This window comes from Victivallis sp., from assembly GCF_048170485.1.
GTDB lineage: Bacteria > Verrucomicrobiota > Lentisphaeria > Victivallales > Victivallaceae > Victivallis.
The window spans coordinates 1-55,493 of the sequence record NZ_DBEXAY010000300.1 but is presented as its reverse complement, the minus strand read 5'-3'; the positions used below and the strand labels follow the sequence as shown (position 1 = coordinate 55,493).

General features: G+C 61.1%; 54 protein-coding genes. 36 read left to right on the top strand and 18 right to left on the bottom strand.

The window, feature by feature from the left end; all coding sequences use genetic code 11:
* Positions 1-64 precede the first annotated feature (64 nt).
* The gene (locus ACMLHG_RS15815) at positions 65-1,066 is read left to right on the top strand and encodes a rod shape-determining protein (RefSeq protein WP_417171109.1); all 1,002 of its coding nucleotides are present in this window, start codon (positions 65-67) and stop codon (positions 1,064-1,066) included.
* A gap of 1 nt (position 1,067) precedes the next feature.
* Entirely contained in the window at positions 1,068-1,961 is an 894-nt protein-coding gene (locus tag ACMLHG_RS15810; RefSeq protein WP_295806643.1) for a DUF2156 domain-containing protein, read from the top strand.
* Positions 1,962-2,044: 83 nt separating this feature from the next.
* On the opposite strand, the gene ACMLHG_RS15805 is transcribed toward ACMLHG_RS15810, so the two are convergent.
* From ACMLHG_RS15805 to ACMLHG_RS15795, 3 genes are all read right to left on the bottom strand, one after another.
* Positions 2,045-3,256 carry a S1C family serine protease gene (locus ACMLHG_RS15805; protein ID WP_417171108.1) on the bottom strand — a complete coding sequence of 404 codons (1,212 nt, stop codon included), beginning with the start codon at positions 3,254-3,256 and terminating at the stop codon, positions 2,045-2,047.
* Between the two features lie 106 nt (positions 3,257-3,362).
* Positions 3,363-3,875, bottom strand: coding sequence for a GNAT family N-acetyltransferase (locus tag ACMLHG_RS15800; protein ID WP_417171107.1), 513 nt, complete (start codon positions 3,873-3,875; stop codon positions 3,363-3,365).
* Positions 3,876-3,936: 61 nt separating this feature from the next.
* Positions 3,937-4,782: a uracil-DNA glycosylase gene (locus ACMLHG_RS15795; protein WP_295806635.1), complete on the bottom strand. Its 846-nt coding sequence runs from the start codon at positions 4,780-4,782 to the stop codon at positions 3,937-3,939.
* A gap of 222 nt (positions 4,783-5,004) precedes the next feature.
* Here ACMLHG_RS15795 and ACMLHG_RS15790 point away from each other — a divergent pair, with 222 nt between their 5' ends.
* The 12 genes from ACMLHG_RS15790 to miaA all read left to right on the top strand — a co-directional run bounded on the left by ACMLHG_RS15790 (position 5,005) and on the right by miaA (position 16,798).
* Positions 5,005-6,201: an argininosuccinate synthase gene (locus ACMLHG_RS15790; protein WP_295806633.1), complete on the top strand. Its 1,197-nt coding sequence runs from the start codon at positions 5,005-5,007 to the stop codon at positions 6,199-6,201.
* Positions 6,202-6,375: 174 nt separating this feature from the next.
* Positions 6,376-7,485, top strand: a complete 1,110-nt coding sequence (locus ACMLHG_RS15785) for a 3-isopropylmalate dehydrogenase (RefSeq protein ID WP_294435417.1) — start codon at positions 6,376-6,378, stop codon at positions 7,483-7,485.
* A gap of 3 nt (positions 7,486-7,488) precedes the next feature.
* A complete protein-coding gene (locus tag ACMLHG_RS15780) occupies positions 7,489-8,361 on the top strand; it encodes a lipopolysaccharide kinase InaA family protein (protein ID WP_417171106.1) in 873 nt (290 codons plus the stop codon).
* Entirely contained in the window at positions 8,358-9,056 is a 699-nt protein-coding gene (locus tag ACMLHG_RS15775) for a lipoate--protein ligase family protein (RefSeq protein WP_417171105.1), read from the top strand. The genes ACMLHG_RS15780 and ACMLHG_RS15775 overlap by 4 nt, the downstream gene beginning before the upstream one ends.
* A complete protein-coding gene (gene rnc / locus ACMLHG_RS15770) occupies positions 9,040-9,738 on the top strand; it encodes a ribonuclease III (RefSeq protein ID WP_295806625.1) in 699 nt (232 codons plus the stop codon). Before ACMLHG_RS15775 ends, rnc begins: the two co-directional genes overlap by 17 nt.
* Positions 9,735-10,835 carry an iron-containing alcohol dehydrogenase family protein gene (locus tag ACMLHG_RS15765; RefSeq protein ID WP_295806624.1) on the top strand — a complete coding sequence of 367 codons (1,101 nt, stop codon included), beginning with the start codon at positions 9,735-9,737 and terminating at the stop codon, positions 10,833-10,835. The genes rnc and ACMLHG_RS15765 overlap by 4 nt, the downstream gene beginning before the upstream one ends.
* On the top strand, positions 10,832-11,770 hold the full coding sequence (locus ACMLHG_RS15760) for a 1-phosphofructokinase family hexose kinase (protein ID WP_417171104.1): 939 nt from the start codon (positions 10,832-10,834) through the stop codon (positions 11,768-11,770). The genes ACMLHG_RS15765 and ACMLHG_RS15760 overlap by 4 nt, the downstream gene beginning before the upstream one ends.
* Before the next feature lie 119 nt (positions 11,771-11,889).
* The gene (gene nagB / locus ACMLHG_RS15755) at positions 11,890-12,675 is read left to right on the top strand and encodes a glucosamine-6-phosphate deaminase (RefSeq protein ID WP_295806619.1); all 786 of its coding nucleotides are present in this window, start codon (positions 11,890-11,892) and stop codon (positions 12,673-12,675) included.
* Positions 12,676-12,693: 18 nt separating this feature from the next.
* A complete protein-coding gene (locus ACMLHG_RS15750) occupies positions 12,694-14,085 on the top strand; it encodes an ROK family protein (protein ID WP_417171103.1) in 1,392 nt (463 codons plus the stop codon).
* Between the two features lie 92 nt (positions 14,086-14,177).
* A complete protein-coding gene (locus tag ACMLHG_RS15745; RefSeq protein ID WP_294435403.1) occupies positions 14,178-14,348 on the top strand; it encodes a 4Fe-4S binding protein in 171 nt (56 codons plus the stop codon).
* A gap of 85 nt (positions 14,349-14,433) precedes the next feature.
* Positions 14,434-15,870, top strand: a complete 1,437-nt coding sequence (locus tag ACMLHG_RS15740) for a hypothetical protein (RefSeq protein WP_417171102.1) — start codon at positions 14,434-14,436, stop codon at positions 15,868-15,870.
* A complete protein-coding gene (miaA, locus tag ACMLHG_RS15735) occupies positions 15,863-16,798 on the top strand; it encodes a tRNA (adenosine(37)-N6)-dimethylallyltransferase MiaA (protein WP_417171101.1) in 936 nt (311 codons plus the stop codon). Before ACMLHG_RS15740 ends, miaA begins: the two co-directional genes overlap by 8 nt.
* Here miaA and ACMLHG_RS15730 read toward each other — a convergent pair.
* Positions 16,764-17,876, bottom strand: coding sequence for a M24 family metallopeptidase (locus ACMLHG_RS15730; RefSeq protein WP_417171100.1), 1,113 nt, complete (start codon positions 17,874-17,876; stop codon positions 16,764-16,766). The genes miaA and ACMLHG_RS15730 overlap by 35 nt on opposite strands.
* Positions 17,877-17,987: 111 nt before the next feature.
* Here ACMLHG_RS15730 and plsY point away from each other — a divergent pair, with 111 nt between their 5' ends.
* The 4 genes from plsY to ACMLHG_RS15710 all read left to right on the top strand — a co-directional run bounded on the left by plsY (position 17,988) and on the right by ACMLHG_RS15710 (position 21,523).
* Positions 17,988-18,626 carry a glycerol-3-phosphate 1-O-acyltransferase PlsY gene (plsY, locus tag ACMLHG_RS15725; RefSeq protein WP_295806609.1) on the top strand — a complete coding sequence of 213 codons (639 nt, stop codon included), beginning with the start codon at positions 17,988-17,990 and terminating at the stop codon, positions 18,624-18,626.
* Entirely contained in the window at positions 18,623-19,615 is a 993-nt protein-coding gene (locus ACMLHG_RS15720) for an NAD(P)H-dependent glycerol-3-phosphate dehydrogenase (protein WP_295806607.1), read from the top strand. Before plsY ends, ACMLHG_RS15720 begins: the two co-directional genes overlap by 4 nt.
* 6 nt (positions 19,616-19,621) lie before the next feature.
* Entirely contained in the window at positions 19,622-20,290 is a 669-nt protein-coding gene (locus ACMLHG_RS15715) for a hypothetical protein (RefSeq protein WP_417171099.1), read from the top strand.
* Between the two features lie 93 nt (positions 20,291-20,383).
* Positions 20,384-21,523 (top strand): hypothetical protein, encoded by a 1,140-nt coding sequence (locus tag ACMLHG_RS15710; RefSeq protein WP_417171098.1) that lies wholly within the window; start codon positions 20,384-20,386, stop codon positions 21,521-21,523.
* 14 nt (positions 21,524-21,537) lie between these two features.
* Here ACMLHG_RS15710 and ACMLHG_RS15705 read toward each other — a convergent pair whose 3' ends face one another.
* From ACMLHG_RS15705 to ACMLHG_RS15695, 3 genes are read right to left on the bottom strand one after another with little or no spacing between them, the layout of a single operon-like run.
* Positions 21,538-22,332, bottom strand: a complete 795-nt coding sequence (locus ACMLHG_RS15705; RefSeq protein ID WP_294434958.1) for a hypothetical protein — start codon at positions 22,330-22,332, stop codon at positions 21,538-21,540.
* Positions 22,325-23,086, bottom strand: coding sequence for a lysophospholipid acyltransferase family protein (locus tag ACMLHG_RS15700; RefSeq protein WP_295806601.1), 762 nt, complete (start codon positions 23,084-23,086; stop codon positions 22,325-22,327). Before ACMLHG_RS15700 ends, ACMLHG_RS15705 begins: the two co-directional genes overlap by 8 nt.
* 12 nt (positions 23,087-23,098) lie before the next feature.
* The gene (locus tag ACMLHG_RS15695; RefSeq protein WP_417171097.1) at positions 23,099-23,917 is read right to left on the bottom strand and encodes a GNAT family N-acetyltransferase; all 819 of its coding nucleotides are present in this window, start codon (positions 23,915-23,917) and stop codon (positions 23,099-23,101) included.
* A gap of 266 nt (positions 23,918-24,183) precedes the next feature.
* Here ACMLHG_RS15695 and ACMLHG_RS15690 point away from each other — a divergent pair, with 266 nt between their 5' ends.
* From ACMLHG_RS15690 to ACMLHG_RS15675, 4 genes are all read left to right on the top strand, one after another.
* Entirely contained in the window at positions 24,184-26,634 is a 2,451-nt protein-coding gene (locus ACMLHG_RS15690; RefSeq protein WP_417171096.1) for a Na/Pi symporter, read from the top strand.
* A gap of 20 nt (positions 26,635-26,654) precedes the next feature.
* Positions 26,655-27,509, top strand: a complete 855-nt coding sequence (locus tag ACMLHG_RS15685; protein WP_295806593.1) for a fumarate hydratase — start codon at positions 26,655-26,657, stop codon at positions 27,507-27,509.
* On the top strand, positions 27,506-28,036 hold the full coding sequence (locus tag ACMLHG_RS15680; RefSeq protein ID WP_294434967.1) for a Fe-S-containing hydro-lyase: 531 nt from the start codon (positions 27,506-27,508) through the stop codon (positions 28,034-28,036). The genes ACMLHG_RS15685 and ACMLHG_RS15680 overlap by 4 nt, the downstream gene beginning before the upstream one ends.
* 236 nt (positions 28,037-28,272) lie before the next feature.
* Positions 28,273-28,833, top strand: coding sequence for a hypothetical protein (locus tag ACMLHG_RS15675; RefSeq protein WP_294434968.1), 561 nt, complete (start codon positions 28,273-28,275; stop codon positions 28,831-28,833).
* Positions 28,834-28,900: 67 nt separating this feature from the next.
* Here ACMLHG_RS15675 and ACMLHG_RS15670 read toward each other — a convergent pair whose 3' ends face one another.
* From ACMLHG_RS15670 to tsaD, 4 genes are read right to left on the bottom strand one after another with little or no spacing between them, the layout of a single operon-like run.
* Positions 28,901-30,277, bottom strand: a complete 1,377-nt coding sequence (locus ACMLHG_RS15670; RefSeq protein WP_417171095.1) for a CCA tRNA nucleotidyltransferase — start codon at positions 30,275-30,277, stop codon at positions 28,901-28,903.
* Entirely contained in the window at positions 30,271-31,089 is an 819-nt protein-coding gene (locus tag ACMLHG_RS15665; RefSeq protein ID WP_295806586.1) for a nitroreductase family protein, read from the bottom strand. Before ACMLHG_RS15665 ends, ACMLHG_RS15670 begins: the two co-directional genes overlap by 7 nt.
* 18 nt (positions 31,090-31,107) lie before the next feature.
* Positions 31,108-31,746 carry an HAD family hydrolase gene (locus tag ACMLHG_RS15660; protein WP_294434973.1) on the bottom strand — a complete coding sequence of 213 codons (639 nt, stop codon included), beginning with the start codon at positions 31,744-31,746 and terminating at the stop codon, positions 31,108-31,110.
* 3 nt (positions 31,747-31,749) lie between these two features.
* Positions 31,750-32,829, bottom strand: coding sequence for a tRNA (adenosine(37)-N6)-threonylcarbamoyltransferase complex transferase subunit TsaD (gene tsaD / locus ACMLHG_RS15655; protein WP_417171094.1), 1,080 nt, complete (start codon positions 32,827-32,829; stop codon positions 31,750-31,752).
* 92 nt (positions 32,830-32,921) lie between these two features.
* Here tsaD and ACMLHG_RS15650 point away from each other — a divergent pair, with 92 nt between their 5' ends.
* Together ACMLHG_RS15650 and ispF are read left to right on the top strand one after the other, a co-directional pair.
* Positions 32,922-33,467 carry a hypothetical protein gene (locus ACMLHG_RS15650; RefSeq protein WP_295806580.1) on the top strand — a complete coding sequence of 182 codons (546 nt, stop codon included), beginning with the start codon at positions 32,922-32,924 and terminating at the stop codon, positions 33,465-33,467.
* Positions 33,467-33,940: a 2-C-methyl-D-erythritol 2,4-cyclodiphosphate synthase gene (gene ispF / locus ACMLHG_RS15645; protein WP_366943104.1), complete on the top strand. Its 474-nt coding sequence runs from the start codon at positions 33,467-33,469 to the stop codon at positions 33,938-33,940. The genes ACMLHG_RS15650 and ispF overlap by 1 nt, the downstream gene beginning before the upstream one ends.
* A gap of 26 nt (positions 33,941-33,966) precedes the next feature.
* On the opposite strand, the gene ACMLHG_RS15640 is transcribed toward ispF, so the two are convergent.
* Entirely contained in the window at positions 33,967-35,322 is a 1,356-nt protein-coding gene (locus ACMLHG_RS15640) for an SGNH/GDSL hydrolase family protein (protein WP_295806575.1), read from the bottom strand.
* A gap of 69 nt (positions 35,323-35,391) precedes the next feature.
* A complete protein-coding gene (locus ACMLHG_RS15635) occupies positions 35,392-35,838 on the bottom strand; it encodes a protease inhibitor I42 family protein (RefSeq protein WP_294434983.1) in 447 nt (148 codons plus the stop codon).
* A gap of 158 nt (positions 35,839-35,996) precedes the next feature.
* Here ACMLHG_RS15635 and ACMLHG_RS15630 point away from each other — a divergent pair, with 158 nt between their 5' ends.
* From ACMLHG_RS15630 to ACMLHG_RS15615, 4 genes are all read left to right on the top strand, one after another.
* The gene (locus ACMLHG_RS15630) at positions 35,997-37,322 is read left to right on the top strand and encodes a hypothetical protein (protein WP_295806572.1); all 1,326 of its coding nucleotides are present in this window, start codon (positions 35,997-35,999) and stop codon (positions 37,320-37,322) included.
* A 156-nt stretch (positions 37,323-37,478) separates the two neighbouring features.
* Positions 37,479-38,348 carry an alpha/beta hydrolase gene (locus ACMLHG_RS15625; RefSeq protein ID WP_295806570.1) on the top strand — a complete coding sequence of 290 codons (870 nt, stop codon included), beginning with the start codon at positions 37,479-37,481 and terminating at the stop codon, positions 38,346-38,348.
* A 56-nt stretch (positions 38,349-38,404) separates the two neighbouring features.
* Positions 38,405-39,190 carry an alpha/beta hydrolase gene (locus tag ACMLHG_RS15620; protein ID WP_295806567.1) on the top strand — a complete coding sequence of 262 codons (786 nt, stop codon included), beginning with the start codon at positions 38,405-38,407 and terminating at the stop codon, positions 39,188-39,190.
* Positions 39,187-40,107, top strand: a complete 921-nt coding sequence (locus tag ACMLHG_RS15615) for a sulfite exporter TauE/SafE family protein (RefSeq protein WP_295806565.1) — start codon at positions 39,187-39,189, stop codon at positions 40,105-40,107. Before ACMLHG_RS15620 ends, ACMLHG_RS15615 begins: the two co-directional genes overlap by 4 nt.
* Before the next feature lie 8 nt (positions 40,108-40,115).
* Here ACMLHG_RS15615 and ACMLHG_RS15610 read toward each other — a convergent pair whose 3' ends face one another.
* Both ACMLHG_RS15610 and ACMLHG_RS15605 read right to left on the bottom strand, forming a co-directional pair.
* Positions 40,116-40,640: an epoxyqueuosine reductase QueH gene (locus ACMLHG_RS15610; protein WP_417171093.1), complete on the bottom strand. Its 525-nt coding sequence runs from the start codon at positions 40,638-40,640 to the stop codon at positions 40,116-40,118.
* 129 nt (positions 40,641-40,769) lie between these two features.
* On the bottom strand, positions 40,770-42,236 hold the full coding sequence (locus tag ACMLHG_RS15605; RefSeq protein WP_417171092.1) for a GntR family transcriptional regulator: 1,467 nt from the start codon (positions 42,234-42,236) through the stop codon (positions 40,770-40,772).
* A gap of 211 nt (positions 42,237-42,447) precedes the next feature.
* Here ACMLHG_RS15605 and ACMLHG_RS15600 point away from each other — a divergent pair, with 211 nt between their 5' ends.
* The 6 genes from ACMLHG_RS15600 to ACMLHG_RS15575 are packed head-to-tail and all read left to right on the top strand — an operon-like array spanning position 42,448 to position 50,580.
* The gene (locus ACMLHG_RS15600) at positions 42,448-43,392 is read left to right on the top strand and encodes a sugar phosphate isomerase/epimerase family protein (RefSeq protein ID WP_295806559.1); all 945 of its coding nucleotides are present in this window, start codon (positions 42,448-42,450) and stop codon (positions 43,390-43,392) included.
* Positions 43,389-44,153 carry a type II secretion system protein gene (locus ACMLHG_RS15595; RefSeq protein WP_417171091.1) on the top strand — a complete coding sequence of 255 codons (765 nt, stop codon included), beginning with the start codon at positions 43,389-43,391 and terminating at the stop codon, positions 44,151-44,153. The genes ACMLHG_RS15600 and ACMLHG_RS15595 overlap by 4 nt, the downstream gene beginning before the upstream one ends.
* Positions 44,154-44,181: 28 nt before the next feature.
* Complete coding sequence (locus ACMLHG_RS15590; RefSeq protein ID WP_417171090.1) at positions 44,182-47,136, top strand: beta-galactosidase; 2,955 nt, start codon at positions 44,182-44,184, stop codon at positions 47,134-47,136.
* A gap of 15 nt (positions 47,137-47,151) precedes the next feature.
* Entirely contained in the window at positions 47,152-48,030 is an 879-nt protein-coding gene (locus ACMLHG_RS15585) for a hypothetical protein (protein WP_417171089.1), read from the top strand.
* 16 nt (positions 48,031-48,046) lie between these two features.
* Positions 48,047-49,000 (top strand): glycoside hydrolase family 130 protein, encoded by a 954-nt coding sequence (locus ACMLHG_RS15580; RefSeq protein WP_417171088.1) that lies wholly within the window; start codon positions 48,047-48,049, stop codon positions 48,998-49,000.
* A gap of 2 nt (positions 49,001-49,002) precedes the next feature.
* Positions 49,003-50,580, top strand: coding sequence for a DUF4832 domain-containing protein (locus ACMLHG_RS15575; RefSeq protein ID WP_417171087.1), 1,578 nt, complete (start codon positions 49,003-49,005; stop codon positions 50,578-50,580).
* 89 nt (positions 50,581-50,669) lie between these two features.
* Here the strand turns inward: ACMLHG_RS15575 and ACMLHG_RS15570 are convergent, their stop codons facing one another.
* Positions 50,670-51,572: a LysR family transcriptional regulator gene (locus ACMLHG_RS15570; protein ID WP_295806545.1), complete on the bottom strand. Its 903-nt coding sequence runs from the start codon at positions 51,570-51,572 to the stop codon at positions 50,670-50,672.
* 151 nt (positions 51,573-51,723) lie between these two features.
* Here ACMLHG_RS15570 and ACMLHG_RS15565 point away from each other — a divergent pair, with 151 nt between their 5' ends.
* On the top strand, positions 51,724-52,737 hold the full coding sequence (locus ACMLHG_RS15565) for a YeiH family protein (protein ID WP_417171086.1): 1,014 nt from the start codon (positions 51,724-51,726) through the stop codon (positions 52,735-52,737).
* A gap of 97 nt (positions 52,738-52,834) precedes the next feature.
* Here ACMLHG_RS15565 and ACMLHG_RS15560 read toward each other — a convergent pair whose 3' ends face one another.
* On the bottom strand, positions 52,835-53,800 hold the full coding sequence (locus tag ACMLHG_RS15560; protein WP_417171085.1) for a hypothetical protein: 966 nt from the start codon (positions 53,798-53,800) through the stop codon (positions 52,835-52,837).
* Between the two features lie 279 nt (positions 53,801-54,079).
* On the opposite strand from ACMLHG_RS15560, the gene ACMLHG_RS15555 reads away from it, so the two are divergent.
* The gene (locus tag ACMLHG_RS15555) at positions 54,080-54,358 is read left to right on the top strand and encodes a hypothetical protein (protein WP_295806535.1); all 279 of its coding nucleotides are present in this window, start codon (positions 54,080-54,082) and stop codon (positions 54,356-54,358) included.
* A gap of 215 nt (positions 54,359-54,573) precedes the next feature.
* Here ACMLHG_RS15555 and ACMLHG_RS15550 read toward each other — a convergent pair whose 3' ends face one another.
* Complete coding sequence (locus ACMLHG_RS15550; RefSeq protein ID WP_417171084.1) at positions 54,574-55,368, bottom strand: helix-turn-helix domain-containing protein; 795 nt, start codon at positions 55,366-55,368, stop codon at positions 54,574-54,576.
* Positions 55,369-55,493 lie beyond the last annotated feature (125 nt).

The following is a 55,493-nucleotide window of genomic DNA, read 5'->3' as shown; positions in this document are numbered from 1 at the left end:
AAATATTTGTAAGGATATATCACCGTAGTTAGGGGGATCCATGAGTACTCAATGCTTGGCTAAAATGTTCTCCACAGATATCGGCATCGACCTCGGAACCGCCAACTGTCTGGTGTATGTGCGCGATATGGGAATCGTGCTGGCGGAACCCTCCGTGGTGGCCATCAAGGAGAGCACCCGGCAGGTGCTCAACGTCGGCAGCGAAGCCAAAAGCATGCTGGGTAAATGCCCCTGCAACATCCGGGCCATCCGCCCGATGAAGGACGGTGTCATCGCAGATTTTGAAATCACCGAGGAGATGCTCCGCTATTTCATCCAGAAAGCGATACGCACGGTGCCGTGGCGCAAACGGCTGCTGCACCCCCGGGTTCGGGTGGCGGTTCCCTCCGGCATTACCGAAGTGGAAAACCGCGCGGTGAAAGCCAGTGCGAAACGCGCGGGCGCCGGGGAAGTTGTTCTCGTGGAGGAACCGATGGCGGCCGCTGTCGGCGTCGGTCTCCCGGTGGCGGAACCGGCCGGCAGCATGATCGTCGACATCGGCGGAGGAACCACGGAGGTGGCGGTCATCTCCCTCTCCGGCATCGTCGGTTCCAAGAGTGTCCGGGTCGGCGGCGATGAGCTGGACGGCGCGATCATTCAACATCTCAAGCGGGTTTACAATCTGATGATCGGTGAACTGACGGCGGAACAGATCAAAATCCGGATTGGTAGCGCCTATCCGGTGAAAGATGATGAAAGTCTGGAAGTCAAAGGGTTGGATCTGGTTTCCCGGGTGCCGAAGACGGTCCGGGTCAGCGCGGCGGAAATCCGCATGGCGCTGCAGGAGCCGATCACGACGATTATCGAAGCGGTCCGGGCGACTCTGGAACGGTGTCCCCCGGATCTTGCGGCGGATTTGATCGACCGCGGGATCATGCTTGCCGGTGGCGGCGCGCTGCTCTCCGGGCTCGATAAGTTATTAACCGAAGAAACCGGGCTGCCCGTCTTCATCTCCGAAGAGCCGCTCAACGCGGTGGCGAAGGGGACGGGAGTCATGCTTCAGGAAGACAGTATCTGGTTGGCGTAGAATGAAAATCGATTTCAGCACCCTCCGTCCGGTCAAACTTGAGGACCGGAAATTGTTCGACGAAAAACTGGCCATCGGGGCAAGTCAGAGCTGCGAATGCAGTTTCCCCAATCTCTTCATGTACCAGGAGCCGTATGGACTGGAATTCGTGGAAGCCGGCGACCGGCTGGTCGTTTATGAACGCAAGGCCCGGACCATCCACTACCCCATCGGCCGCTGGACGGAGCCGGCCGAGCTCAAGGAGATCAACGACGCCTTCCTCGCGGAAGGGTTGACCGACGGCGGCATTTACGATGTGCCGGAGGAGTTTCTCGACCGCCATCCGGAATGCGATGATTTCTTCGAACTGGAGTTCGATGAAGGCGCGATCGACTACCTCTATTCGGTGGAGAAGATCGCGACCTTCACCGGTCCGAAACTGCGCAAGAAGCACAATCTGGTCAAACAGTTCCAGACCAACTGGCCCTATGCCGAAGTGCGCCGGATCACCAAAGAGGAGATCCCGGTCGTGGCAAAACTCGCCACCGATCTGAACTCCCGGCTGGAGCCCTGCGAATTTCTGGAGGAGGAGGCGCTGGCCATGAACCGCGCCTGGAACAACTTCGACGAACTCGGGCTTGGCGGCATCATCCTTTACGCGGAACCGGACTACCCGGCGGGATTCTCGGTCTACAGTTTGCTGCCCTCCGACACGGTGGATGTGCACTATGAAAAGGCCGACCACGCGGTCAAAGGGGCACCGCAAACCCTGACCTGGCAGCTGGCGATTGCGCTTCGCGGCAAGGCGAAGTTCATGAACCGCGAACAGGATATGAATGAGGAATCTCTCCGTCACGCCAAGCGTTCGCTGGATCCGGAACGGTTCTTCAAGCGGTACTTCCTGCGGGCGAAATAGAATTTTCAGCTTCAATCGCTCTTGTTTATAGATAAGGCCCGAAAGAAAATTCCGGGCCTTATCTTTTTGCTCTCAATTTTGCTTCAAAGCTGCCGGACCGGCAAAGCTCCGGATTGAGAGTTCCAGTCGCGATTGAACCAGGAACGCGGAGATTTGCGCACCTTCACTTCAACATCCATCGTCCGGCCGGAACGCCAGATCTGCATTTTGATCGTCGAATCAGGGGCCGCGGCGAACACCACCCCCTGCAGATCATGCGGCGTATGGATGGGGATATTGTTTGCTTTGAGCACGACATCACCCGGCCGCAACGCTTCCGCCGCCGGCGAATTCCGGTAGAGTTGCGCGATCAGCACACCGTATTCCAGACCGGCCTTGCGGCGCTCCTTGCGGTCGATCTCCTGCAGAATCACCCCCAGCCACGGGCGCTCCACCCGGCCGTTGCGGATCAACTCCTGCGACACCTGTTCCGCAATATCCGAGGAGATGGCGAAACTCAGACCGATGTTGCCGCCGGAGGGCGACAGAATGAAGTCGTTTACCCCGATCACCTCCCCCTGAATGTTCAGGAGAGGACCGCCGGAGTTGCCCGGGTTGATCGAAGCATCGGTCTGGACGTAGCTCTCATAGAGGTTGACACCGACGCCGCTGCGCTTCTTGTTCGAAACGATTCCGACGGTAACGGTCCGGCTGAGGCTGAAGGGGGCGCCGATGGCGATCGCCCAGTGGCCGATCTGCACCTTTTCCGCATCGGCGAAACGGAGCACCGGAAATTTCTCTTTGGAATCGATCTTCAGCAGCGCGAGGTCAGTCGGAGGATCGATCCCCACCACCTGCGCCGGGAATTCCCGCCCGTCATGCGTCGTGATCCAGAAAGAATCCTGATCGCGCACCACGTGGAAGTTGGTCAGAATGTAGCCGTCTTCCCGGATGAAAAAACCGGACCCCTGCCCCGACGGCACATCGAGATAGTCGATCTTCCGGCGGCGATAGTCGAAGAGGTTGGAGTACGGGCTGACGACGCCGATCCGCTTCTGCGCGGTAATCAGCACCACAGCAGGCATCGAATTGTTGATCGCCGTGGCGAACTCCCGCTGCAACCCGACCGCACTTCCAGGAGGAACCACCACCGGCTCCGGAACCATCGCGGAACCGGGCAATGTCGTATGCCCCCCGGTTTCAACCGGCGCCTCCTGCGGACGCGGTCCGACGAAACAGAAAAAAAGCATCAAAGCAATCACCGCCCCAGCCAGCGCGGAAGCGGTGAGCAGAAAAATCATCTTGATATTGTTCATTCGATCTCCTCACAGTTCGGGGTGGAAAATTCGAATTCAATATAAGATGATTCTTTCAAATATCAATAATAGTTCCTGATTTTATCGCTATTTTTTACAATCTTTTTTACAGAGCGATCTCCATAACGAAATCATCCATGAAGAAGCCGCCGCCGATGTCGATCTTGACCGCTTCGACCTGCTGGAGTCCGTTGCGCCGGTAGGCACGGAGCGCGTTTTCATTCTCCTTGTTGACATTGAGCCGCAGAAAACGATACCCCTGCTTTCGGGCGACGTCAATCGCATATTGCAACGCGTTAGACCCGATGCCGCGCCCATGGTAAGAGAAGTCCAGATAGAGCTTGTGAAGTTTCATCGTGGGCGGCTCCTTCCGATAGGGGCCGTAGGAGAGAAATCCGACCGGGCGGTCTCCGTCGCAGATGAGATCGAAGGAGATTCCCTCCCCGCGCTCCCGTTGAAGCACCGGAAGAGCGTACATCATTTCGATCATGTAATCGATCTGAGCCGGAGTGAGAATTTTCCCATAAGTTTCCGGCCAGATCCGGCGGGCGAGTTCCTTGATGAGCGGCAGTTCGGAATCTGCCGCAGGACGGATGGAAATTCCATTCAAATTCAACATATCTTCTTCTCCTTGATTTATTATCAGTCTCCGCCGGGCGGAGTTTGCCACGGAAATCAGCTCAGCGTGATGCCGGGCGGTAGACTTTGCCGAACACCTTCATCACCTGCTGCAGATCGCTCCAGGCCAGCCGTTTTCCGGAGGGATCCCGCAGCAGATAGGAGGGGTGGAAGGTCGGCATCACCGGGATGCCGTTATACCCGAGCCAGTGGCCGCGCAACCGGGTGATCCCCTCCCGCCGCTGAAGCAGGAAACGGGCGGCCACCGCACCGAGCACCACGATCACTTCCGGCTGAATCAGCTCAATCTGCCGCGCGAGATACCCGCGGCAGGCATCCGCCTCCTCCGGTTCCGGATTGCGGTTGTGCGGCGGACGGCACTTCACCACATTGGCAATGTAGACCTCCTCGCGGGTGAACTGCATCGCGAGGATCATCCGGTCCAGCAACTGCCCCGCGGGACCGACGAAGGGACGCCCCTGCAGATCCTCCTGTTCCCCCGGCCCCTCGCCGACGAACATCAGCCGGGCGTGAGGATTCCCCTCCCCGAACACCACCGAATGCCGGGTGGGCGCCAGACGGCACTTTTGGCATTGCAGGACGATTTCTCGCAGTTCCTCGAGCGTTTCCGGCTGCTTTCCGGCAGAGGAAGCGCACTCCGGAGCCGGTGCGGGAGCCGGCGGAACCGACGGAGGGATTGCCGGCCGGGATTCTCCCGGAACCGCTTCGGAACGAACCGGCTTCGGCGGCGGCGGTGCGTCCGTCTTCCCACTTTCGTTCCGGGCGGAGGCGCCGTTCCCCGCCGCCATGAAGGCGCGGAGCGTCTCCTCCGTCACCAGGTGGCCGGGATGGCGTTTTGCCTCCCGTTTCATGCAATCGATCAGCTGTTGAAAAAACTCTTCCGCCATAAATGCAGAAATCCCCTGCGTTCGCAAACGGTTTCCCACAGCAAAATATACGGTTTTTTGCGGAAAACAGTTGTTAAAAATCAAAATCGGGCTATCTTAATATAAACATACATCCGTTTTTTTAAAAGTGGCAAATTCGAAAGTTTCGCAAACATTGTCGAAAATTCATGCGGCCGGCCTCCGGTTCGCGCCAGTTTTCTCACCAACAAAGGAGTGCAGTAAATGAAAGTAGTCGTCGCTTACTCGGGCGGTCTGGACACCTCCGTGATCGTCAAGTGGGTCAAGGAGAAGTACAATGCCGAAGTGATCGGCTTCTGCGCCGACGTCGGCCAGGAGGAGGAACTCAACGGCGTCGAAGAGAAGGCGATCCGCACCGGCGCCTCCAAGTGCTACGTTGAGGATCTCACCGAAGAGTTCGCCCGCGACTTCATCTTCCCGATGATGCAGGCCAACGCCATCTACGAGGGGAACTACCTGCTCGGCACCTCGATCGCCCGTCCGCTGATCGGCAAGCGGCTGATCGAAATTGCCCGCGCCGAAGGCGCCGACGCGATCTGCCACGGAGCCACCGGCAAAGGCAACGACCAGGTCCGGTTCGAGCTCACCGCCTACGCGATGGAGCCCAACATCAAGATCATCGCCCCGTGGCGTGAGTGGGATTTCGCCGGCCGGATGGACCTCATCGCCTATGCCAAGAAGAACGGCATTCCGGTCACCTCCACCGCGGAGAAACCCTACAGCATGGACCGCAATTTGCTGCACATCAGCTTCGAAGGCGGCATTCTCGAAGATCCCTGGAACGAATTCCCGGAGGAGATCGCCGTGATGACCCGCCCGCTGTCGCAGGCGGCCAATGAACCCGAAGATGTGATCATCAGCTTTGAAAAGGGCATTCCGAAGAAGGTCAACGGCGAGGAGCTGTCGCCGGCCTCCCTGATGCGCAAACTCAATGCGCTCGGCAAGAACCACGCGGTCGGCAGGGTCGACATCGTCGAGAACCGTTTCGTGGGCATGAAGTCCCGCGGCGTCTACGAGACCCCCGGAGGCACCATCCTCAACATCGCCCACCGCGGGTTGGAGGAGATCACCATGGACCGCGAAGTCATGCACCTGCGCGACAGCTTCATTCCGCGTTACGCCGACATGATCTACAACGGCTTCTGGTATGCGCCGGAGCGCGAAATGCTCCAGGCGGCGATCACCGAAAGCCAGCGCTTCGTCACCGGCGACGTGCGGGTCAAGCTCTTCAAGGGGGCCTGCCATGTCACCGGACGGCGTTCGGAATACAGCCTCTACGACGACCACATCGCCAGCTTCGAAGACAACCGCGCCTACAACCACAAGGATGCGGAAGGCTTCATCCGGCTCAACGCCCTCCGGCTCCGGGTGCTGGCCAACAGCAAGCAGCGTCGTTACTGATCCGGCCGGTTCGACAGAGCGGCGCCATCCCGGCAGGGAACGGCGCCGCTTTTTTCTTGAGAACGGGAAAAATTTCGGAAAATCCCGCTTCTCCGGGCCCGGCCGATTGAAAAAGAGCCGTCCCCGTGGTAGATTATGGGATCGTTGATCTGTATCCATGGAACAGGAGTTATCATGTCGAAAAATTACAAAATCGCTGTGCTGCCCGGCGACGGTACCGGGCCGGAAGTCATCGCCGAAGCGGTCAAGGTTCTCGACGCCGCCGGCAAGAAGTTCGGGTTCACCACCGACAAGAAATATTTCAACTGGGGCGGCGAGCACTACCTCGCCACCGGGGAAACCCTGCCCGCCGACGCCAAGGAGCAGCTGTCGAAATTCGACGCCGTGCTGCTCGGCGCCATCGGCCACCCGAAAGTGAAACCCGGCGTGCTGGAGAAGGGAATCCTGCTCAAGCTGCGCTTCGACCTCGATCAGTACATCAACCTCCGCCCGGTTAAACTCTACCCGGGCGTGGAGACTCCGCTGGCAAACAAGAAGCCGGAGGATATCGACTATGTGGTCGTGCGGGAAAACACCGGCGGCGTCTACACCGGCATGGGCGGCAACGTCCAGATCGACACCCCCGACGAAGTCGCCTGCCAGAACTGGGTCTATACCCGCAATCAGGTGGACCGCTGCCTCAAGTTCGCCTTTGAACTCGCGGCAAAGCGGCACACGAAAGAGAATCCGTGGCGCGGACTCTCCGAAGAGGACCGCAAGGCCGGCTACACCTCGCAGCTGACGCTGGTCGGCAAGACCAACGTGCTGACCTTCGTCTGCGGCCTGTGGGAGCGCGCCTTCAACGCGATGGCGAAGAACTATCCGACCGTGAAGACCGCCTACTGCCACGTCGACGCCACCACCATGTGGATGGTCAAGAATCCGGAGTGGTTCGACGTCATCGTCACGGAAAACCTGATGGGCGACATCATCACCGACCTCGCCGCGATGACCTCTGGCGGCATGGGCGTCTCTTCGGGCGGAAACCTCAACCCGAACGGCGTGAGCATGTTCGAGCCGATCGGCGGATCTGCGCCGAAGTACACCGGGCTCGGCGTCATCAACCCGCTGGCCGCCATCGGCGCCGCGGCGATGATGCTGGACTTTCTCGGTGAAAAAGAGGCCGCCGCCGCCATTGAAAAGAGCATCGCCCACGTCACCGGCACCAAGCTCAAGTCGATGGCCGCCGGCAAGATGGGCTACTCCACTTCGCAGGTGGGCGACCTGGTGGTGGAAAACCTCTGACCGATGCCGCACTCTGCAATGGAACCGGATATGCAGGGGATCCTCGATCGCTGCCGGGAAACCGGCGGCCCTTACCTGCCGTTCCGGGGGCACGGCCTCTCCGGGCTGGTGCTCCGGGAGTGGCAGGAGCGGGGCGGCGATCTGGATGAGCTGCTGGCGAAACTGGACGGGCAGGAGACGAAGATCTTCAAGGCGCGGAAAAAAATCCGCGCCGCGATGGTCGGCGAACTCTTCGTCAAGCGGTACAACTACCGCGGTTTCGGCAACGCGTTCCGGCGCATGTTCAAAATGCCGCGCCCTTACCGGGTGCTGGCGGGGGCGATCCGGCTCCGGGAGTTTGAAATTCCCACGCCGGAGGTGATTGCCGCGCTCCGCAGCTACCGGTGGGGGTTGCCGTACTGCGACTATCTGGTCACCCGCGGAGTGTCTCCTCTGCGGATTTTCTGTGACAAGCTCGCCGGGGAGTTCGCCGCCGGCGACCCCTACCGTCAGTTTGTCTCCGGCATCGTCTCGCTACTGGTCAAAATGCACGGAGCCGGGGTGGAACACGGCGATTTAAGTTTGCGCAACATCTTCTGCCGCAAAAGTCCGATCGGCGTCTACTCCGACTGGGGTGTGATCGATCTCGACGGCTGCAAGGTGTGGGCGGAGGAGCTGCCCGAATCGCGCCGCCGCCGCGAGCTGGCCCGGGTGGTCAGCTCCTATCTGCGCTGCGTCCGCGCCTTCGACAAATCGCTCACGCTGGACGTCAACACCATCACGTTCGATTTCACCCGGAAATACCAGGAGCTCTCCGGCTGGAATCTGGCCGGCAGTTCGCTCGACGCGCGAATCGCCTACCTCGCCGGACGCCAGAGAAAGGATGCGCGGAAATGACGGAACAATGGCTGCTCTGGCGCGACGGCGTCCACGATCCCTGGTTCAACATGAGCGTGGATGAGCTGCTGCTGGAGGCGGCCCAGCAGTTCGGTGCACCGCTGCTGCGCACCTACCGCTGGGATCGCCCGGCGCTTTCAATCGGCTGTTCGCAGGTGTATCCGGAGGAGCAGGAGGCGCATTATGCGATTGTCCGCCGGCCGACCGGCGGCGGCAACGTCTTTCACGATGTCGATCTGACCTACACGGCGGTGATTCCGGCCGGACACCCGATCACTTTGCTCGACCGCATGGAGAGTTACCGGATTTTCCACGAAGCGATGCTGCCGATGCTGGAGGAACTGGGAACCCATGCCGGGCTGAAGGCGGACGAGTCTGCACACGTCGACCGCCGGACCATGCAATGCTTCACATCGCCGAGCCGGTTCGACGTCGTCGCCGATGACGGAGCGAAATACGCCGGAGCCGCCCAGCGGCGTACCCGGAACGGCATTCTCCACCAGGGGAGCATCCGGCTCTCGGCAGCCGGCGGCAGCTGGGAGAAGCTGGAAGAAGCGTTATTGAAAGCGCTGAAACACTATTTTAGCGCGGAGCAGATCCTGTTTACTCCGCCGACCGAACTGCTGGAGCGTGCGGAGCAGCTCGCCCGCACCAAATATGAAATGGCAAGGTGGAACCGTGGCGCGCAATCTTGAGGAACTCAAACAGACTCTGGGCTTTCCCGGGCCGTGGAGCAAACGGCTTGACGAGGCGATGACCCACCGCTCCTACGCGGTGGAGAACAACCTTGCCTACGACAACCAACGGCTGGAATTTCTCGGGGACGCGGTTCTGGAAATCATTCTTACGGAATATCTTTTTCATCTTTACCCCGACGCCCCGGAAGGGGAGATGACCAAAATGCGCTCCGCGCTGGTGCGGGAACCGGCGCTGGCCCGGCTCGCCCGCAAACTCCGGCTCGGAGACTACCTGCGGACCGGCCGCGGAGAACGCGACGCCGGCGGAGCCGACCGCGATTCGACGCTGGCCGACCTCTTTGAAGCGACGCTGGGGGCGTTCTACCTCGACGCCGGATTTGATGTGGTGCGCGATTTCATGCTCCGTCTGGCCCGGGAGGAGTTTCCCGATCCCCGCTCACTGCTGACCACATTGAACCCAAAAGGGCTGTTGCAGGAGTACTCCCAGCGGCGCTGGGGAACCACCCCGGAATATTCGGTCCTGCACACCAGCGGCCCCGAACATCTCCCGGTCTACGATGTGGAAGTGCATCTGCACGGATACATCGCCACCGGCCGTGCCGCCAGTCGGAAGCATGCCGAAAGCGAGGCGGCGAAGAATTTGTACCGTTTTCTTGCCAATCAGGAGAAACGCCCATGATGACCCCCGTCAACCTCCCTGCGGAAATTCATTTCGGTCGCGGCATCCGAAGCCGCCTCATCCAGGCTCTGCCACCGGGGCCAGTGCTCTTCATCGCCGGGAAACACTCCCGGAAGCGGATCGAAGAGGAGGTGATTCCCCGGCTCGAAGAGCGGGAATTCCGGCTTTTCTGCGGAGTCTCCCCCGAACCGCCGCTGGAGGAGGTCGAACAGGCCCGAGAGCTGGGGCGCGAAATCGGCGCGGTTTCGGTCGTCGGCTGGGGCGGCGGCAGCGCCATTGACGTGGCCAAAAGCGTCGCGGTTCTGCTCCCCTGCCCCGGAACGGTTGCCGATTATTTCTACGGGCGCCGGACGATTCCCGGCAAGGGTGCTTTCTTTGCGGCACTGCCCACCACTGCCGGAACCGGCGCGGAACTCACGGCCAACGCCGTGTTGCGCGACCCGGCAACCGACGTCAAGCAGTCGTTGCGCGGCGGCGACATGCTCGCCGACATCGCGCTCATCGACCCGGATCTGGTTCGCGACTGTCCGCCCGACGTGATCGCAGGGAGCGGATTCGACGCGCTCACCCAGGCGATCGAGAGTTTTCTCTCGCGCAAAGCGACGCCGGTCAGCCGTCTGCTGGCGGGTCAGGCCGCGGAAAAACTCCTGTTTCATCTGCAGAACGCCTTCGAAGGGAATTTGGAAGAACTTGATTTCGTCACCGAAGGGAGCATGCTCGGCGCGGCGGCGTTCGGTCAGTCCGGCCTCGGTGCGGTGCACGGGCTGGCGCATCCGATCGGCAGCATTCTGCACGTGCCGCACGGGGTGTGCTGTGCCATTCTGCTGCCGGAGGTGCTCCGCTGGAATCTCCCGGCGGCGCGCGACGCCTTCACCGAACTTGCCGGCCAACTCGGCTGTGCGTCGCCGGAAGAGCTGATCGACCGGATTGAATCTCTGCGGAAAATGCTTCAACTGCCGGAGAATTTCCGCCGGTACGGCCTCGAAGCCCGTCACCACGCCTTCATTCTGGCAAACTGCCGGTCGGGGAGCATGAAATGCAATCCGCGCGAACTCTCCGACGCGGAAGTTTCCGAACTTCTGGAGAGAGTGTCATGAACACCATCGTCGCGCTCGGCCCGAATCCCGCCTGGCAGAAGACGCTCTTTTTCAAAGAGTTTCATTACGGGAAAGTCAACCGGGCAGAGGAGATGCAGGCCTTTCCGGCCGGGAAAGGAATCAATTTCTGCCGGGCCGCCGCCTGCCACGGCAGGACGAAAGCGGTATTGATTCAGTTCACCGGCGGCGAAAACGGCGACCGCATCCGGCGGGAGCTTGAACGGGAGGGAATGCCGGTGCGTTCAATTCTGACCGGCGGCCCCACCCGGAGCTGCACCACCTGCCTCGACCGCGCCCGCCAGGTGATGACCGAGGTGATCGAACCCTCGTTCGCCGCCACGTCGGAGGAAGTGGAGGAGATGCTCGCCGCCTTCCAGGAGGAGCTGAACCGTGGTGCGGCGGGGGCGGCTCTCTGCGGCACCTTGCCGACCGGAACCGATCCCAACCTCTATCCGCGTGCGGCGCAACTGGTCCGGCGTGCCGGAATTCCGCTGCTGCTGGACTCCTTCCGCAATACGCGCGATGTGTTCGAATCCGGGGCGGAGGTCTGGTACAAGGTCAACCGGGAGGAACTGCGCGAAATGACCGGGGAGCCGGAGGTGACCTCCGGCCTGCGGCAGGTGTTCCGTTTCCCGGCCGTGAAGTACGCCGCCATCACCGACGGCCCCGACAACGCCTATGCGAGCGACGGCAAAACGCTCGCCATCTATCAGCTGCCGGCGTTGCCGGAGGTGGTCAATCCCATCGGCTGCGGCGATACCGCCAACGCGATCTGGATGAGCGAAATTCTCGCCGGAAGCGATCTCTTTGAAGCGTTCCGGCATGCGCTGGCGGCCGCCAGTGCCAACTGCCTCACCGCCTTTCCCGGCAGTTTTTCGCCGGAGGAAGCGGAGAAAATCGCCGCCGAAATCACCGTCGACTTCGCCGAACTGTAACGCGAATTTGCAGAAAAGTCCATAGTTTGTCTGAATTTCTCCATTGGGAAATCCTCCTGCGGGCAGTATACTATACAGCAGAAGGATCCGGCATTCAACCGAACAGGAGAACAGAAGCCATGGAAGTAATCATTCGCCCCACGACACAGGAAGCGGTGCATCTCACGGCCCGCCTCATCGCCGACGCCATCAACGCCAAACCGGAATTCAAGCTCGGACTTGCCACCGGCGCAACGATGGAAGCGGTTTACGCGGACCTCGCAGCGATGAACCAGCGCAACGAGGTCGATTTCTCGCTGGTCAAGACCTTCAACCTCGACGAATACATCGGCCTGCCGCCGGAGGATAAGAACTCCTACCGCTATTACATGAATTATCACCTCTTCCGCCACATCAACATCGACATTCGCAACACCAATCTGCCCGACGGCATGGCGAAAGACGAGGTGGCCGAGGGAGAACGGTATGAAGCGGCCATCCGCGACTGCGGCGGCATCGACCTGCAGCTGCTCGGCATCGGCAGCGACGGCCACATCGGTTTCAACGAGCCGATCTCCTCGCTCGCCGGACGCACCCGTTCGAAAGCGCTGACTCCGGCGACCTATGCGCAGAACAGCATCTACTTCAACCCGCCGGAATCGATGCCGCGCCGCGCCTTCACCATGGGCGTCGGCACCATCCTCGACGCCAGGCGGATCATCATGCTGATCACCGGAGCCAGGAAAGCCGGAATCGCCGCAAAGGCACTCGAAGGGCCGGTCACCTCGATGGTCACCGGGAGCGCGTTGCAGCTGCATCCGCGCACCGTGGTCATCCTCGACGAAGCAGCCGCCGCGGAACTCACCCAGAAGGAGTACTACAACTGGGTCTTCGCCAACGAGCCGGAATGGGCGCAGTACCGCTGAACGGCAGGAGGTTTTGCCATGCAGAAACTTCAGATCTCCCCCCGGCATCTGCCGGAACTTGATCCGGGCTTCGTGCCCGCGGCGCTGTGGAACCGGGAATTCCGCCGTCTGGCGGAGGCGTCCGGCGCCCCGGTCAAACTGGCGCTCGTTCTGGAACGCGCCAATGGAACCCGCTCCCGTTTCGACACGGTGATTCTGCCGGACACCGAGGAAAATTTCGATCTCAACTTCCGTTATGTCGAGCGGATCGTCAAATTCCTGCTCTGGTCGCGGGGCGGCTGGAAACTCACCGTCGGCGGCAGCAGCCGTCTCGGTGATGCACTCCGAAGCACCTACTCTCCCAAAGGAGAACGTGCCTTCGATTACGACGTAATGGGCCGGAAAATCTACGACCGGCAGTTCACGGTGGAAAACTGTTCGTTTGAAGCGGCTCCCGCTGCCGGAGAGATCGGCGTCAAGCTCGGCGGTCACTTCGACGGCTGCCGGATCGGCTTCGACCTCGGCGGCTCCGACCGCAAATGTGCGGCGATTCAGGATGGAAAAACGATCCACAGCGAAGAGGTGGTGTGGGATCCCTATTTCCAGAGTGACATCGAATACCACCGTGCCGGCATCCTCGACTCGCTCCGGCGCGCCGCCGCGAAACTTCCGCGCATCGACGCAATCGGCGGCAGCGCCGCAGGAGTTTATGTGGACAATCAGCCGCGAATTGCGTCACTCTTCCGGGGCATTCCGGAAGCGGATTTCGCCACCAAAGTCCGGCCGATCTTTCTGGAAATCGCCAAAGAATTCCCCGGCGTGCCGTTCGTCGTGCTCAACGACGGCGAAGTGACCGCGCTTGCCGGTTCGATCAGCCTCGGGAAGAACAGTCTGCTCGGCGTCGCGATGGGCACCAGCGAAGCGGTCGGCTACGTCACCCCGGCAGGATCGCTCACCGACTGGCTCAACGAGCTGGCGTTCGCGCCGGTCGACTACCGGTGCGATGCGCCGCGCGACGAGTGGTCCGGCGACCTCGGTGTGGGAGCAAATTACCTGTCGCAGCAGGCGGTCGGCCGTCTCGCTCCGCTGGCCGGATTTGAATTTCCGGCGGGGACTCCGCTGCCGGAACAGCTCAAGCTGGTCCAGAAGGCGATGGCGGAGCAGGATCCCCGCGCGGAGAAGATCTACCGCGCCATCGGCAGCTACCTCGGGTACGCGGTCGGCCATTACGCCGACTTCTACGAGCTGGAGCATCTGCTTCTGCTGGGGAGAGTCTCTTCCGGCCAGGGCGGTTCGATCATCATCGAAGAGGCACAGGCGGTGCTCCGCGACGACTTCCCGAACCGTCACGTCGAGTTCCACATCCCCGACGAATCGTTCAAGCGTCACGGTCAGGCGGTGATCGCCGGGACTCTGCCGGAGTTAGGCTGATCGAAATTCTTGACATTTGTCAAACCAATGATATATTACGCGCATATCTTCGGAATATCCGAAACAACCAACCCCTGAAAAGGAGAAGAAAAATGGCGGCGAAAGTCAATGAGGAAGCCTGCAGCGGCTGCGAAACCTGCGTCGGAGCCTGCCCGGTGAGCGCGATCGCGATGGACAACGGCAAGGCCAAAGTCAACGAGGCGGACTGCATCGAGTGCGGCGCCTGCGTCGGCGAGTGCCCCTGCGAAGCGATCTCCCTCTAAGAGCATCCGCAGACAGGAAGCGGGCCGGAGTCGGTGCATGCCGACAACCGGCCCGTTTTTCATGTTCAGGCAAGGAGGAGCTACGTTGAGACAGCGTTCCGGATTGTTCGTCCCGCTGATGGTGCTGGCGGTACTGCTCTGTTTCGTCCAGGGGTATCTGTTCCGCGACTTCTGGTTCGACGAGGCGCTCACGGTGCTCAACTTCGCCCTGAGCGAACCGGTGAGCAACATCTACTTCAACTACCCGATTCCCAACAATCACATCGTCTATACGATGGTGCTCCGTCTCTGGATCGAACTTCAGCCCTCCTCGATCGATCCGGTGGTCTGGATGCGGTTCCTTTCGGTACTCTTCGCCGGAGCGACGCTTGTTCTGCTCTACCGGCTTTTCCGCAGTCAGTTCGGCGGAGCGCTGATGCTTCCGGTGCTGACCGCCACTGCGGCCTCCGTGCCGTTTCTCGTCTACGCGACCGCCGTCCGGGGCTATATGCTCAGCGCCCTGCTGGTCACGGTTGCACTGCGTTTCGCCCTCGACTACGCCCGCTCCGGTTCCGGAAAGATGCTCGCCGGGTACGCCATCACCTGCTTTCTCACCACCGGTGCGATTCCCAGCAATCTGGCCGCGCTCGGCGGCGTTGTCCTTTACGCTCTGCCGCTCTGCGGAAACAATTTTCTGCGCCGTCGCCGGTTCTGGATTCTCGCGCTGACCCCGGTGGCGATGTTTCTGCTCTTCTATCTGCCGCTGGCACGGCAGTTTCTCGGCGTCCTCCGGCTCGGCGAAGGATGGGACAACGGCTTTGCCGTACTCCGCGCCGTGCTGGCGGCCTTCCTCTACAGCTACGCCATGCTGCTGATTCCGGCGACGGGATCGATCCTCGCCTTCGACCGCGACCGTTACAACTGGCTCTGGTCGGCGCGGGCGATGATCTGGCTGCTGCCGGTACCGGCGGCGCTGCTGCTGCCGACGGCGCCCTTCCCCCGGATCTTTCTGCCCTTCTTCCCGCTCTGGGCTCTGTTGCTGGCGGGGGGAATCCGCGACCTCTCCGCGCTCAACTGCCGCTGGCGCCGCCGCTGGCAGCCGGCAATCTGGATCGGCGCACTGACGCTGGCAACTCTCGGCTGGGGCTGGACGGCGCAGTGGCCGGAACTGCGGCAGGCCTTCTCCCGCCGTTGCGGCGGCGCGCCGTCGGACGATTTCTTTTACGGGTACTATCTCCGGCCGAACCACGTTCCCTCCCAGACGATCGCCGCGCTGCAGAAGCGATTCCCCGACGGTGCACCGCCGGTCTACATGAGTTTTTCAGCCGACCCGTGGCCGCTGATGTTCTACGGCCAGCTCTCCGGATTCGCTCCGGCGAACTACCTCTTTGACGGCCCGCGCGGACCGGTTCCGGCCCTGCCCCGGGGGACGCTGGTGATCCAGCGCCGCGGCGAGTCCGCAGAAGAGCTGGAAAAGCGCTTTCACTGCACCCTGAAACCGGTGCTGGAAAACGAAAATCACGAGGTCCGGCAAGTTGAGTAATCCCCCGCCACTGCTGGTTCTGATGGGGCCCACCGCTTCCGGAAAAAGTGCACTTGCGCTGGAGGCGGCCCGCCATCTCAACGGCGAAATCATTTCCGTCGACTCCATGCAGCTCTATCGCGGTCTGGAGATCGGCACCGCACAACCGACGCCGGAGGAGCGGAAGCGAGTTCCCCACCATCTGGTCGGCGAGTTCGACTTTCACACCCGGATCGACGTGTTTCAGTTCTGCCGCCTTGCGGAACAGGCCATCGACGACATCCGTTCACGCAACCGTCTGCCGATCCTCGCCGGAGGAACCGGTTTCTACCTGAAAGCGTTGCTCTACGGGATCGACGATCTCCCCGCCGACCGGACTCTGCGCGCCGAACTGGATGAGCAGTATGATTCCGACGCCGGGGAAGCCGCGCTGCATGACCGAATGCGCACGCTCGATCCAGCCGCGCTGGAACGCTGGGGGAAGTGCCGGCGGCGGCTGATCCGCGCCCTTGAAGTGAGACTGCTCACCGGCAAATCGATTCTGGAGCTGCAGCAGAATCCCGGCGACACTCTGCGCTACCCGGTCCGCGCCTGGAAGCTGGAGGTGCCCCCCGAACTTCTCGCAGAACGGATTGCCCGGCGCGCCGAAGCGATGCTCGACGCGGGCTGGATCGACGAGGCGCGCGCCGCCATCGCCGCCGGGTTGTTCGACACCCCCACCGCCCACCAGGCGATCGGGTACCGGCTGATTGCCGAACATCTCGCCGGAGCTCTGACCCGAAGCGAACTGCTGGAACGGATCATCACCGTCACCCGGCAGTTCGCCCGCCGTCAGCGAACCTGGTTCCGCCACCAGCACCCGGAGGCCCGCACCCTCCCCTGCCCGGACGGCACAACGCCGTCGTGGGAGCGCCTTACGGAATCTCCAGAAAATCCTCCGCTTCGGTAAGACAGCGGGCGGCCCCGGCAGGCGCGACGTACATCAGATCCTCCAGACGGATGCCGCCCCACTCCGGATAGTAGAGGCCGGGTTCGACCGTCACGATTTCGCCGCCGCGCAGAGGCGTGTGGTTGCGCGGAGAGAGACGCGGCGCCTCGTGAATATCCAGCCCCACGCCATGGCCGAGGCCGTGGAAGAAGCCGAAATCGGCCTTGTCGCTCCGGCCGGTACGGAATCCGGCCTCCTCCATCTTCCGCGCCGCCGCGAGGTGAATCTCCGCCGGGTCCGCCCCGACTTTGACCAGCGACTTGCCCAGTTCACGGGCGGCGAGGACCGCGTCGTACGCCCGGCGCACCAGTTCCGAAGCCTTTCCCTTGACCACGGTCCGGGTGAGGTCGCCCCAGTAGCCGGTCTCCGCGGAACGGGGGAAGATATCCATCACAATCGGCCAGTCGGCCCGGAGCGGTCCGGAACCGGTGTTGTGCGGCTGTGCCGCCTGCTCACCACCGGCGCAGATGGTTCCGGTCGGTTGCATTCCGAGCCGCACCATCGCCACATCGATCTCCGAACGGAGAATTTCGCTGGTGAGAAGCTCCCCCCGCCACCGGATCATCCGGTCGGGGGTGATTTCACTTTCGCGCAGCACTTCGACGGCGCGGCGCAACCCCGCCTCGCCCGCCCGCTGTGACCGGATCACCGCGTCGACCTCGGCGGAAGACTTGAACTCGCGCTGCGGGAAAAACACCCCTTCTTCCACCCGCACCTCCAGCCCGCGCCCGCGCAGCCGGTCCGCCCAGAGCACCGGGAAGTCGGCGGGCACAAGATACCCCGCCACCCCGAGGGAAGCGGCCAGCCGGGTCAGCATCTCCAGCCGGTCCGGGCCGCCGAACTCCGCCTCGGCATGGACGGTCACCCCGTCGCGCGCCTGTGCGACCGCCCGGCTGAACTCCAGCGGCGAACAGATGACGCCGCGCTCCCGGTCGGTGCTGAAATAGAGGAACTCATCCGGCGTCGAAAATCCGGCGGCGTAGCGCATATCCGGCGAACTCTCCCCGGAAGCGAGAATCAAACGTGCAATTTTATTCATGAAACCCTCCCGCAACGGTTGAAAAACATGTGGATTCGAGGCATATTTTATAACAGGATATAACATAACGCGGCTCAACCGCCGTTTCAATCTGAAAAAAACAGGTTTTTTATGAACGCATGGCATTTCGCCGTTCCGGTGGCGGCTTACTTCATCGGGGCGATTCCGTTCGGCTTTCTGATCGGCAAACTGCACGGCATCGACATTCGCAAGGTCGGTTCCGGGAACATCGGAGCAACCAATGTCACCCGCTCCGTCGGCAAGGCGGCGGGCAAACTCTGCTTCTTCCTCGACTTTCTCAAAGGAATTCTGCCGGTCTACCTCGCCGGACTGCTCTGCCCCGGGGAACCGGTCGTGGCCCTCGCCGCCGGAGCCGCCACCATCGCCGGACATATGTTCCCGGTCTACCTCGAATTCAAAGGGGGCAAAGGGGTCTCCACCGCCGCGGGCGTCGCCCTCGCGCTGGCGCCGTATCCGCTGCTCATCGCCTTTGTCAGCTGGGTGATCGTCTTTCTCGTCTGGCGCTACGTCTCGCTCGCCAGCATCGTCGCCGCCGTCGTGCTGCCCTGCACGGCGATTCTCTTCGCCGTCGGCGGCATCGGCGGAGCGACGGCGACCTCCGGCATCACCATCGGATTCTTTCTGTTGATCAGCCTGCTGGCAATCTATCGCCACCGGAGCAATATCGTGCGGCTGCTGAACGGTACCGAGAGCCGCTTCGAAAAGAAAAAACACGGAGACGCCAAATGAGAATCGCCGTACTCAGCGACGGAGCGTGGGGCACCGCGCTCGCGTTGAATCTTGTCGCCAATGGTCACGAGGTCACCCAGTGGGGTCCCTTCCCCGACTACCTCGCCGAAATGGCCCGCACCCGGGAAAACGCCCGGTTTCTGCCCGGGGTGAAACTGCCGCAGGAACTCCATTTCGAGCCGGAGATGGGCAAGGCGGTCAGCGGGCGCGAACTTCTTCTGCTGGCCACGCCGACCCAGTATCTTCGAAGCGTCCTGAAACAGCTTCAGCCGTTCCTCGAGCCGGAGCGGCAGCTTCTGGTCAACGTCGCCAAGGGGATCGAGGTGGAGAGCTGGCTGCGCATCAGCGAAATGGTAGCCGAAGTGCTCGGGCGCACCCGGTACGCGGTGCTCTCCGGCCCCAGCCATGCGGAGGAGGTCTCCCGCCGGGTTCCGACTGCAGTGGTGGCGGCGTCGGAGAACTCCGCCGACGCGGAGCTGGTACAGCGCATTTTCCTCAATGACAACTTCCGGGTCTACACTTCGGCCGACGTGGTCGGCGTCGAACTCGGCGGCGCGCTCAAAAACGTCATGGCCATCGCCGCCGGAATCATCGACGGCATGAAACTCGGCGACAACCCCAAGGCGGCGATGATGACCCGCGGAATTTCCGAAATGGGCCGTCTCGGCGAACTCCTCGGCGGCAAGGCGCAGACCTTCTCCGGATTGAGCGGTATCGGCGACCTGATCGTCACCTGCACCAGCGGGCACAGCCGCAACCGTCACGTCGGCGAAGAGCTCGGGCGCGGCAGAAAACTCCCGGAAATCCTCCAGTCGATGGGGATGGTGGTTGCCGAAGGGGTTCCCACCGCCCGCGGCGCCTACACCCTCGCCCGGAAAACCGGCGCGGAGACGCCGATCATCGACGAAATCTACGCAGTTCTCTACGAAGGGCGCGACGTGCCGACCGCCATCCGCAACCTGATGAGCCGCACGGCCAAGCCGGAATAAGAGTTCATGATGCGAGGCGTTCGGCGGCTCTTTCTCCTCCTCATCGTCGCGGGCGCGGCATTTGCCGCGCAGGCCGGACGCATGGTGACGGTGGAGGCGGCGACGCCGATCTTCCGCGCCCCTTCGTTCGACGCGCCCCTGCTCGGAATCGCCAACCGCGCCTTTCAGGCCGAGGAAAAGGCGGAGAAGCTCGTGCTGGTTTCACGCCACCCGCTCGCCCGCTACCACCGGTTCAGCGAACTTCTGCTGCCGGATGGCCAGACCGGATATGTGAATATCCATCTCACCGCAACCGAACGGGGCACCTTCCGTTCCGGCAACGTCGTCGAATGGTGGCGGCTCACCCTGCTGCCGCTGTTCGCCGGCGGAGTGCTTGCGGCGGCGGCCGCCGCCTGGAAGTTCCGGAATGAGCCGGGGCGCCGCAGCTGGCTCTTTCTCGCGCTCACGCCGATCCTGCTCCGCCAGTTCCTTCTGCTGCTTCTGGTCAACGCGGGGCAGAACATGATGCCGAATCCGGCGGATGAACCGGGGTACTACGCCAATCTGACCGATTTTCTCGCCGGAGATTTTTCGCGCCGCTGGCACTTCACCGTCGGCACCAGCCTCTTCTATCTGCCGTTTGAACTTGTCTCCGGCACCCGCAACCTCACCGACATCCTGCTGCCGCTCTGCTAGACAGAGGGATTTCTTCTTGCGCCGCTCTCGCTCGGTCTCGGCTTCCTGATCGCCCGACGGCTCACCGGCAGTTCCCGGATTGCATTCGCCGCCATGTTGTTCTGGGCACTGCTCCCCTTCCTCTGTCACCATCAGCCCGATTTCGTTAACCGGCTGTTCCAGAACTGGCTCGGCATGCCCAGCTCAAAATTCACCTACAGTCATTACGTCACCCTGATCGGCTGCGGCTTCAACGCCATGAGCGACACGCCGTCCACTTGTCTCGTACTCCTCACCATGACCGCACTGCTCTACCTGCCGGTCTCGTGGAAAAGCGCGGCGCTCTCGGCCTTCCTCTTCGCTCTGGCCTGTCTCTTCCGCATCAACAACATCCTGTTTCTGCCGGTTGTCGCAGTTCTGGCACTCTTCCACCGGCGCGGCTATTTCACACGCGCCACGCTCCCCGCTGCCCTGGGGGCCGGATTCGCCGCCTTTCTGCTCGGATTCCTCCCCCAGCTGCTGGTGAATCTGCACGGCTTCGGCAATCCGCTGCGTTTCTCCTACACCAACTATGCCGAAGGAGCGCACACCTATCTTGCCTGGATCTTCGTCGAACTGACCAGCGTCTTCTATCTCAGCGCCAACGGCACGCTCTGGAGCCTCGCGCTTCTCTCGCTCCTGCTGATGCGAGACCGGAAACTGCGTCTGGAGCTGCTCGTCTGGATTCTGCCGGTCACGCTCTTCTTTTTCGCCTACAGTCACGGCACCGACGACCCGGTCCGCTTCATTCTGACCGCGATTCCGGCGCTCTGTCTCGCCGTCGCCGCCTCCGGGGTCTGGAATAACTTCCGTCTGCCGGACGCCGCCGACGCGACCGCTGTCGTCGCCGGATGGTTCTTCGCCCCGCTCAATCTCTCGGCAGGGAACTGGAGTTTCTACGGGGAGAATCCACTGCAAATGATTCTGCGCCGCAATGGCTTCGGCGGCGCGGAGCTCGTTCTGCTACTGCTTGCCGCCGCAGGGATAGCCCACCTCGCAACACGCAAACACCGTCGGGCCGCTCTGCTGCTGGGCGGTGTTACCCTGTTTCACCTTTTCGGCAACGCCTGCTGGCTGTTGTGTCTCTTCCCGGTCTTGATGATCATCGCGCTCCGCGATATGGTGCAGCTTAGAAGAGAGGCTATTCAGAAAAAGAATTCCGAAACGGCGCAAATCACGCAGGAGACGGCCCGTCCAGCCGCCCCGTCCCGCTGAGAAGGTTCCACCGGCTACGCCGGCAGGTGCAGAGCCAGAAGAATGCCGACGAGGAGCAGGAGAAGCTCCGTCACGGCACCGGCCAGCGTGATGAGATCAGAGGTGATCCCGTCACTGCAACGCTCGAAATATTTTGCAAATCCGGTCGCGCAGAAGTAGACCGCCGCGCCGGCTCCGATCATCCCGACCGGAAATGCGAGCATCATCACGACGTACAACACCACCAGAATGCGCCAGAGCCGCATCCGGCTCTCCGGCGCAACCGGCAGGAGCGGAGGAGCTCCCCCCGCCGCGGGCTGCAGCGCCAGAAACGCCTGCACGAAAAAGGCGCCGACGAGCACCGCCACAATCCACAACTTGGCATGAAAGAAGCAGAGCAGGAACAGAAAACAGATTTTCAACGCTTCAAGCAGTCCGAGAAAAAGTCCCGCCGCCACATTGTTGAGCGCGGCAATGTCGGAATTGAGCCGGGGAAGCGCCTCCACCGTCGGAACTCCCCGCAACCGGAGCAGGAAGAAAGAGCCGAGCAGCGAAGCTCCCCGCCCCGAGTCCTTGAATTCCAGGAATGCCGCCGCCAGCAACGCAAAGACGATGCTCCCGCCCACCGGGTTGAACACCACGCAGCAAAACCCCGCCACAATCACCAGCAGCACGCCCACCGCCAATCCGACCAGAGGGAAGCCGCAGGCCGTGGAAAGCGCATCGGCACCGTGCTTCAACTGCAACCGGAAATATTCCGGCAGCGGGAAGTCGATCAGCATCCCCCACGCGGCCAGCGTACCGCGATACAGCTTTTCGATTTTAGACATCGTCCTTGACCCTCCAATACTCTCTCTCCATCAGATCGTGTACGCGAAGCGCCAGCGCCTTGCGATCCTCACCCGGCTCCGGATGCACCACCGGCAGAACGTAAACCCGCATTTTGATCTCCTTCAGCCCGAGAATGCGCCAGACATGCGGCAGCAGTTCCTGATCACCGTACCAGGCGAGCGGCTCCGTCTGTTTCGGCACCCCTTCGTAAAAGAGCAAGGTCGGCTGAATCGGCAGAGCGAGTTCCGCGGCCGCCTCAAACGGCGTCGACTTGAACGGCAGCAATCCGTGCTGGCCATCGGTGCTGGTGCCCTCCGGATAAACCAGCATGGCAATGCCGTTCTGCATGGTCGCCTCCATCTCTTCGGCGGCCTCCTTCGATTTCTGCCGGGACTTCCGGTCGATCCAGACCGGGCGGTTCAGGCTGATCATGAATCCGAGAAACGGCCAGGAACGAATCTCTTTTTTCGGCGCGAAACGAATGCGGAAAATTGATGCATGCGCCACAATGTCAAGGTATCCCTGGTGGTTGCCGACGATCAAACCGCCCTCAAACGCCTCCGGATTCCCGTAGACGGTGATTTTGTGGCCGGCAATCCGCGCACTGCCTCGCGCCCAGAGCCGGGTCCAGGCCGCCGCTTTCGCCACCCCGTCCCAACCTTTCTTCCGGTTGACCAGAGCCACCCATACCGTCAGGATGAGGAACCAGAATAGGAGCAGCAGCGCCCGCACCAGCCGTCGAATCAGTGCCATGAGTCCCGTTTCTCACACGTTGAAGTGTTTCACATATTTATCCGGAAGTTCCGCAAAATCAAACCAGACAAGATAGTCGATCGAACCGAATTCGCGATCCAGCACCGGCACACCGGCCACCTTCGCGCCGATCCGCAGGTACCCTTTGAACAGCGGCGGAACCTCCCGCCGCAGATCGACTGCAGCAATTTCCTGCTCCGACGGGCGGGCCAGTTCAAACCCGGCCCGGGGCGTGGCGGCAATCGCCGTCGTGAGCTGCCCGGAGCGCCGCAACTCCTCGTAGAGCGCCCAGCCGATCGCGCCGTTGGTGTGCTCCAGACTGACGCAGCCGAGCATGTAGCGGAATCCCGCCCGGCGGTGTGCCTCCGCAATCCCCTCCCACAGCATCGCGACCACCGCTCCGGAACGGAACGCCGGATCCACACAGGAGCGGCCGACCTCCAGCACCTTTCCGGCAAGCTCGCGGAGCCCGGTGATCTCATATTCCTGCTCGGAATAAAATCCCCGCCCGGCCAGAGCGGTCGTGCCGAACTGCATCCGATAGGTTCCGACCACCCGCCCGGTCTCCCGGTCGATCACCAGCAGATGGGAACAGTAATCGTCGAACTCATCCCGGTCGATCCGGCTCTGGAGCGAGGCCATCCGCCCCTGCTCCAGTTTGAACACCTCATATCGAAGTCGGAACGCCTGCTCCAGTTCTGCGGAAGTCTCCGCAAGTTTCACCAGAAACCTGCGACTCTCCGCCAGCACCGGCCCCCCGTGGATCAAATTCATCTCTGCCGTCTCCAACTGCATTTTCTCCTCAATCGCCCCCGCCGACCGGAGACGCATTTTTTCACTTCATGGTAGAGGCCTCCTCCGCCGGACAACTCCGGATTCCCAACCGGTGCGTCAGCTCTCCGCGGTACGCCTCAGCTACCATTGATAAACGATAGCACTTCTCCGGGCTTTTTGCAAGAATTTATCTGCTTAAACTTCGCGAAAAGACTTGAGATCCTCGCATTTCGGCACTATATTTAATGAAGTGACCGTCAGGATGATTTTCCCGCCGGACTGTGCGGAGCATCCGGAACATCAATTCCAACCCAGGATTTACTATGCTGTTTCGCACCCGCTTTGGCGCCGTTGCCATACTGTTTCTCGCGCTCTCCGCACTCCTCGCCGGGTGCTCCGATCGCGGCGAACACACCGTCGATCTAGTGAGAATCATGCAGGGAGATGAACAGTGCGCTCTGCCCGGGCGGGAGTTCCCCCGGGAGATCCGCGTCGAACTGCTCGGGCCGCAAGTTCCCGGCCTGCTGGGCGGCAAAGGCAGCCGCGCTCCGGTCAGCGGCGTAAAAGTCCTCTTCGTGCCGGTCGACGGCTCCGATCTTGTCGTGACTCCGGCGGAAACCATCAGCGACGCCGGCGGCCTGGCGGCGGCAAAGGTCCGCGCCGGGCAGAAGACCGGCGACCAGTATCTCAAAATCATTCCAGTCGGATTCGAGAGCAAAAGCGTCACCCTCCGGCTGATCTCCGGCATGCAGATCAAAGGTGACGAAGAGGAGTACCGCACCGGAACAATCGGCGACAACTCCGTCGAAGTGAGACTTCAGAAGGATAATAAGCCCGCCGCCGGAGTTCCCGTGAACTTCAAGCTGCTCGCCACCAGCGAAGGAGCGACCAGCAACGCCTCCATCCTCTCTCCCACCGTTGTGACCGATGAACGCGGCGTCGCAAAAACCAGCGTCAAACTCGGCCAGAAAACCGGCATCTATCAGGTCGGCATTGAAGTGGTGGATCCCGATGCCGGATTCCTGATCCGCAGCAAAACCATCAAACTGCTCGGCTTCAATCTGTGGGCCGTCGTCATCGCCGTGCTCGGCGGCCTCACCCTCTTCATCTTCGGTATGAAGCTCATGGGCGACGGCATTCAGAAGGTCGCCGGCGAGAATATGAAGAAAATCCTCCAGTTCTTCGCCCGGAACGGCATCGTCGCCGTGCTGGCGGGGACTCTGGTCACCGCGGTCATCCAGTCCTCCAGCGCCACCACGGTGATGGTGATTGGTTTCATCAACGCCGGACTCCTCACCCTCACCCAGGCCATCGGCATCATCTTCGGCGCCAACGTGGGGACGACCGTCACCGCGCAGATCATCTCCTTCAACCTCTCCGGACTCGCACTTCCGGCGATCACGCTCGGATTTCTCATCACGCTGTCGAAGAAACGCGAAATCAACGGGTGGGGCGAAACACTGCTCGGATTCGGTCTGCTCTTCTACGGCATGACCATGATGAGCGATGAACTGCGCGTCCTCGGGGATTTCCCGAGCTTCAAAGAGTTCTTCAAGGCGTTCGACTGCATGCCCGCAGAGCCGGGGAGCTGGATGCCGCTCGGCGCAGTGCTCGGCGCGATCGGCATCGGCATCGCCGCCACGGTGCTGATCCAGTCCAGTTCCGCCGCGATGGGTATCGTGCTCGCCCTCGCCGGCAGCGGTCTCATCAACTTCTACACCGCGGTCCCCCTCCTGCTCGGCACCAACATCGGCACGACCATCACCGCCATGCTGGCTGCGGCCGCCGCCAACCGGGTGGCCAAACAGGCGGCACTCGCCCATACCCTGTTCAACGTCTTCGGCGTCGTGCTGATGCTGATCCTCTTCTACGTGCCCTATGGGCCGGAACGGATTCCGGTGTTCCTCTATTTCATCAACGCCATCACCCCGGGCGATGTGTTTGCGGCGATTCCGCAGAACGTCGAGCGTCATATCGCCATGGCGCACACCTTCTTCAACGTCACGGTGGTGATTGTGCTGCTGCCCTTCCTGAAGCAGTTCGCCAGCTTGTGCAACTGGCTGCTGCCGATTCCCCACGACAGCAAGATCAAAATCAAAATGCTGGAACCCGGCCTTCTGAACACCCCCTCCATCGCACTCAAACAGACGGTCACCGCCATCCGCAAGATGGTCAAGGACGCCTGGGCCATGGTCGATGAGGCGGTCAACAAACAGTTCCTCCCGGGCGTGTCGGACAAAGAACGGTGCGAAGCGCTCGCCGCCGCCGAAGAGCGGATCGATGAAATGCAGGCGGAGGTGACCGCCTACCTCGTCCAGATCACCCGCAAACAGCTGACGGAGCCGCAGTCCGAACTCGTCCCGCTGCTGATGCACTGCACCAACGACGCCGAACGGATCGCGGATCATACGGAATTGATTCTCCAGCTGACCAGCCGGCTGGTCAAAAATGAGAAAAAACTCTCCGAAGCCGGCCGGAAAGACCTCCGCAAGATGTGGGACGTGCTCAACGACCAGGCGAAAAATGTCATCAACGCGCTCGGCAGCGACAATCCGGCCATGGTGAAATTCGCCCTCAAGGACGAACGGAAAATCAACAAAATGGCTGACAAATTTGAATCAGCCCACATCGATCGGCTGCGCAAAGGCAACTGCACGATGACCAATGGAGTGATCTTCATCGAGATGCTCGGCGAGCTCGCCAAGATCGGCGATCACCTTTCCAACATCGCAGAACGTACTCCGGAAATTCAGAAGCATTATGTAAACTTGTAACAACCAAGTGACAGAATATCATGAATCCCATTCGAATTCTCTCTTTTGAAGCCGTTGCAGAGGCCGTGGCCGAGCTCTGCGGCAAGGCCGCCTGTGACCTGCCGGCCGACGTTCTGGAGGCGCTCCGGACCGGCCGGGCCGAAGAGCGCGGCGAAACGGCCCGTGACTTCTTCGACCAGTATCTGGAAAACGCCCGGATCGCCCGGGAGGAGCGGATGCCGCTCTGTCAGGACACCGGATTCGCCGTCTTCTTCGTCGAACTCGGCGACGAGGTGCGGCTCGACCGCGGCACGCTCACGGAGGCGCTCACCGAAGGCACCCGGCGCGGCTACCGGGAACACTACCTGCGCAAATCGATCGTCAACGATCCCCTTTTCGACCGGAAAAACACCACTGACAATACGCCACCGGTGATTCACCTGGACCTCGTCCCCGGCGACCATCTGCGGATCGTCCTCGCGCCCAAGGGAGGCGGTTCGGAAAATATGGGAGCCGTGCGGATGCTCAAACCGTCGGACGGGAAAGAGGGTGTCGTCAACTTCGTCGTCGATACCGTCCGCAACGCGGGTGGCAATCCCTGCCCTCCCACCATCGTCGGGGTCGGCATCGGCGGAACCATGGAGAAAGCGGCACTGCTGGCCAAACGGGCTCTGCTTCGTCCGCTCGGCCAGCCCAATCCGGATCCGCGTTACGCCGCTCTGGAACGGGAGATTCTTGAAAAGATCAACGCCACCGGCGTCGGTCCGCAGGGGCTGGGCGGCGACGTCACCAGCCTCGCGGTTCACATCGATTTTCATCCCTGTCACATCGCCAGCATGCCGGTTGCACTCAATCTGAACTGCCATGCGGCAAGACACGCGGAGGTGACGTTATGAACACCATTTCTCTTACCACGCCGTTCACCGAAGAGCAGATTCGCGCCCTGCGTTGCGGCGACCGGGTCCGGCTCTCCGGCGTCATCTGGACCGGCCGTGACGCCGCTCACCGCCGGCTGGTCGCCCTGCTTGACGAAGGGAAGCCCCTGCCGGTTGACCTGAACGGACAGGCGCTCTATTTTGTCGGCCCCTGCCCCGCTCCTCCCGGGCGGGTGATCGGCAGTGCCGGGCCCACCACCAGCGGCCGGATGGATGCCTATTCGCCGCGGCTGATCGCGGATTGCGGCCTGCGCGGCATGATCGGCAAAGGAAACCGGTCGGCCGCAGTCGTGGAGGCCATGAAACGGTATGGCGCGGTCTATTTCGCGGCCACCGGAGGAGCGGGCGCGCTGATTGCCCGGTGCATCCGTGCCTGTTCCGTCGTAGCGTTCCCCGAGCTCGGGCCGGAGGCAATCTACCGGCTGGAGGTGGAGAACCTTCCTCTGGTTGTGGCAATCGACGCCGCCGGGAATTCGCTCTACCGTTGAACGACCTCCCGCAAACCAGCGTTTCCCATCAGAACCACCGCACAGCACGGTGGTTCTGTTTTTTTCTGCCGGAATGTTTTCTCTTTTTTTCCCAGGACGTTTGACAAAAGATCGATGTGACACTATTAGTAAAAAAAGGGAAACGTTCGCCCGGGGGCAGAAAAGATTTTCCGGGGAAGGTGAGATCGCGCCCGCGGCGTCCGCATTTTCCCTGCAACATTAAGGAGAATCTGTCTATGAAACATCTTTTTGTGATGGCCGCGGCGGCGGCATTTTCGTTCGGTCTCGCCGCCATGGATCTGCCGGTGCAGAATTCCGACTTCGTCGAAACCAACGGCAAGCTCACCGGCTGGACCAAGGCCGTGCAGACCAAAGCCGGCGACAGTGTCGCAGTGGAACCCATTCCGGGGGAAAAAGATGAGTTTGCCATTGTTCTTTCCTCCACCGGCGGCAAGACCTGGCCCAGCGTCTGGCAGCGGCTGGTCAAGGTCTCCGATCTCCCGGCCATCCCCGCCGGCAAGACGATGGTCATTGAACTGGAATACAAGCAGAAGACGGAAAACGTCACCGGAGTCGCCTTCGGAACGCTCGCATTCTTCGACGCCAAAGGCAAGCGGCTGATGTACAAGGACGGTGTCAATATGAAGGGAACGCAGGGCTGGCAGGAGCGCAAGACCGTCTTCCGCGTCAAACAGATTCCGCAGGGGGCGGCCACTCTCGGCATCGCCTTCTACCTCGGCAAATCCACCGGGAAAGCCTGGTTTGCCGATCCCGATCTGGATCTGGAGATCAGATAATCTCCCCCTCCGTTTCGAAAGCCTTCCCGGCGGCGGCCCGAATTGCGGCCGCCGTTTTTCCTTGTCGTCACGTGGGGCTGTTCCACGCGGCCACCCCCGCGGCCAGCGCCTCCGCCGGACCGGCAAACTCCCCCGCCAGCTGACGGTCGTAGATCGATTCGAGCAACGGTCCGAACTCCGGCCCCGGACGGCACCCGGCGGCAATCAGGCTCTTTCCGGTCACCCAACGTTCCGGCAAAGCGGTTTCCTCCCCGCGCCGCCGGCGTTCGATAAGTTCATCGAGCAGATAGATGAAACACTCCAGAAACCCGTGACAGGCGATGCAGTCGAGCCGGTGCAGTTCCAGCTCCAGCGGAAAATTCGGATCCGCCAGCAGGCGGCGAAGTTTTGCCGCACGCATCTCCCGCACCGATGCAAACCGCATATGGCCGCGCACCGCCTGCACGATCGCCTCACGGTCGGCCGTAGAGAAGCGCAACCGGTCGAGAATCCGCCCCGCAAGCTCCGCCCCCTCGCTTTCGTGACCGAAAAATCGAATCCGCCCCGTCTCGTCGATCGATTGGGTCTGCGGTTTGGCGATATCGTGCAACAGGACGCTCCACGCCAGCCGGGCATCCGGATACGCCATATGGGCAAGCATTTTCATCGTATGGGTGAAGACATCCCCCTCCGGGTGAAACTGCGGCGGCTGCTCCACGCCGTCCAGCGCGGCGACCTCCGGCAGTACGGCCCGCAGCAGCCCCAGCTCCAGCAGAAGACGCATGGCCCGGTCCGGCGCGGGGCCGGTCAGCATCCGGGTGAGTTCCCCCGCAACCCGTTCCGGAGCAAGTTCCGCAGTCAGCGGTGCGAGTTCCGCAATCGCCCGCCGGGTACCGGGCGAAAGTTCAAATCCCAGCCGTGCCGCAAACCGGACCGCCCGCAACATCCGCAGATAGTCCTCGCGGAAACGCTCCTCCGGGTCGCCGACCGTCCGCAGAACGCCCCGCTCCAGATCCGCGACACCGCCGACGCAGTCGCACACCTCTTCCGTCTCCGGATCATACCAGAGCGCATTGACGGTGAAATCGCGCCGCGCCATGTCAAGCTCCAGCGAATCGGTGTAGCGGACCAGTTCCGGATGGCGCCCGTCAAGGTAGTTGCGTTCCTCCCTTGCGGTCGCCGCTTCGAACCGGATTCCCTCCACCTCGATCAGCGAAACGCCGAAGCTCACCCCGACCGAACGCTGGCCGGGGAAGAGTTCCGCCAGCACCTCCGGCACCGCGGTGGTCACCAGATCGTAATCCGCAGGCAGGCAGCCGAGCAGAAGATCGCGGACGGAGCCGCCGACCAGACCGGCCTCGAACCCGGCCTGCTTCAGCTTGCGTACCGCATGGCAGGCGGCGTGGAACGCCGGATTGGCAACCTGAAATTTCCGCCGGAAACGCTCCATGCCGAGCCCTAACAAACCGAATGAATCCGAACCGGTTCCGGCTGCGTCGCCCGGGGATAACGGACCGCCGCCGGGCCGAAGAGCATCACATATCCGAGCCGGTATCCGGCAGGGATTCCGACCCGTTCCCCGAGATCCGGGAAGAGCGAGAACATCGCCGCCGCCAGACCGCACCAGACGGTGCCCAGCCCGAGCGACTGCGCATAAAGTTCAAAATAGCTCAACGCGATCGTGGGGTCGTAGGCCGGACAGGGGGAATCCTCCGGCGCGGAAACCACCAGCATGTGAGGTGCGCCGCGGAAGATCACATCCTTCCCCGCCAGCACCTGTTCCCGGTAGCGCAACAGGCCGCCCAGCGTCTCCGGCGCGCTGTTCATGCGTTCGAGAATCCTGGCGTTCACCGAATTGCGAATCTCATCCATCACGGCGAGATCGTCGACGAAAGCGAAGTCGAGCCGGTGGTTGTTCACTCCGGTCGGGACCCAGGCGAGCATCGATTTGAGCCGGTCGAGTGTCTCCGCATCGACATTTTTCCGCTGATAACTGCGGCAGGATCGGCGCAGACGGATCAAGCGGAGCATCGACTCCGGCTCCGGCAGATTCCCTGCCGGGGTGCTGTCCGCGGGATTGCGGCCGAAGATGGAAACCGCACCGGCCGGGCAGACCGCCAGACAATGCTGGCAGCGCGTACAGCGCGCTTCGCTCCCCGGCAGAAGAACCGGCAGACCATCCTCGCCGGAAGCGAGAATTCCCGGCGCACAATCCCGGATGCACGCACCGCAACGAACACACTTCTGAGAATCCACTTCAAACTTCAAACCGTTCATCGCGCCCTCGCCTTTCCTTTAAAATCCCTTGACCGCAATCACGAATTCCCCGAAGGAATCCACCTCGAAGTCAAACTTCTCCTCCCGCGGGTCCCCGAAGCCGTAACGTGCCAGCGCGCGGCGGAATCCGGCCCGGCGCGCCGCTTCCAGATCGGTGTAGTGATCTCCGAACATCCAGCAGGACGAGGCGTCAAAGCCGTACTTCGCCTGAAGCGCCAGCAACGCATCCGGCTCCGGCTTGAGCGGATAGTTCCCGTCGCCGCCGATGATGTCCGAGAAAAACCCGGCGACACCGAGCCGGTCCAGAATTTTTGCGGACGCGGCGGTCGGCTTGTTCGACAGCACCGCCAGTGTGATTCCCGACTCTTTCAGCTCCTTGAGCCCGGCGGATACTCCGGGATAAAGGCAGGTGGTGTCCACCAGATGATCGGCATAATACCGCTTCATCCGCCGCAGCGCTTCATCGAAATCGACCTCCGCATCGGCCACCGAACGGCGCACCAGATTGATGATACCGTTGCCGACAAACGAGACCACCCGTTCCGCCGACAATGGTTCCAGCCCCATCGAACCGCGCATGTAATTGACCGCCCCGGCCAGATCGTGCCGGGAGTCGATCAAAGTTCCATCCAGATCAAATACAATCAGTTTTACCATTCTTCACTCCCCCAGAAAAGGCACCTGCGTGATGGCGGGCAGCCGGGCGTAGGAATCCGCATCCAGCGAGGTGAATTCCCCCCGGCGGAAATAGTGCCAGCCGAGCCCGCCGACCATCGCGGCATTGTCCGTGCAGTATTTGCGCTCCGCCAGCCGGAGCCGCACTCCCGGCGGAGTCAGCTGTGTCAGCCGCTCCCGCAGGAGCGAGTTGCAGGCGACACCGCCGGCCGCCACGATCGTCTTCACGTGGAAATTCTTCGCCGCCAGCATCGTCTTGCGCGCCAGCACATCGATCACCGCCTCCTGATACGAGGCGACGGTATCCTTCAGCAGCTCCGGCGGCAGTTTTCCATCCGCCCCGGCGTGATTCCGGACATGGTAGAGCAACGCGGTCTTGATGCCGCTGAAACTGAAGTTGTAGAGATTTTCCGGCGCCAGCGGTTTGCCCGCCGCCCCGGTGAGCGGACGCGGAAACTCAAACCGCGAGGAGTCCCCTCCTTCGGCGGTCCGCTGCACCACCGGTCCGCCGGGATACCCCAGCCCCAGCAGTTTCGCCCCCTTGTCCAGCGCTTCCCCCGCCGCGTCGTCGATGGTGCAGCCCAGCTGACGCGCCCGGCCGTCCGCTTCAATCAGCATGAGCGACGTGTGCCCGCCGGAAACCACCAGCGCCAGCAACGGGTAACTGGCGGGATCCTCCAGCGCTTCGTGCGCGCCATCCAGAAACGCCCCGTAGATGTGTGCGATAAAATGGTTGATGCCGATCAGCGGCTTGCCGTTGCCCATCGCCAGCCCTTTTGCAAAGCTCAGCCCGACCAGCAGTGCCGGGATCAGCCCCGGCCCCTGCGTCACCGCCACCGCGTCGATCTGCGCCATCGTGACGCCTGCTTCGCGCAATGCGGATTCGACCACCGGATTGAGCGCGACCAGATGCTCACGCGCGGCGAGTTCCGGCACCACGCCGCCATGAACCGCATGCCGGGCGATCTGCGAAGCGACGCTGCTCGACAGCACATCCTGCCCGTCGCGCACCACCGCCGCCGCGGTTTCGTCGCAGCTGCTCTCTATTCCAAGAATCAAACTCATGGCAAAAATTCCTCCGACACTTGATAATTTGAAAATATACTATATCTTTAAAACAAAAACAATCCGGATTGCGGACGAAACTCGAATTCCACGTGAAAAAAATTCTGAAAACCGCCGTCGGCCTGCTCACCGGCAGCACACCCGCCGTTGCGGGGATTCAAATTGCCGCCGCCCTCGCGGTCGGAACGCTCCTGCTGGTGCGCCCCGTCACCGCCTCCCGGATACTCCCCTGGGCACTCTGGCTGATCTTTCTCCTTGCGGGTGCGGCTCTTTTCGCCGCCGGATGGGAGAATCCGCGCCGCACCCGCTGGTACTGGCTTGGAGCCGGCGCGGTCATCATCGCGGCCGTCACCATCGCCTTTCAGGTGCGCGGCGACTACCTGGCCAGCTGGGGGGCGGGAGTATGGGCGCTCAACTCCGCCGTCTCCGGGTTCCGGCGCGCCTTCGAGGGGAGCGGCACGCCCCTCTCCCGCGGGCTGAGTTTCGCTGAAGCCGGACTGCTCGCGACGACGGGCATTCTCTTCTTTTTCCGCTTCGACCGGGCGTTCTTCGAGGCCGCGCCGTTTTATACGTTGTTCTTCTACGCCGATGCCATGATCCGTCTGGCATCCACTCCATGGAGAAAGGCTCACAAATGATTCGAATCGGACACGGATACGATGTTCACCGGCTGGTTCCGGGCCGGGAACTGATCCTCTGCGGCGTGCACATTCCGCACCCGACCGGACTTCTCGGACACAGCGACGCCGACGTCGCCGTTCACGCGCTGATGGACGCGATCGCCGGAGCTCTCGCCCTCGGCGACATCGGCCAGTTCTTCCCCGACACCGATCCCGCCTACCGGAACGCCGACAGCCTCAAACTGCTGGCCCGGCTCATGCAACTGCCGGAGGTTCAAAACTGGCAACTGGTCAACTGCGACCTCACCATCGTCGCCCAGAAACCGAAACTGATGCCCCACCGGCTAGAAATGCGCAGCAATCTTGCTTCTGTGCTGGATCTCCCGCTCGACCGGATCTCCGTCAAGGCGACCACCACCGAAGCGCTTGGCTTCGAAGGACGCGAAGAGGGAATCTCCGCCACCTGTGTGGTCCTGCTGGAAAACCGCTGAATATCGCGCAACGTCCCGCCGGAGGTTCACCGGGAGATTTTGATGACATAGGGTTCCGGCCGGGCGGCCCGGTAGAGTTCGCGGTAGAGCTTCGCCGCTTCCGCCTTCAGCGCCTCTTCCTTCGGCCGGTTCTCCTTGTAACTCCGGACGACGCTGCAGTAATACTTCCAGGCGGGATTCGACTTCGACGCCTCCAGCCATTTCTCCAGCGTCGCCACTGCCTCTTCCGGGTTTTCAATCGATCCCTTCTGCCGCTGTACAAGGATGTTTCCATGGACGATGTTGCGCAGTTTCTGATCCACGGCACGGTACTGGCCGGCAATCTGCGCCGCGCGTTTCGCCCGCCGTGCAGAGGGGGTGTCGAGCAGGGCGAGATTGACTCCCTTCTCCAGCTCCTCCCCGCGGAAAGAGCCGAGTTCCCGGCCATCCGCGGAAAGCGTGTAACGGCCCGGCGTCAGCCCGGTCACCCGGAGCATCTCCTGATTCAACCGGGAGGTCAGCGGGCGGATTTTGTCCACCGCCAGATAGTCGCCGTCCACCGGCCAGGGCAGTGCTCTCGGGAAGTAGCAAAACGAACCGCCCTCCTCACCGAAAGCGAGATTCTCCACCTTCGCCCCTGCCGCCTTCTTCGCCTTCGCGTCGATCAGAATGGAACCGACCTCCGGCGTCTCGCCAAGCGCCTCCAGCAACAGCGACGCCATCAGCAGATGCCCGCGACGGCCGGGATGAATGCGGTCACGGCCGCAGAGCTGCATCTCCGGATATTTTTTCAGCAGTTCCGTCATCACCGGGTGGAACTCGACCACCGGCAATTTTCTTTCCGCCGCGATCTCGCGGACAATCTTCGCGCAATCGAAGAGGCCCGGTTCATTGCAGGGGGTGAAACTGCTGCTCTTGAACGTTCCATACTGGTCATACGGCGACGGCGTAATCAGCACGACCTTCTTCCCCGCCTGCGTCAGCCGGTCCACCACGGCGGCCAAATTGCGGCGGTAGGAGTCAAGCGAACGGGAACGGGCGGCAAGCGTCTTCTCGTCCGGCGTGCCCGGGAGGTAGTTGCCGCGGCCAACGTCGTTCATGCCGAACATGACGAACACCCGGTCCGGATTGCGCTCGAGCAGATCGAAATCAATCCGCTGCAGCCCGCTCCAGGCAGAGCCGCCGGAGATGCCGGAATTCAGAATCCGAACCGGAGCATAGGGATGGCGGAGCGCTTCAAAGAGCTGAAGTTCATAAAGATAAATCCCGCCGTGAGTAATGCTGTCTCCGAAGAAGGCGATTTTTTCATTTGCCTGGAACGGAGCAACCGGCCCCCTGTCTGCGGCCACACACAAAGAAAGCCCCAGCAGGAGCACCGCCGAAAATTGCTTCAGGAACTTCATGATCTCCTCCTTTTCCGCCGGAATCTGTCACAGCGTATTCTCTTTAGCCGGAACTCATCCGGCCGCTCCTCAAGGCTTCACCGTAAAATCATATCGAATTGTCATCACCGGCTCCGCCCGGCGCTCCCAGCTGCGGCGGCATTCGCCGATCAGCGCCGCATGGCCGGGCTGTGCGGCGTGCACCATGAGCTCCCGGACGCCGGGAGTTCCCGGCTGCTGTTCCGCCGGCGGCAGAAACCGTTCTCCGGCAAGACGTATTGCACCGTCTTTCCGGTTTCCCTTCTCGCCGTTGTCGGTCACCCGGAACATCCAGGTATATCCGGTGGAGGGATTCTCTTTGAGGGTGATCTTCGCGTACTGCCCGAGGCGCAGCGGAGTGGTTCGATTGACATCGGCGGCGGTAAGCGTCACCGCGGGCGGAGGCAGCACAACCGCTTCCGGACCGGTTTCGCAACCGGCAAGCATTCCCAGACACACGACGGCTAATCCGGCCCAGCCGAACAGGCGACTTCTCATTTCCGGCTCCTTTCCTGACGGGATCGATCGATACAAGTCTCGGATAATATAGCCCGTTTTTCTCCCTGCGTCAAAAGTTTCCGGAAAATTCGGTTGAAAAAATCCGATGCAATATTATATTCTTTTTCAGGCCAACCAAACAGGGAGAAGTCAGCCAGATGATCTACCGCATGCTCGCATTTGCCATTCTGACCGTGTTCGCCTTCACCGCCTCCGCCGCCGCAGAACTGGATCAACTGCTCGAAAAGGGCAGAGACGCCTGGCAGCTCACCGGCGACGCCCTGCTCAAGGAGTTCCCGCAGAACCTCCAGTTTCTCGACTCCAGCAAAAAGCGTCTTCGCGGCATCCCTGTCAAAAACAGCCCGCTGACCCTCTTCGGCGAACCGGTTCAGGAGCTCACCGTCGAAATCGCGCCGAACGGAAAAATCAGCAAGTACACCATCTCCATCTACAACCGCGGCGATGCCGGGAAGATTGAAATCTCCGACTTCCGGCAGAAACTGCGTTCCCTGATCCAGAAGTTCAGCAAACTTACCAATGTTCCGGTTCCTTCCCAGCAGAGCGCCTTCCTCGCCGGAGCAAAAGTCTACTCCCGCATCTGGAAAAACAACAAATTCGATCTCATCCTCCGCTGGAGCACCACCGACAACCGGACCGCCGAATACATCGCGCTGGACGCCTACCGCCCCGGCACCGCCCCCCGCAACCTCCGCGACAGCTTGAAAAGCACCACCACCACCGAGGAGCTCACCAGTAAAATCATCAACGATCCCGACGGTTCGCGCTATCTCTTCGTGCCGATGGTCGATCAGGGGCAGAAAGGGTACTGCGTCGCCGCCACCGCCGAACGAATGCTCCGGTACTACGGCAGCACCGTCGATCAGCATGTCATCGCCCAGATCGCCAAGAGCGACGCGAAGCGGGGCACCAGCATGCAGGCGGCGCTCGAAGCGCTCGACGACGCCAAAAGCCGGCTCGGCGTCCGGGTCAAACCGCTCATCACCTGCGAAATGGCGACCAAGGAGCTGCGCTGGAACACCTTCACGCGCCTGACGAAAGATTACAACTCCCGTGCCCGCAAGAGCGACGCCCGCGAATTGAAACTCAAAAATTTCGTGACGGTCCGGGGGCGGACGAAATATCTGAACGTCGACGCCCTGCTCAGCGCCATGGATCCCAAAATCTACACCGAAATGCGGTGCGAGGACAAGAGCGCCTACCGCGAATTCTCCGAAGAGATTCGAGATAACATCGATGCCGGGGTTCCGCTCTGCTGGGTCACCATCACCCTTCCCCATCAGGCGGACAACAAGACGAACCAGATCCAGCCCCACATGCGGATCATCAACGGCTACAACACCCGTACCGGCGACGTGATCTACACCGACAGCTGGGGGCCCGGTCACGAGAAGAAGGTCATGTCTCTCCAGGACGCCTGGGGAATCACCCAGATGCTCTGCGCCATGACGCCGCGCGGCAGATAATCTGTTTCATGCGTTTCTCCTGGCCGCATCCCCCGGGGATGCGGCATTTTTTTCGAAATATAACTCTAACATCATTTGACTTTTATATTTTATTGTATACAGTATACAAAAGCCATCGGCGCAGTGATCGACGGCTGAACCAGGAAAGGTCCGCATATGTTTCACCGAATCTTGTTTTTCGCCGCGGCGCTTGCCGCACTGCTCGCCCTTCCGTTTGCCGGAACGGCAGCCGCAGAAAAGACCGTTTACGAACTCAAGCGTGACATTCCCTATCTCGCGGCGAATGCCAAGGCGGATTCCTACCGCCGTGACCGCTGCACGCTCGACCTCTATTACCCGGCCGACAGCAGAGGATTCGCCACGGTGATCTGGTTCCACGGCGGCGGCCTCACCGCCGGAAGCAAGCACATTCCGTCTCAGCTGAAGAACCACGGCTTCGCCATCGCCGCCGTCAACTACCGCCTCGCCCCCGGCGGAAAAACAGCAAAGGACGCCCCCAACGCCGGCGTCAAGGTAACCGACTGCATCGAAGACGCCGCGGCGGCGGTCGCCTGGGTGTACCGCAACATCGCCTCCTTCGGCGGCGATCCGAAAAAAATCTATCTTACCGGCCACTCCGCGGGCGGGTACCTCACATTGATGGTCGGCATGGCGCCGAAATACCTCGCCCCCTATGGGCTTTCTCCCGCCGACCTCGCCGGACTCATGCCGCTCAGCGGCCACACCATCACCCATTTCACCGCCCGTCGGGAGCGGAACATTTCCATCCTCCAACCGGTGGTCGACGAACTTGCGCCGCTCTATTTCGTGCGGACGCCCAATCTGCCGCCGATCCTGCTGATCACCGGCGACCGTGAGCTGGAGATGGTCGGCCGTTACGAGGAGAACGCCTACCTGATGCGGATGCTCAAACTGAACAAACACCCGGTCACCCTCTATGAACTGCAGGGATACGGCCACAATATGACGGAACCGGCAATGCCGCTGCTGGTGAACTATCTGAAAAAAGAAAACGTGGCAAAATAACCCAGTCCCCCCGTTCCGTTCGGAGGGAACGGGGGCGGTTTCTCAAGGAGAGAAAAATGATCATTCCCCCCGCAGTTGTTCCCAATTCCGCCTGTTACCGAGAAACGGAAATCCTTCATTACGGAGAGCCGGGCAACGACTTCCAGACCTGCTATCTCACGATTCCCCGGGAGTGCCCCTCCCCTGCCCCGGTCACTGTCTGGTTCCACGGCGGCGGCCTCACCGGCGACGGAGCTCAGGACTGTCTGCCCGCGCTTTACAACGGGAAAAATATCGTCGTCGAAGTCCGTTACCGGCTCTCGCCGGCGACACCGGCGACGGGAGCGATTGAAGATGCCGCCGCCGCTCTCGCCCGCATCATCTCCGGAATCGATTCCTGGGGAGGCGACCGCAGACGGCTCTTCATCGGCGGCATTTCAGCCGGAGCGTATCTGGCGGCCATCGTCGGGATGAACCCGCGCTTTCTCGCCCCGTACGGCCTCGATCCTCGCCGGGAACTTGCGGGATTGATGCTGGTGAGCGGGCAGATGACCACCCATTACCAGCTTAAAATTGATCTCGGATACCCGGGCAATCAATTCACGCCGGTGATCGACGATTACGCCCCGCTTGCGCACGCCTCCGCCGATCTGCCGCCGATCGTGCTGGTGACCGGAGCGCCGGGGCTGGATATCGCCGGGCGTCCGGAAGAGAACGCCTTCTTCGCCGCAACACTGCGGGCGCTCGGGCACCGCCATGTCGAACACTACGCCCTGCCCGGCCACGATCACTCCGGGGCTTTCGCCAGCTGCAACTTCCTGCTGGAACGGTTCCTGGAGAAAATTCTCGCGGAGCGGCAATGAACACTCTTCTTTTCGGTGTCGGCCCTCTGCTCGGCTTCGTCGGCATGCTCTCCGGCGGCTACTGGGGCGTCGGGTGCGGCTGGATCGTCGTGCCGGTGCTGCTGATTCTCGGCTTCGAACCGCTTGACGCGGTCGGCATCGGCCTGCTCCAGATGGTCCCCTCCACTCTGCTCACCGTGATGCGGCAGGCGCCGGAGATCGGCTGGAAACCGGGAGAACCGGGGCGCTCCCTCGCCATTCCGGTCGGCGTCGGCGCCCTGCTGACCTCGCTCTGCGGCAAATCGATCAACCGCCGCCTCTTCGACCTTTGCGGCCCCGCTCCGCTGCAATGGATGTTGATCGGGCTCATCACCTTCATCGCGGTGCAGACGCTGTGCAGCCGGACCCGCTGTTACAACGACACGATGCCGCCTGTCACCCCGCTCCGGAGCCGGATCGCCTTCGCCACCGGTCTCGTTACCGGGCTGATCAGTTCCCTGCTCGGCGTGGGGGGCGGCCTGCTGATCCGGCCGCTGCTGACCTCCGGCTTCCAGGTGCCGGAGTACTACACCAGCCGGATCGTCCGGCTGCTGGTGCTGGTGACCACCGTCACCGGCGGCGTCACCTATCTCTTGAGCGCAGGCGGATTCAACTGGCAGATGTTCGGCGCCGCCATGCTGATCGCTGTCGGCGGCATCGTCGGATTTCCGCTCGGCGCCCGGCTCCACCGGATTGTCTACGACAACGGGTATGCCCAGCACATCCACAAGAGCTTCGCGGTGGTCGCCGTCGCACTGCTCACCAGCACGCTGTGCAGCATTTTCGGCCTGCAGGCGCAGAGCAGGATCCTCATGATCGCCATCGCGGTTCTGCTGATGGTTTACCTCGCGCTCTTCACCCTCTACACGCGGAAGCATCCGCGCAAGATCGTGCGGTAACGACGGTATCAATCCTCCCGCCGGGAGAATTCGCACCCGCAGAAATTCTGCAGGTAGAAGCCGTATTTGCGGGCGAGTTCCCGGCTCCGGAGGAAACCGTTCTTCTTCTTGAAGTCGTGCGGTTCGAAGTGGTTCCAGCGGGAGCCGACCTCGAAGATCACCCGGCTCGATTTGTGCGGACTGACCGTGAGCGTGGTGGCGAAATTCGCGCCGAGCGCCGCCGCGCGGCGGGCGGTCCGCTCGAGCGAGAAGTTGAAACAGACTGGACAGCGGGCACCGCGTTCCGGCTCGGCGGCGAGACAGCCGGCACACCCCAGCCACGACGGGTGATCGTAGCGGTCGATCTCCAGCGGCAGGTCGAAGATTCCGGCCAGCGCACGCACCGATTCCAGGCGCCGTTCGAACTCGTCGGCGGTGGCGATGTTCGAATTCGAGTAGTAAAGCGTGACCTGCCGCCCCGCTTCGAGCAGCCGTTCGACGCATCCGGCTGTGCAGGGGGCGCAGCAGACGTGCAGCAGAAGTTTCGTCTCCATGATCTTTCCCGACATGCGACGGGGAACCGTTCCACGTCGCCGGTAAAACATACACCTCCGGACGATGGTGGTCAAATCCATTTTCCGCCGGAACCGGGGAAAACTGGCAAAATCGCCCCGTTCATCATCTCATCGCGGCAGATGATTCAGATCTTCGCGGATGGCCTTCAGGCACTCCTCCGGAGAGAACTCTCCGTGCAGGAACGATGTGATTTTCCGCCCCGCACAGGCGAAAGCCCGGCGCATGCCGGAGAAGTCCGGCTGTGGAACGGAGTTCCGCAGCATGTTGTGCGCCATGGCGTATAGCAGCGGATTCTCCCTCTGCAGATAGGATTCGACACCGCGGCGGACCGGAAGTCGGAAATCCTGCGAAAGCAGATACTGGGAACGGCGATGAAAGAGGAATCGAATCCACTCCCAGGTCACCTGCAGCTGCTCGCTCGAAGCGATGCCGTTGCGGAAGATTCCGACGCTGAATCCGGAGTGAAACGAACGGTATTTCCGGTGTTCCCCCACCGGCGGAATCGGCGAGATGAAATAGCGCTGCTCCTGATTCATCATCTCCAGCAGATTCAGACACCAGCTGGAGGCGAACGGCAGAAATCCCACCTCGCCGAGTGCGAAATGTTCATCGCACTTGCGCAGGAGCGTTCGTCCGCGCGGCAGAATCTTTTCGAGCAGTTCCAGCCCCGCCAGTGCGCCTCCGGTCTGGAAGAGTCCGGCAAACGAGTTGAGATCCGTCAGCGGCACGCCGCGTTGAAACAGATCCTGCCCCAGAAGTTCGATGAAGGGTTTCACGCCGTGATAGGAATAGGGAGCGGCAATTGCGGCCGCAAAAGCGGCGCCGGAACGCTTCCGCTCCGCCATCGCCCGGCTGATGCGGAAAATCTGCGGCCACGAGAGCGGTTTGTACGGCACACGCCCCCCCGCGTGTTCCAGATGATCCACATTGAAAATCATGAAGAGCGGCACGCCGAAAAAGAGATAGAGCGCGTGGATGTGCGACTCTCCGGAGCCGTTCCGCGTCGGATAGACCGCGCCGGGGTGCAGCTCCTGTTTGAGCTCTTCAAAATCGGGCAGTTCCTCCAGCGGGTAGAGCGCGTCCTGCTCCGCGTAGGCCGCATGCCAGAAAAACTCCCCGCACTGCGGCAATTCGCCGGAGGCGATCAGCTGCAGCCACGGGTCCTCCATTCCGCGCGGCCGGAGTTCGGTGAATTTCACCGAAATTTGCGGATTCTTCTCCATAAAAGCATCCGCAAGCATGTTCATGAGGTAGGAATCGGTCGGCTTCGGCGCGAAAAGCAGATGGGTGATCTCCAGTTTCCGGCCTGAGGAAGAAATGGCGGAAAGATAGTATTCCTGCTCCTTTTTCCAGCAGGCGAAACTTCCGCGCCCCCGCACCGACCGGATGTAGCCCTCCTGTTGCAGATTGCGCAACGCAGTCCGGATCGTGATGGCGGAGACCGCGAACTCCCGGCACAACGCCTCCCGCGTCGGCAGCGCCTCGCCGTACTTCCAGTAGCGGGAACGGATTCTCCCGCGCAGGATTTCGTAGATCGCCCGGTGACGGGGGACGAAGGATTGCGGATTTTTCATGCGCCATTTCCCGTTTTCGGAAATATAACGCCCCCGACTCCCGCTGTCAATCGGAATGATGCCATTCGTTGCCCGCCTTCCGAAGAAAAGTATAAAAAAATATACTTTACGAAAGGTTTTTTCGATTTTCCCGTCGAAACTGTTGTTCCGTTCCGGGATTTATACTATACTATCGGGAAAGGGAAGACAGCCAAAACTCTATCTGGAGAAAATGATGAAAAGTCGAATCGGATGCAACACCATTCTCACCAACTCCGCCGGCGACGAAGAGCCGTACACCTTCGCCGCATACGAGCGACTGCTGGCGGACTACACCGCCTACTCGGACTGGATCGGCGCACTGGAGTTCTCCCACGTGACCCGGATCACGCCGCGCGAAGCGGAAGCGATCGGGCAGCGCGCCAGAGAGTACGGCTTCGACACCTGGAGCATCCACTCCGAACACTTCAACGTGGGCGACACGCTGGACTCCTATCTGGAGATTCAGAAGCACGAGGCGGAGGTGTGCGCCGCGCTCGGCTGTCCGGTCATGGTCTGTCACCTGCCGAACCTTCGCCCCTATGTGGAACTCGCCCGGGATGTGGAGGTGATCGGACGCGTCGCGGAACTCACCCGGCGCAACGGCGTGCGGCTGGCGGTGGAGACCTGCTACTACCCGGGGCCGGACAATGCGACGCTTCCGGATGCCGACCTGGTGATCCAGGTGGTCGAGCGTCTGGATCTGCCGGATGTCGGAATCAATGTGGATACCGGCCACTGTCTGCTCGGCCAGACCAACGCCCGTCCGGAAGGGGTGCGCCGCCTGCTCGAAACAGGGGAACCGCAGACGCTGCCCGCCCTGATCCGCCGGATTGGCAAACGGCTCTTCACCACCCATCTGCACGACAACTTCGGGCTGCGCGACGACCATCAGGGGGCGGGGCTGGGATACATCGACTGGCACGGAGTGATTCCGGCGCTTCTGGAGACCGGTTACCGGGGGCCGCTGATGATGGAGCTGACCGGGCGGAGGTGCGCCGCCGCCCGGGATGTTCCGGAAATGCGCCGTCTCTCGCTGGAGAAGGAACTGGTATTCGCTTCGTCGTATCTGACCTTTTTACTGCGGCAATATGAAAAAAACGCTGTGCAACACCAGAGAGGAGAGAAAGAGGCATGAGCATCATTCCGCATCGAAGTCGGGGAATCCGGAGAATTTTTACGCTGATCGAACTCTTGATTACGATTGCGATCATCGCCATTCTGGCCGCGATGCTGCTGCCGGCCTTGAACCAGGCGCGGGAGCGGGGCCGGGAAACGCTCTGCGTCAGCAACATCAAACAGATCGGGACTGCGATCGTCTCCTACTCCGGAGACTTCCGCGATTACCTGCCCCCGCCGGACGGCCCCTCCTCGCAGGCGCGTCTCATTCGCGGCAGAGTGGCGACCTACATGGGAACCGGCCTGTCGGACGATTCCCAGAAAGGGGTGTGGTTCTGCCCCTCCTTTGAACCGGTTCCTCCGGCGGAAGGCAGAAAATTCTTCGGCTCGTACAATCCAATCTGCACCTACGGTACACAGGACTCCCACTGGTGCGCCGCCGCCCATCAGGGGTCGACACACAACTACACCGACAGCTGCAAGCTGATCCGGATGAAGTCCAACTTCTATCTTTTGACCAACCGCAAATGCGGCCCGGGCGCCATCCTGGACAACGGCAACCCGGAGGTCGCCTCCAGCAACGATGTCTACTGCCTCAACCGGACCACCCATACCTGCCTGACCACCCCCTTTGTGAAAGCGGTCGATCAGGTTTTCGTCCACCGGGGCAACGCACCGTTCCTGCTGGCGAACGGCAGCGTCATCACCCGCCGGGCCGGCTCGGTCAAGGATCCGAGTTATATCACCGCGAAAGGCGGCTGGCAGGCCGATTTCAAATAATTTTCCACCTCCTCCGGAGATCTGACCCATGACATTGCGACATTGCCTTTCCCTCCTTGCCGTTGCGGGAGCCATCGGTGCCGCGCAGGCGGAAAACCTGCTGTTCAACGGCTCCTTCGAACTGGACGATGCGGGAATCGTCCTCAACGGCAAACTCCGGCCCGACACCAATCCGGAGTTGAAAATGGTCCCGCTCAAACTCGCCCCCGATGAGCATGGCAGGCACCTGGTGCTCTCCAATCCGCATCGCGAAGAGAAGACCCTGATTTTCCGGGAGTTCCGGCTCGATTCGAAAAGACGGTACCGCCTCACCTTCCGGGCAAAGGCCGACCAGCCGCTCAAACTTTCCGCTTCGCTGCTTCAGGTGGATACGACAACCGGCTGGATCAGTCACAACCACTACTTTTCCATCACACCGGAATGGAAGGAGTATTCCACCGTCATCCCGGAGAACCGCGGCGGCTGGTACCATCTGCGACTGCAAGTCCCGGCGGCACAGAACGCAACGGAACTCCAGCTGGACGATCTCCGGCTGGAGGAGCCCGGCTCCGCCACGCCGGACACCGCGCTGGAAGCAATTGCCGACGCCGAAAGCAATCTGTACGAAAAAGAGCTGGTCCCCGAGACGAAAATCACGCTCAAGGTGTTCAACCGGAGCGGGAAACAGGTTTCGGATCTTCTGACGGTGACCGGGTGCGATGAATACACAAAGAAGGTGCTGTTCCGGAAGGAGTTTCCTGTCACGCTGAACCCGCAGGAACGCCGGGAGTTCCCGTTCTGCGAACCGAACGACCGATTCGGCGCCGTGCGGCTCGTCGTCTCGGGGAAAAATGTCTCGACCTTCCCCGGCTTCTACGCCGTCATCGGCCGCTATGTGCCGGGCCGGGAGAAGATCGACCTGCGGAAGGATTTCGTACTCGCTTTCTGTTACAATTCCGTTTTCAAGTTTCCTCCTTACGAACAGCCCGGCGGCTATCGCCTCACCGGAGACTACGAGGCGGAATACGCGCTTCTCGCCCGCGCCGGCGCCCGGTTTCTGCGCGATCACAAGGTCGCGGCATGGGCGTACATGGAGCCCGAGGACGGCAAGTTCGACTTCACCGAATTCGACCGAGCACTGAGGACCTATGAAAAATATCAGATGCAGATGGTTCCGATCTGGGGCCGGAACGACGATATGAATCCCTATCTCGACTGGATGATTCCCCGTCTGCCGGAGTGGCTCTACCGGCTTTCGAAGCGGGTGGAAAAGTGCACCTCCCTTCAGCGTCAGGGCGAACAGCGCTCCTGGCTCTATCCGCTCGACCGCTGGAAACGCTTCACCCGCACCACCGTCGAGCGTTACAAGGGGCGAATTCCGGCGTATGAGATCATCAACGAACCGTGTTTTTCACTCCATCCGGATTACTACATTCCGATTCTGAAAACGGCGTATCAGGCGATCAAAAAGGCTGATCCTGCGGCGCTGGTGGTCGGTTACTGTCTCTCGACCGACTTCCAGTCCGACCACGGGCCGTGGATCCGCGCCTGCAATGAGCTCGGCGGGCTCAACTTCTGCGACGTAGTAAGTTTCCACCCCTACGCCTCGATCGGTCTGCACTCCATTCAGCCGGCGGACCGGGCCATCGAGGAGATGCGCGAGGAGTTCGCCAAATTCGGCCGGCGGGACATTCCGCTCTGGAACACCGAACTCTTCTATCTTCACTCCAACGTCCGCGAACCCAACGGCAACGATGTCAAGATCAGCGAATTCCAGCCGCACCAGGGCGCCGCGCGCTTCCTGCTCGACCTCGGCGAAGGGGTGAAACAGAGCGTCTACGCCGTCAACTACCAGCTCTGGAAAAATCTGCACATTCCCCATATGATGAACAGCGCCAGCCGGGCCTGCAAGCTGATTCCGTCGGAGAACTACGTCATGTTCAACGCGCTTGCCCGGCTCTTCGAACGGGCGAAGCCGGTTGCAAAATTCAAGCGCGATTCCGGCGTGATCCTCTACGTCTACCGCGACAGGGAGGGCGAACTCATCGCCGCCGTATGGAACTACCTCGACCGTCGAAACATCCGGATGAATTTCCGCGGTCTGGAGGTGATGGATCTCTTCGGCAATCCCGTCGAATCCGGCGAGCTTCCGGTCACCGGGGCGCAGTACTATCTCCGCCGCGGGCGGCTCAGCGAAGCGGAATTTCTGAACCATCTGAAGACGACGCCGGTCCGTTCACTCCAGCCGGTTTCCGTCTGCGAGGTCGGCCGCCGGACCGATGACCGGGTCTTCGTCACCCTCTACAACGAAGGCGGTTCCGAAGAACACGGCCTCGCCGCGGTGCGCGGCGGCGGCATGCGGTCAACCGGAGCGCTTCCCTACCGGATTCCGCCCCGCGGGTCGCTCCGGATGGAGTTCCCGATCGTGAAAGCGCCGGCGGAACAGGATCCTCCCGCCCTGCGGCTCTACGCCAACCGGCGGAACTTCGTCCTGCCCTTCCAGCTGGAAGAGAACCGGAAATTCCGCAGCGGTGAACCGTTCCGTTACGGCAATACCTGCGGCAAAGTGGAGATTCTGAAAGATTCCATCCAAGTCCGGGTGGAGGTTAGAGACGCCACCCCGGCGGGAACGCGCGGCAAACGCGACCTCTGGCGGACCGACTGTGTGGAACTGTTTTTCGACCTCGATCCCCTGCACCTTCCGCTCCGGCACACGGCGCGCTATACGCCGCAGGTGTTCCGCCTCTTTCTCACGCCCCGCGACCGCGAAACCCTCCACGTCATGCACAACATCCGCCCGGAAGAGTGCGATGTCAAGATGGAAATTCTTCCGGGCGGATACGCCTTCACCGTGAACATCCGCCGGAAGGTGAACGGCACGTACCTCGGCTTCGAATGCAAAACCGACGACGCAACCTCCACCGCATTCATCGGGGAGAGTTCCCTCTCGGGGAAACACCGCCCGAACGAATATCGAACCCGTTTTGAACTGATCGGACAATGAAAGGAGACCAGAATCATGAATCCAGCCAACCTCGCATTCTCTGCCGTTCTACTGTTTTCCGGAGCCGCGCTTTTCGCCGATATTCCCGGTATCGTGCCCAGCTACAACGTAAAGCTCTCCGACGGCGTGTATTCGTTTGACAACAGCAAAACCAACTATGCCGCGCTGAAATGGGAGGCACCCGTGGAGGCGGGGAAGCACTATCTGCTGGAATTCCATGTCACATCGGAGAAACAAGCCGAGCTGATGTTCGATCTGAGAGGATTCCAGGACAACGCCTGCAATCTCTTCAACCGGTACGCCGTCGCTCCGGGCTCGGAACAGTATCGGGTCTACTTTTATGCGCCCGCCGCGGCGAAACTTTCATTCAAACTCTTCTCGCGCGACAGCCTGAAACTCTCCGGACTCAAGTTTCAGGTGATGTCCGACGCGGAGCTGCAACGCATCGATACCCAGTCTCTCGCCTCTCAATTTTATTACCTTCGCCGGGAGAACGGCGCGAAGGTGGAATCCGTTGCCGACAGGGATTCCATCCTGGGAGGACGGGCCGTCCGTTACACGCTGCTCGCCGCCGACGGGATGCCATTGACCTCCCGTGACATTCCGCTGCAGCCGGACCGAAACTATGAACTCTCCTTCTGGTGCAAGGGTCCGGCCGGGTTGCAGATGCATGTTCGAGTGGACGGCTGGGCCTCCGGGCGCAAACACTGGTATCTCACCCGGGAGTTCAAGCTGGAGAACGACGAGTACCAGCTTTACCGGATCCCCTTCCGGACGCCGGACGATGTGAACCGTTTTCTCGGCCGCGGCCGTCTGATCCTCACCTTGAAGACCACGCAGGCAACCATCGAAATCAAAGGGCTGACGCTGGTCCGGAAACCTGCAGAAAAATAGCAAAGGAAGTATGTCGATGAAATCAAAATCCATCTTGACCCGTTACGAAGGAAATCCCTTGTTCGATCCCGCCGATTTCCCCTACTACCGCGTGGAACAGATCTTCAATCCCGGCCAGGTGATGACGCCGGATGGACGGACGATTCTGATTCTCTCCGTTCTGCCGATGGGGGCGAGCCGCCCCTGCTGTCATATTGCGGAAAGTGCGGACGGCCTCCATTTCGAAATTCAACAGGAGCCCTGCTTCACCTTTGAGAATTCCGCATTCCAGGGCTATGACGGCTGGCCGATCGACTGCCGCGTCACCTTCTTCGCCGAGGAGAACTGCTATTACATCATCCGCCCCGGCAACGGCGCGGACCTCGGCCCGGCGGCGCTGCTGTACCGGACGGAGGATTTCCGGACATTCGAGCCGATCGACATCATCTCCCTGCCCTCCAACCGCGTTCCGTGTCTCTTCCCGGAAAAAATCGGCGGTAAATATGTCCGGCTCGACCGCCCCTACTCCCACGGCGCCCCCATGGCGAAAGCCTTCGCGAACATCTGGCTTTCCCGATCGCCGGACCTGATCCACTGGGGAGAAAACCGGGTGGTTCTCCGACGCGGCTGCACCCGGTGGGCCTCGACCAAAATCGGACCGACTCCGCCGGTCAGAACGGACAAAGGATGGCTGGAAATCTACCACGGCGTGCTCGACACGTTCTCCGGGTTCCGCTACTGCATCGGAGCGTGCCTGCTCGATCTGGAACAGCCGGAAAAGGTTCTGGGCGTGATGAAAAGTTATCTGCTCGCCCCGGAGACGGAATACGAACTCAACGGCGTGATTCCGAACGTGGTGTTCACCACCGGCTGTGTCGTCGACCCGGCAAGCCGCGAATTACGCATCTACTACGGAGCGTCGGATACCTCCATCGGCCTCGCGACAGGGAATGTCGACGAGATCGTGGAAATGTGTCTGAAAGGAGAGTGAGGATGAGGGCGAAAGAGTTCCGCGGCATCCGTCCGGATGATCCGCACGGCAGAACAGGTCTGAGGAATCCGGAACGGGGATTCCGCACGGAGATCTATTTCAGCACCATTCCCGGCGAGACCGCCGGCACCTGCTCCTGCCACAGCAAGCAGAACAAGCTCGACGGGCGCGCTCTCAAACCGTCGTGTCAGAACGAGGAGCTGACCGGCTGCCCGCGCCTGATGCGTGGAAACCGTCTGGACGCGGTCGAATTCTCCCACGCGCAATGGCAGGACGAGCTGGATTATTTCACCTACGACGGCGTGACCGTCATGCAGAGTTACTGTTTTCTGATGAACTACTGCGACGGGCGGCCGCTTTCTCAGCAGAAACTGGATGACATCGAGAGCTTCTTCCGGAAACTGCGCGAATCCGGCGCCAAGGCGCTATTGCGCTTTGCCTACGAGCTGTATCCGACGCCCGCCGGCCCTTCCGCGGAGACCGTACTGAACCACATCGCCCAGCTGCGGCCGCTGCTTCGCCGCTATCAGGATGTGATCTATGTTCTGCAATGCGGCTTCGTCGGGCGGTTCGGCGAATTTCATCACAGTTTCCATCATCTGGAGGAGGATGCCGGTTTCTGCCGGGAACTTCTCGCCGCCGTTCTGGAAGCCCTGCCGGAGGGGCGGAACACCATGCTCCGATACCCCCGGCTGAAACGGGCGCTGTTCGGCAACGCTCCGCTTTCGGAATCCGAAGCGTTTTCCGGAACCGCCCGGGCGAGAATCGGCCACTTCAACGACTACTTCATGGGGAACAACAACCATGGAGGGACGTTCGGCATGGACAACCTCTCCCTCGAGGAGGAGTTCCGCTATCTCGACGGGGAGAGCCGCTATCTCCCGATGGATGGCGAACTGCAATGGCGCGACCTGGCGGGAGTGGCTCTGCCGCACGAAGCCCTGCTGAATTTTCACCGCTGGCATTACGACACCTTCAGCATGGTGCACGGCCATTCGTTGTTCGAGCAGGATTTTTATCCGATCGACTGGTGGAAATCGGTTCCGGTCGATCCCATGTTCCTCCATGACAACCGGATTCCGGTTTCAGACGGGTACTTTTTCGATGCCGCGGGCAGGTTCGTTCCGCGCAGTCACTTTGAATTCATCCGGGATCATCTGGGGTACCGTCTGGAGCTCCGCTCCGCCCGGCTTCCGGAGAGCGTCCGCCCGGGCGGCAAACTGGAGGCGGAGATCCGTCTGGTCAACCGGGGCTTTTCCGCTCCGGTCAACGCCCGGCCGGTCCTGCTGGTGCTGAAATGCGGTGCCTGCTGCCATTCGTTTCGTTTCCAAACCGATATCCGGCGCTGGTACGGCAACAGCACCGAGCAGGTGCTGAATCTCTCCGCCACACTGCCGCCGGACACGCTCCCGGGAGTCTATCAGGCGGGATTCGCCCTGCCGGACGCATCCGAAACTCTGGCGAACAATCCGGATTTCGCGATCCGCTGCGCCAATTTTCTGACGTTCCGTGACGGCGTCAACTGGCTGGATATGGAGATCACGGTTCACGCCGATGCAGAAGCTCTCCGGGGAGAATAAACGTTCTTTCTTCGAGAGTTCCCGGCGTCATGGTGGATCCTGCAAAAGAGAAGCGGCGGTTCGAACGGCTTGCGGAATCCAAGGATCCATTACGCCGGGTCCTCCCCGGGGACCGGCTGCCGGCGGCAGAAGCGGATGAAATTCCCGACGAAATCGAGATCGGCCCCCGGCAGGTAGAGGAAATTCAGCTTCCGGATCATCCGCCCCTCGACAAACCGCCCGCACTCGAGAACGCCGGAAGCCAGTTCGTCGCGAACCGCCAGACGCGAAATCACCGTGATGCCCATCCTTGCCCGCACCAGAAGTTTCAACGCGTCGAAGCTGTTCACTTCGAGCAGCTCCAGCACTCCCGGCCGCCCCCCGCCGCACTCCCGGAGAAACCGGTCGAAATAGTACCGCGTGCCGGAACCGGCCTCCCGCAGAATCAGCCGCTTCCCTTCGCTGATATACTCCACCAGCGAAAACTCCGGCGGACATTCCCCCGGAGCGAAAACAGGAACGAGTTCATCGCAGCAGTACTCCTCCGCCAGAAAGGAGTTCGGCTCGAACGGCCCCTCGACCAGCGCAAGATCCAGTTTGCGGGAGATCAGCTGCTCACTGATCTCCCGCGTATTGCCGATCTGCAGCCCGAGACGGTACCCGGCATGGGAGTTCATATAGGCGGCCACCAGTCCGGGCAGAAGATAGCCCCCCGCGGTCATGGTTCCGCCGATGGCATGGTAGTTCCGCTTCGCCGCCGCACATTGTACCGCCCGCTGAATTTTCTCCGATTCCGCGAAAAGCTCCCCGCACCGGGCGGAAAGCTCCCTCCCCGCCGCGGTCAGCCGCACGTTCCGCCCGTCCCGCAGAAACAGCTGCACCCCAAGCTCCTCCTCCAGACGGGCGAGCTGATGGGTCACGTTGGGCTGACTCATTCCCAGCGCCGAAGCCGCTTCCGTGAAGTTCCCCACCATCGCCGCCATTCGAAAGATTTCCAGTTTCCGGTCAATCACGTTCCACGCCTCCCCTCCGTATCTCTGGTCTGCTCCGTCTTACTATAATCGATTAATTTTATTTATCAAACTATAATCATCAATTATTTTTATTTTGCAAAGAAACCTCTATATTAGAGGGCATCACCCCAAACCAAGGAGATGTTTTTTTATGGAAGCTGAAATTATCGTTCCGCAGGATCCCGCCGAGAAGCTGAACCGGCTCCGGCAGGGAGTGTTTCTGGCGCTTGCCGCCGCGTTCCTTCTACTGCCGCTCTTCTGCCCGCCGCTCCGGAATCATGCGCCGGGCATCGCGGTCATCTGCGGCGTCATCTTCTCCGTGGCGTGGGGGAACCCCTTTGAGGCAATCACCACCCGGCTGACCTCGCCGCTGCTCGGCGCGGCGATCGTCGGGATGGGATTCGGCATGAACCTCAATCAGGTTCTGCGGGCCGGCGCACAGGGCATCGTCTACACCTGTGCCGGAATCGCACTCGGCCTCGGACTCGGCGTGTGGCTCGGCAAAAAACTCGGCCTGCCGAAGCATACCCTCTACCTCATCAGCGTCGGCACCTCGATCTGCGGCGGCAGCGCCATTGCGGCGGCGACACCGGTATTGAAGGCGAAGGCGCACGACATCGCCATTGCGTCGGCGGTGGTGTTCACGCTCAACGCGGTGGCACTGCTGGTGTTTCCGGCGGTCGGCCACGCTCTCGGGATGAGCCAGTATCAGTTCGGCTGCTGGTCGGCGCTCGGAATCCACGACACCAGCTCGGTCGTGGGTGCGGCGATGAGCTACGGTCAGGAGGCGCTGGAGGTGGGGACGACGGTGAAGCTGGCGCGGGCGCTCTGGATCATTCCGGTGACCCTGTTTCTCTCGATGTTCGTCGCGGACACCGCCCCGGGAGAGAAGCGGAAGATTCAGTTCCGGGTGCCGTGGTTCATCCCGGGCTTTCTGATTGCCTCTGCCCTGGTGACGTGGGTTCCGGCGACGGCGGAGGCGGGACGGTTCCTGAAAGAGTTTTCGACCTGCCTGATGATTCTCACGCTCTTTCTCATCGGAGCGAATCTGAACCGGGCGAAACTGCGCGAGCTGGGGCTCCGGCCGGTCATCCACGGGGTGGTGCTCTGGATCATCCTCGCCGGAATCTGGTGCGCGGCCATTCATTTCGGCATCGTCCGCTGAAGCAAAGAAAGCACGCCCGGCCCTCCGTCCTTACCGGAGAGCGCGGGGCATGCCCTGTGCAGGTGGCCGGCTCCTCCCCCCGGCCGCCCGGCGGAACTCAGCGTTTTTTCTCCCCGCCGCCGGCCGGGCGTGGCAAAACAGTTTTCCCCACGCCTTCGCTCTTCAATACCGCTTTGATATAGCCAAAGAGGTTGTGCGGACTGTAAAGCAGGGGAACCGGAGTCGTCATACGAGACGGCTCCCCGGCCTGATCGCTGTTTGTCCTGACCAGCATGAAGTAAAGTACTTCCCCCGCCCGGGGCGGATTGCCGCGGGTGTATTCCGGGAGCGCCCGCCATGGAATCGATGTTTCAAGGCGGAAGCCGTTGTCCCGTTTTTCCGTCTGCACCGCGATGCCGTACTTCTCCTTTCCGTTCGGAACAACACACTGAAAACTCCCGAAACGGTCGTTGACGTGGAGAGCGGTGAAGATCGTTCCGTTGGGATTGACGATGATCTCCCGGTAAAGTTTCGCCTCGTAGTTCGTGCAGAAAAACATCTCCAGCGCATCTCCCCGATAGAGCTGCTCGTCATTCGGCCGGCACTCCGCATCGGGGAAATCCCCGGTTACGGTGATCGTCTCCCTGTCACAGCGGATGCTCCAGATGGAGTTCTCCGATTCATGAGCGGTGCCTCCCAGCGGATACTCTCCGGAAAAGACGACCGGCGGGCCGCCGATCGTCAGTTCGATCTCTCTTCGTTCCCCGGTCCAGCGAATGCCCTCTTCGATTCGGGCGATTTCGGCCCGGATCTGCTCCCGGACGGAATCCGGATCCCGGTCATCATAAACACCGAATCGGAGACGATACGAAACCGAAGGCGGTTTTTCCGCCGTCTGGTTGACGGCAAACCGGGCCGGATGTTCTTCCGGCAGTTGGTGATAGTAACTCCGGTACTGGCGCAGCAGCTCTTCATCCGGAGAGGTGCAGCCACTTAGAACCGTTCCGGCAAACAGCACGCCGGAGAAGGAGGCGCTCCAGCCCCCTCCCCTCCGTTCTCCAACCCTCCGCTTTGAACGCTCCACGGCATCCTCCTCATGCTTTTCTTTTGAGAATCGCCATCCCCGCGCACGGCACCGGCAGACGGGCGAAACCGGCCGGCAAATCCAGAGTCCGGCACAGCGTCCCCTCCGGGGTGTAGATTTCCGCACAGCAGGGAGCCGACAGCGCGGCATCTTGCCCTGGCCGGAAACCGCCGGATTCTGCTTTTCTCCACCTGTCCGCTTGCCAACCGGGTAATTCGCGACGCGTTTCTAGCGGAGTGTCCGCAGGGTTCGCTGGAGATCAACCAGGAACCGCCGGAAGTGTACTTCCCCAGAATCGACGAAATCGTTGCAGCGGACTATGACTGCATCATCGCCAATCCGCTGTTCAAACCGGACTTTCATCAAGCGGTCAAAAGGGCGAATCTTCACACGGACGTCTATCAGCTGATCTGTTATCCCTCCAACGGAGTCGACTTTTCCTGGAAGCAGGATTTCGAAACCATCGGCAAATTGCTGCTGAAACGCTTCTCCGACATCTGGGAGGGGGATACCACACCTCTGCACCTGACCGTACCGCTCATCAAGGTACAGCTGTAATTCCACGCCGCGGAACCGGCAGTTTCCTTCTACCGTATGCCATGGAACAAAATTCCGGCTGTCTCATGTTTCTCCGTGTTTTCTCGCAAGATGAGCGCAATTGTCGGACGTTATCTGGAACTCATTCGCCACAACGTGAAACGACCTTGTGAGAGAAACTATATTGGACCACCTGCTGTTGAAATTCCCGAATCCGCAACGCACGGAAACCGCATTTATTGTGCAGAGAACTGTATTTTCTTTCGCTGCATCGCCCGATATGCCCCGGGGGTCAGGCGCTTTTCTTTGCGGAAGGCCCGTATGAAGTAATAGGGATCGACAAAACCAGCCCGCGCTGCAATTTCATAAATCTTCAAATCCGTATCTTCCAGCAGTCGACACGCTTCGTCCAGCTGTTTTCTTCGCAGGTAGACGCCGGGCGGAACAAGGAACTGTTTTTTCCAGTAACGGAGAAAATTCCGGTAGGACATCCCGTGCTCCCGCGCCAACGCCTCCACATCTGGCTGCTCGGCAAAGTGGAGGTCCAGATACGAGGCAATCCGATAGATCTCGGACGCATACGGGGATTCCTGACGTTTCCGGTCCCGGAGATTCAAAGCCATTTCCTGCACAAGATGCATGCAGCAGAAATCCAGTCTGTCAGTGCTCCCCGGATGCCGGATCATGGCGGCCAGATGAAAAATCTCGTTCAGAATCTCCGTGAGGTTGAAATCCCGGCGAAATGGTATCAGAACACATTCCGGGCGGGAGGTGAACTCCAGGAAAAAATCCCGGTATTCGGAAGAGTATGAGAAATAAAACTTTTCCACCGGTCCGGAATTGACGGCGCAATACTCCGGCCCGGGACAGGTGAAGACAAAAGCGGGAACCTCCGCTTCATACTCCTGATCTCCAATCCGGTAACCGGTCCGTCCCGTCCGGGAGGCGAGTACAACTCCGAAGTTGATGCTGGTTCGATGCAACGGCAACGAAGTCTGCAGGTTCTGCCGGTCGTATACAACACAACTCACCGGTGGAAACAATTTCGTTTCCCGAGGTGCAGAATCCAGATGCAAACTGAAGTTTTCCATTGTCCTTCCGTCCATTGCCGCATTTACGAAAATGTAATCCGGATTTTCTGCTTTACAAGCCTCCC

Coding starts and splice junctions, on each gene's coding strand:
- ACMLHG_RS15815 (WP_417171109.1), top strand. CDS start 65: ATGTTCTCCACAGATATCGGCATCGACCTCGGAACCGCCAACTGTCTG.
- ACMLHG_RS15810 (WP_295806643.1), top strand. CDS start 1,068: ATGAAAATCGATTTCAGCACCCTCCGTCCGGTCAAACTTGAGGACCGG.
- ACMLHG_RS15805 (WP_417171108.1), bottom strand. CDS start 3,256: ATGAACAATATCAAGATGATTTTTCTGCTCACCGCTTCCGCGCTGGCT.
- ACMLHG_RS15800 (WP_417171107.1), bottom strand. CDS start 3,875: ATGTTGAATTTGAATGGAATTTCCATCCGTCCTGCGGCAGATTCCGAA.
- ACMLHG_RS15795 (WP_295806635.1), bottom strand. CDS start 4,782: ATGGCGGAAGAGTTTTTTCAACAGCTGATCGATTGCATGAAACGGGAG.
- ACMLHG_RS15790 (WP_295806633.1), top strand. CDS start 5,005: ATGAAAGTAGTCGTCGCTTACTCGGGCGGTCTGGACACCTCCGTGATC.
- ACMLHG_RS15785 (WP_294435417.1), top strand. CDS start 6,376: ATGTCGAAAAATTACAAAATCGCTGTGCTGCCCGGCGACGGTACCGGG.
- ACMLHG_RS15780 (WP_417171106.1), top strand. CDS start 7,489: ATGCCGCACTCTGCAATGGAACCGGATATGCAGGGGATCCTCGATCGC.
- ACMLHG_RS15775 (WP_417171105.1), top strand. CDS start 8,358: ATGACGGAACAATGGCTGCTCTGGCGCGACGGCGTCCACGATCCCTGG.
- ACMLHG_RS15765 (WP_295806624.1), top strand. CDS start 9,735: ATGATGACCCCCGTCAACCTCCCTGCGGAAATTCATTTCGGTCGCGGC.
- ACMLHG_RS15760 (WP_417171104.1), top strand. CDS start 10,832: ATGAACACCATCGTCGCGCTCGGCCCGAATCCCGCCTGGCAGAAGACG.
- nagB (WP_295806619.1), top strand. CDS start 11,890: ATGGAAGTAATCATTCGCCCCACGACACAGGAAGCGGTGCATCTCACG.
- ACMLHG_RS15750 (WP_417171103.1), top strand. CDS start 12,694: ATGCAGAAACTTCAGATCTCCCCCCGGCATCTGCCGGAACTTGATCCG.
- ACMLHG_RS15745 (WP_294435403.1), top strand. CDS start 14,178: ATGGCGGCGAAAGTCAATGAGGAAGCCTGCAGCGGCTGCGAAACCTGC.
- ACMLHG_RS15730 (WP_417171100.1), bottom strand. CDS start 17,876: ATGAATAAAATTGCACGTTTGATTCTCGCTTCCGGGGAGAGTTCGCCG.
- plsY (WP_295806609.1), top strand. CDS start 17,988: ATGAACGCATGGCATTTCGCCGTTCCGGTGGCGGCTTACTTCATCGGG.
- ACMLHG_RS15720 (WP_295806607.1), top strand. CDS start 18,623: ATGAGAATCGCCGTACTCAGCGACGGAGCGTGGGGCACCGCGCTCGCG.
- ACMLHG_RS15715 (WP_417171099.1), top strand. CDS start 19,622: ATGATGCGAGGCGTTCGGCGGCTCTTTCTCCTCCTCATCGTCGCGGGC.
- ACMLHG_RS15710 (WP_417171098.1), top strand. CDS start 20,384: ATGTTGTTCTGGGCACTGCTCCCCTTCCTCTGTCACCATCAGCCCGAT.
- ACMLHG_RS15705 (WP_294434958.1), bottom strand. CDS start 22,332: ATGTCTAAAATCGAAAAGCTGTATCGCGGTACGCTGGCCGCGTGGGGG.
- ACMLHG_RS15700 (WP_295806601.1), bottom strand. CDS start 23,086: ATGGCACTGATTCGACGGCTGGTGCGGGCGCTGCTGCTCCTATTCTGG.
- ACMLHG_RS15695 (WP_417171097.1), bottom strand. CDS start 23,917: ATGCGTCTCCGGTCGGCGGGGGCGATTGAGGAGAAAATGCAGTTGGAG.
- ACMLHG_RS15690 (WP_417171096.1), top strand. CDS start 24,184: ATGCTGTTTCGCACCCGCTTTGGCGCCGTTGCCATACTGTTTCTCGCG.
- ACMLHG_RS15685 (WP_295806593.1), top strand. CDS start 26,655: ATGAATCCCATTCGAATTCTCTCTTTTGAAGCCGTTGCAGAGGCCGTG.
- ACMLHG_RS15680 (WP_294434967.1), top strand. CDS start 27,506: ATGAACACCATTTCTCTTACCACGCCGTTCACCGAAGAGCAGATTCGC.
- ACMLHG_RS15675 (WP_294434968.1), top strand. CDS start 28,273: ATGAAACATCTTTTTGTGATGGCCGCGGCGGCGGCATTTTCGTTCGGT.
- ACMLHG_RS15665 (WP_295806586.1), bottom strand. CDS start 31,089: ATGAACGGTTTGAAGTTTGAAGTGGATTCTCAGAAGTGTGTTCGTTGC.
- ACMLHG_RS15660 (WP_294434973.1), bottom strand. CDS start 31,746: ATGGTAAAACTGATTGTATTTGATCTGGATGGAACTTTGATCGACTCC.
- tsaD (WP_417171094.1), bottom strand. CDS start 32,829: ATGAGTTTGATTCTTGGAATAGAGAGCAGCTGCGACGAAACCGCGGCG.
- ACMLHG_RS15640 (WP_295806575.1), bottom strand. CDS start 35,322: ATGAAGTTCCTGAAGCAATTTTCGGCGGTGCTCCTGCTGGGGCTTTCT.
- ACMLHG_RS15635 (WP_294434983.1), bottom strand. CDS start 35,838: ATGAGAAGTCGCCTGTTCGGCTGGGCCGGATTAGCCGTCGTGTGTCTG.
- ACMLHG_RS15630 (WP_295806572.1), top strand. CDS start 35,997: ATGATCTACCGCATGCTCGCATTTGCCATTCTGACCGTGTTCGCCTTC.
- ACMLHG_RS15625 (WP_295806570.1), top strand. CDS start 37,479: ATGTTTCACCGAATCTTGTTTTTCGCCGCGGCGCTTGCCGCACTGCTC.
- ACMLHG_RS15620 (WP_295806567.1), top strand. CDS start 38,405: ATGATCATTCCCCCCGCAGTTGTTCCCAATTCCGCCTGTTACCGAGAA.
- ACMLHG_RS15615 (WP_295806565.1), top strand. CDS start 39,187: ATGAACACTCTTCTTTTCGGTGTCGGCCCTCTGCTCGGCTTCGTCGGC.
- ACMLHG_RS15610 (WP_417171093.1), bottom strand. CDS start 40,640: ATGGAGACGAAACTTCTGCTGCACGTCTGCTGCGCCCCCTGCACAGCC.
- ACMLHG_RS15605 (WP_417171092.1), bottom strand. CDS start 42,236: ATGAAAAATCCGCAATCCTTCGTCCCCCGTCACCGGGCGATCTACGAA.
- ACMLHG_RS15600 (WP_295806559.1), top strand. CDS start 42,448: ATGATGAAAAGTCGAATCGGATGCAACACCATTCTCACCAACTCCGCC.
- ACMLHG_RS15595 (WP_417171091.1), top strand. CDS start 43,389: ATGAGCATCATTCCGCATCGAAGTCGGGGAATCCGGAGAATTTTTACG.
- ACMLHG_RS15590 (WP_417171090.1), top strand. CDS start 44,182: ATGACATTGCGACATTGCCTTTCCCTCCTTGCCGTTGCGGGAGCCATC.
- ACMLHG_RS15585 (WP_417171089.1), top strand. CDS start 47,152: ATGAATCCAGCCAACCTCGCATTCTCTGCCGTTCTACTGTTTTCCGGA.
- ACMLHG_RS15580 (WP_417171088.1), top strand. CDS start 48,047: ATGAAATCAAAATCCATCTTGACCCGTTACGAAGGAAATCCCTTGTTC.
- ACMLHG_RS15575 (WP_417171087.1), top strand. CDS start 49,003: ATGAGGGCGAAAGAGTTCCGCGGCATCCGTCCGGATGATCCGCACGGC.
- ACMLHG_RS15565 (WP_417171086.1), top strand. CDS start 51,724: ATGGAAGCTGAAATTATCGTTCCGCAGGATCCCGCCGAGAAGCTGAAC.